Source organism: Pseudoalteromonas sp. MB41, assembly GCF_020966275.1.
Classification (GTDB): domain Bacteria; phylum Pseudomonadota; class Gammaproteobacteria; order Enterobacterales; family Alteromonadaceae; genus Pseudoalteromonas; species Pseudoalteromonas lipolytica.
The window spans coordinates 1-57671 of the sequence record NZ_JAJJZF010000024.1 but is presented as its reverse complement, the minus strand read 5'-3'; the positions used below and the strand labels follow the sequence as shown (position 1 = coordinate 57671).

Here is a 57671-nt window from a genome sequence, read left to right as displayed (position 1 = left end):
AGTCATGGATTTACCTGGCATTGGCCGCTCGACTGCAGGCGCTATTTTATCGTTATCGCTGGGTCAACATCACCCTATTTTAGATGGTAATGTTAAGCGAGTTCTTGCGCGGTTCTTTATGGTTGAGGGCTGGTACGGGGTTAAAAAAGTTGAAAACCAGCTTTGGTCGTTATCGTCTCAGTTAACCCCCAAAGAGTCGGTTACTGAATTTAACCAAGCCATGATGGACTTAGGAGCAAGTCTTTGCTCTCGCAGTAAGTTTGATTGTCAGCCATGCCCGTTAAAGAGTAAATGTCAGGCATTTAATCAAGGTAAAGTGAAAGAGTTTCCACACTCAAAACCTAAAAAAGCGGTGCCTAAAAAAGCGTGTCATCAACTTATTTTAGCCTGTGACAATAAAGTATTAATGGAAAAGCGGCCAAGTAGCGGTATTTGGGGAGGTTTATTTGGCTTTTTTGAATTTACCGAGTACAGCGAGTTAGAACACTTTTTAGCACAACATGGTTTAACTGATAACACGCAAGCACTTGAGGCATTTACCCATGTATTCTCGCATTTTGAATTAACCATTAACCCACATGTGCTAACCTTACCGGCAATTCCTGATTTTATTAACGAGCGCCAACTTGTTTGGTATCCGCTTGACGAATCGGTTGAAGTTGGGTTGGCTGCACCCACTAAAAAGCTGGTTAAACAATTAAGCACAATAGATTACAATAGCATCACGCAATAAGAGTAGAGAGCAATTATGGCACGTACAGTATTTTGTCAAAAGTTACAAAAAGAAGCTGAAGGCTTAGGCTTCCAACTATACCCAGGTGAGCTTGGTGAAAAGATTTTCAACAACATCAGCAAAGAAGCGTGGGGCCAATGGCAGCATAAGCAAACAATGCTGATCAATGAAAAACATTTAAATATGATGGACCCAGAGCACCGTGCTTTTTTAGAAGAGCAAATGGTAGGGTTTTTATTTGAAGGTAAAGACGTAGAAATTGAAGGCTACCGTCCACCTGAAAAATAATAGAAAAGGGCCAAAAGGCCCTTTTTTATTGCTCGGTTTCAGCTTTTTTAATTTGCTCTTTGAGAAACTGCGCTACCTTAGAGTACTCAATTTCAAAACCATCACGCAGCTCAATTAGCTCATCGCTGGTTGGCTCTTCTTTTTTGCAAAAGTGCTCAAATTCAGCGGCAAGCTCGGCGACTTTCATCGCACCAATCGTTTTCGAAATTGATTTTAGCTGGTGGCACGACGAAATAATGCTGTCGATGTCATGTTCAATGACACCCGCATTAATATTTTTAGTCAATTGATTACTTTGCTCTAAATACATTTTAAAGAAGCGCAGTTTTTTAGCCTCATCGTTATTAATATATTTAGCGAGCATGTTCATATCGATAGGCATAGCTGATTTTTTGGCTTCAACCGATGTGCTTTGTGGATTTCTTTTGTTAGACCACTTTAATAAGGTGGATTCAAGCACATTTAATTCAACAGGCTTAGTGATGTAATCATTCATACCAATGCTCAAGCAACGATCTTTTTCACCTTTAAGCGCATTTGCTGTGATTGCTACTATATACGGTTGTGCATTAATGTCTTCTAGCTGAGAAGCTTCTTCGCGAATACTTTTTACCATGTCGTAACCTGACATTTTTGGCATGTGTAAGTCGGTGAGAATAATCGCATAGTGATTTTTTCGCCACAGCTCTAAACCTTGTTGGCCATTTTCTGCCAACTCGACCCCGTAACCGAGTAAATGAAGTTGGTCAGTTAACACTTGCTGGTTTAAAACATTATCTTCCACTAACAGAATAAGCTTATTTTCCTCGCGCGCTTGTTCAACGCTTAAGTAGTTGTTAAATGTTTTTGCAGAAGTAATTTGCTTTGGCTGATGTAAGCCCGCAGCAACAAGTAGCGACATCATAAAGTTAGACTTACACAGTGGGGCAGCATTTAAATAGAAAATATTTTTATGATTAACGGCTGCTTCATCTAATTTACTGAGAACGATTACTTGTTGGTGGTTATCTTCTAGCGTGTAAAGCAGGCGGCGCAATATATAATTAATGTCCTCCATGCTTTCGATCCCATCGAGAACCCAAATAATATCTTTACTGTCTTGTTCTGCTTCTATTTTTTCGTTGCTGTCGGCAATGACGGCGGTGGCCCCCATAAACGAGAGATAGCGCGTTAATAGTTTTTTACGGCCATCATGATTCGTAACAACCACAACGCGCTGATCTTTAATGACGTGTTTATGTGCAAAATCGACTTTACCTTGCGTGTTAAAAGGAAGTTCTACAATAAATTCACTGCCGATACCCAAGTCACTGGTGACAGAAATAGTGCCCAGCATAAGCTCTGTTAAGCTTTTACAAATGGATAACCCTAGGCCTGTTCCACCGTATTCACGCGTAATTGAGCTTTCGGCTTGTATAAAGGGATTAAATATTTCGCCAAGTTGTGCGCGTGTCATCCCTTTGCCATTATCAGAAACACCAAAGCGTAAGGTGTAGTGATCGGTGGTATTTTGCACCACTTCTACTGATATTTTTACGCAGCCTTTACGGTTATCATCGGTGGTGGTGAACTTAATGGCGTTACTACATAGGTTGTACAGTACTTGGCGTACGCGAACAGTATCTCCAATCAGGTTGGTTGGAATGTCGGGGGCAATGGCAAGCTCAAGGTCAAGATCGCGCTTTCTCGCGACAGATGACAACACCCGCGCGACCTCTTCAATGGTGTCTGACACTGAAAATGGCGTATTATCTATATTAAGTTTACCCGCCTCGATTTTAGAAAAATCAAGAATATCATCCAAAATTCCCAATAATGAAAACGCTGAGTCTCTAATAATGGTGCTTAGTCTATGTTGCGCTCCATCAAGTTCTGTTTGACGCAGTAAATCAATTGTACCAATCACGCCATTCATGGGAGTGCGAATTTCATGACTCATGGTTGCTAAAAAGGTCGTTTTGGTTTCGTTTGCTTGTTCTGCTTTTAAGGTGGCTTGTTCAAGGGCCAGTGTTCTGCTTTGTACCTCTGCTTCAAGACCGCTTTGTAGTTTTTCTAAGTCTTGCTGAGCGGCTTTGTTTTCGGTAATAACCGACAACACTTTATTAAGTAATTGATTAATATTTTTAGCGACTTTATCTAAGCCAAAATCGAGCTCTTCTGACACCTGCGTTTGATAATCGGCATTTTGTGTTATTACCATTAATTCGTTGCTGAGTGATTCGCTGTTTTTCATAAAACGTTTATTAATTAATACACTCAAGGCAAATGATAAAATAACTAAAGCTAAAAGCGTTAAACCCGCGAGGGCATACGAGAGCGCGGCTGATTCTATGATTGGTTGCTGCTTTGGATGTTGTTTTACTATAAGCTCACCAACGGGTTGATCATTCAGCTCAAGCACCGTATGAATAATTGTGCCTTGAGCAAGTTGCTGGTCCACTTTACTTGAAGCGATAAGCGCTTCTTTGTTATTAGCGTAGACAAGCGATGCATCGCCATTAATTTCGTATCTATATAAGTAGTAATCAAAATCTTTATTAAGCAATAGGCTTAAATCGAGTACTTCTTTAACTTTATCTTGTCCAGGCATAGTGAGTGCGCTGATAAGTGGTGCAGATAATAACTCTGAAACTTCTATTGCAGTTAAGCGAGGGGGCTCTGTTTGCTTCGGCGCGTTACTGGTTGGGTAAAAGGAGTAAGCAACCACCGCTAATAGGGTGATAACTACGTTTGTTATTATAAAGAGAGGTAATAGGCCTTTTACAGTAGAGGTCGATTTACTCGGCATGGGTCTTATCCAATAATTTTACAGCAAAATTAAGCAGTTCCTTGATGGTAGAACAATCCTACCATCAACGAAGAAAAATTCACCACGTTTTTACCTAAGGAAACCAAATAACAATTAGAGTAAACTATCAGAAAGCGTCAGTTTGATGCTTAAATAACCGTAAAAGTATTAAAAATAGCAATCTTGATGGAAAACTGTTCAAACAGTTATAAAGCTCAAAAAAAAAGTTGACTTGCGAAGGCAAAACCCGTTTAATACGCCGCACGCCCAGATAGCTCAGTCGGTAGAGCAGAGGATTGAAAATCCTCGTGTCGGTGGTTCGATTCCGCCTCTGGGCACCATTATTAAAAATATTGGTGTTTTAAATCAAAAGATTATAACATCAATATAGTGCAGCAGCACACAGCTTTAGTGTGCCGACTTAGCTCAGTTGGTAGAGCAACTGACTTGTAATCAGTAGGTCATCCGTTCAACTCGGATAGTCGGCACCATTTATTAAACAATTAGTAAATTGTTAAGCCCAGATAGCTCAGTCGGTAGAGCAGAGGATTGAAAATCCTCGTGTCGGTGGTTCGATTCCGCCTCTGGGCACCATTATTTGATAATTACTTTTAAAGTGATTATAGTGCACAACGCACACAGTTTTAGTGTGCCGACTTAGCTCAGTTGGTAGAGCAACTGACTTGTAATCAGTAGGTCATCCGTTCAACTCGGATAGTCGGCACCATTTATTAAACAATTAGTAAATTGTTATGCCCAGATAGCTCAGTCGGTAGAGCAGAGGATTGAAAATCCTCGTGTCGGTGGTTCGATTCCGCCTCTGGGCACCATTATTTAAAAGCCTCGCTATTGCGGGGCTTTTTTGTTTCTGTTGCAAAAAATAGTAACAAGTAATGGTCATAGGCTTTGAGTGTTAAACCGGTCGCTCCTAATACAGTTTCACTCATGGTTGCTTTTTCTCCTCAAATTGCTCCCAGCTTACGTTTGAACGTTGTAACTCTAATCTCATCGCTAAATACCTGCCGTTTATCGTACTACAACGTCAACGAGTGTAATTTTATGTAAAGTCAGTTGAGCAAAACTTAATGCAATGCTTGAATTACACTCATAAATAGTTATTTTTCAGGTTTTTATGATGAATTGGCAATGTAGGCCAAGTTTAGTTGCCTTAAGTGTGGTTTTGCTAAGTGCATGCGCAAGCCAGCCAACGAATAGTGAACGAGTACCAGAACTTGAAGCTATACCAAACGCTTGGCAACAACTAGACAGTGCTTCAAAAGTATTAGCTGTGAAGGGTAATTGGTTACAGCAGTTACAAGATCCACAGGTGCTGAGCTTAGTTGAACAGGCTTTAGCGAATAATCAGGGGATTTTACAAGCGGGTTATGATGTTGCAATTAAAGAGCAACAACTCGTTGCTGCGGGTGCGGCTTTGTGGCCAAGCTTAGACTTATCAACACGAACTAGCCGCAGTAAAGATAACCGCCCGGTAAATTACAATAATGCAAGTTCAGCATCACTTGAGCTCGGATACGAAGTTGATCTATGGGGTAAGTTGTCGGCGTCAGAGCGCCAAGCTAACTTAGAATACTTAGCAGAGAAAGCGTCGTTTGAGCAAGCTAAGCAGCAGTTAGTTGCTGATGTTGTTTCGGGTTGGTTTAATGTGATCTGCAATCATAAATTGCTCGAACTTTTTAAGCAGCGCGAACAAAATGCAGAACAAAACTTATCAATCATTGAATCTGGTTACCGCCAAGGTCTAAACGAAGCACTGGATGTTTACCTTGCTCGCAATGAGCTAAATACAGAGCGTTCAAACATTGCAGAGCAGCAAGCTACGTTAACAAAATCAATTCGTGATTTAGAGCGTTTAACAGGGCAATACCCCAGAGGAGCGCTTACGGTTAGCGCAGACTTACCTTTACTTGATAATGCCATACCGCTTGGTTTGCCGTCTGAGCTTATTACCCGTAAACCTGATTTAATGGCCAGTTGGTATCAATTACTCAGCACCGATGCCGGTCTTGCGTATGCGCACAAACAGCGTTTTCCAAGCTTGAACTTATCAGCCTCAATCAGTGATAGCACTGATCGAATGAGTGATTTATTTTCGCCTTCAAGCCTTGCTTGGTCTTTACTTGGCAGCATTTCGATGCCGTTATTTGAAGGCGGACGTTTAAAAGCGAACGAAGAGCAAGCTAGGCTCAATGTTAAACGCCAAGAACAAGTTTACTTAGCGACTCTTTATGATGCATTTAACGATGTTGAAACAGCAATAAGCCAAGAGCAAGCGCTAAAAGTGCGTTACGAAAAAACACTTGAAGCACAAAAAAATGCCATCGCGGCAGAGCAACTTGCTTTTGAGCAATATCAAAGTGGTTTGGTAACGTACACCACGGTTCTGGATGCACAAGACCGCTCTTTTAACGCACAAAGTTCAGTTATTCAAATTAAAAACCAACTTATCATCAACAGAATCAACTTACATATTGCCCTCGGGGGTGATTTTAGTGAAGCAAACACCGAAGTAGCAGAGCAATAATCATGAAAAGCAAAACTCGTAAAATATTAATTCCACTCGTAGTGATAATCGTGACGGTACTTTTAGTGATGTTTATAAAAGGGAATCCGCCGCAAGCTAATCGCTTTTCATCACCTCCTAAAGCAAAAGTGAATGTTGCTGTTGAGAGCCTCACACCGCAAAGCTTTCAAATTATGATCGACAGTTTTGGTACAGTGAAACCGCGCACACAGAGTAAGTTGGTTGCGCAGGCCTCAGGACAAATCATTAAAATAAGTGAGCAATTCCGTGAAGGGGGCTTTTTTGAAAAAGGCGATGTACTTGTACAGCTTGATGATAGAGATCACCGCGCTGAAGTTAAATCAGCGCAAGCCGCACTATTAACCGCTGAACAAAGTTTACTTGAAGAGCAAGCGCGTGGCCGACAAGCAATGACAGATTGGCAGCGCTTAGGTAAAGGCGAAGAAGCGAGTAGCTTAGTACTTCGCAAACCTCAACTGGCAGCCGCAGAGGCGAGTGTATTATCGGCACAAGCCAACCTTGAAAAAGCAAAACTTGATTTAGAGCGAACTAAAATAACCGCGCCTTATGCAGGACGAGTGTTAAGCCGTAGTGTTGATTTAGGCCAAGTTGTTAGCAATAACATGGAAATAGCCATTATTTATGCTGTAGACAGTGTTGAAATTAGGCTACCTATTAAAAATAAAGACTTACCGTTTATTAATTTGCCGGAGCAATTCCGCGATGGTGCTAAAAATAGTGCGGGTTCACTTGTTGAGTTCAGCTCAAACCTAGTAGGCAAACAGCATTGGCAAGGCCAAGTGATTCGTACCGAAGGTGCGATTGATGAAAGTGCTCAGCAACTTTATGTTGTGGCTCAAATTCACGACCCGTATAAAGCCACAAGCGATAACCAGTACCCCATTAAAATTGGTCAATATATTAAAGCGCAGATTAAAGGTAAAACCGTTGAGAATGCTTTAGTTATTCCAAACAGTGCAATTTACCAAGGCAGCTATGTGTACACCGAGGAAAAAGGGGTTTTACGTCGAAAAGACATTACGCTGGCTTGGCAAAATGCAACTCAGGCAATCGTGGCTGATGGTTTATCGGCTGGAGATAATTTAGTGCTTACACCACTTGGGCAAGTAAGTTCAGGTACGCAAGTAACGGTAATGGGCAGCGAAGCTTATCAAGCTACGCGCGCCGATACACCGCGACTAAGCCGCGAAGAGCTTGAAAAAAAAGCAAAAGAGCAAGGCATTACGGTTGAAAAATTGATTGAGCAACGCCGCGCCGCTCGTGAGCAAGGAGCGCAATAATGATAGCTTGGTTCACAAAAAATCATGTTGCAGCTAACTTATTGCTGATCAGCATTTTATTAGCGGGGTTATTTAGCGTTTCAACGCAAATACCGCTTGAGGTGTTCCCATCATTTGAATCTGATCGCATCAGCGTCAGCGTCTCATTACGTGGCTCTACACCTGAAGACGTCGAAAAAGGGGTCACGATCCGAATCGAAGAAGCGGTGCAAGATTTAGAAGGTGTAAAACGCATAACGAGTCGCTCAGCTGAAGGCTCGGCTTCTGTCACAATTGAAGTCGAAACAGGTTATGACCCGCGAGAGTTATTAGCGGATATAAAAAGCCGAGTCGATGCGATTAATACCTTTCCGGTTGATGCTGAAAAGCCAATAGTGTCGCTCGCTGAATGGAAACGTGAAGTAATAGCGGTCACTGTTTCAAGTATTTATGGTGAAAAAGAAACCTTAGAATATGCAGAAACAGTGCGCGATGAATTGTTGCGCCTACCTAGCGTGACTCAGGTTGAGCTAAGTGGGGTGCGCAATTATGAAATTGCTATTGAGGTAAGCAAAGATACCTTGCGTCAATACGATTTAAGTTTGTCGGATATCTCTTCTGCTATTCGTAATTCAAGTACCGATGTCTCAGCAGGTAACTTAAAAACAGAAGGGGGCGATGTGCTTATTCGCTCTAAAGGGCAGGCATATCGTAAAGATGAGTTTTCAAAGATTGTAATTAAGCATCAAGCAGATGGCACGATCATTCGCTTGGGAGACATTGCTAGCATTAAAGACGATTTTGAAGAAACCCCGGTACGCACGCGTTTTAATGGTAAACAAGCCGCCTTTATTGATGTTTATCGTATTGGCCCACAAAGTGCGATTGAAGTCGCTGATGCCGTGAAAAACTTTATTGTCGCACAGCAAGATAACCTGCCTGAAGGCTTCGAATTAAGCTACTGGGATGATGACTCAGAAGTGGTAAAAAGTCGTATTGCAACCCTCACCAGTAATGCGATTCAAGGTGGCATTCTGGTGCTTGCTTTGCTGACACTGTTTTTACGTCCCGCTATCGCATTTTGGGTGTTTATTGGTATACCGGTATCGTTTATGGGGGCATTTTTAGTGATGCCACTATTTGGTATCACATTAAATGTTATTAGTTTATTTGGCTTTATTTTAGTGCTGGGTATTGTTGTGGATGATGCGATTGTCACCGGCGAGAATGTCTATACCCACTTAAAAACAGCCGAAACAGGCGAGCAGGCTGCAATTCGTGGTACACAAGAAGTAGCGACCCCAGTGACATTTGGGGTGTTGACTACGGTGGCAGCATTTTTACCGCTTGCCTTTATTGAAGGTGCGCGTGGTGCTATTTTCGCGCAAATCCCCGTGGTGGTTATTCCTGTATTACTGTTCTCGTTAATTGAGTCTAAGTTTGTATTACCGGCACATTTAAAGTATTTAAAGCTGCGCCACGAAAAGGGTGAGCCTACTAAGCTGGAGCGCTTACAACAGCGTTTTGCCGATGGCTTTGAGCATGCCATTATGAAATATTACCAACCGCTGCTTAATCACGCTCTTAAGAATAAACTGGCAACAGTCAGCTTGTTTGTGGGTATTTTCGTTATTATTTTAACGTTAATTACCAGTGGCTGGACAAAGTTTGTGTTCTTCCCGCGCATTCCAAGTGAAACAGTGAGGGCATCAGTAACATTTCCTGCGGGTACACCGTTTGAAGTCACTAATAAATACGTGATTAAAATGTCTGATAAAGCAAAAGAGCTGCAAGATAAGTACCGTGACGAAGACGGTCAAAGTGTTATTTTAAACATTTTGGCTACTACAGGTGGCCGTGGTGGCGCGTCTAATTCGGGGAGTGTTCGGTTTGAAATTATGCCAGCAGAAAAACGCGAATCAGACATTGGCTCTCGAGAACTTGCGAGTGAATGGCGCGATTTAATTGGTATTATCCCCGGTGCGGAAAGCGTAACCTTTCGTGCTGAATTTGGTCGAACATCGAGCCCTATCGACGTACAGCTAACAGGCAATTCAATATCGACACTTGAGCAAGTTGCAGAAAAAGTAAAGCAACGTTTGGCAACATACCCAACAGTGTACGAAATTGCCGACAGCATGTCCGATGGTAAAGAAGAGCTGCAAATTGAGCTAACAGAGCAAGGTTTAGCGCTTGGTTTGAATCGCGTTGATGTGTCGCAGCAAATACGTAACTCGTTTTTTGGTGCGCAAGTACAGCGCATTCAGCGTGGTCGTGACGATGTACGTGTTATGGTGCGCTTACCCATTGATGAGCGTCGTTCAGTAGCCGATTTAAAAGATATTCTTATAAATACACCTAGCGGTGGTACGGTGCCATTGTCGCATGTTGCCACTTTAGTGCCGGGACAAAGCCCGTCATCAATTTACCGTATTGACCGATACCGTACGCTTAATGTGACTGCCGATGTTGAAAAGTCAAACACCAACATGACAGTGCTGCAGGCAGACCTAAAATCGTACCTTGATGAACTAATGCAGCAATTCCCAGGTGCAGACTATTCGCTTGAAGGTGAAGCTAAAGAGCAGCGCGAGTCATTTGGGTCGCTTGCTTGGGGGCTGGTGTTTGTGTTTTTCATTATTTATGCGCTGTTGGCAATACCGTTTAAATCGTATATGCAGCCATTGATTGTCATGAGTGTTATCCCCTTTGGCATGATAGGTGCGGTAATGGGGCATTGGATCATGGGGATGGAGCTTACCATTATGAGCTTGCTCGGTATGCTGGCCTTGATTGGCGTGGTTGTGAATGACTCACTGGTGCTGGTTGATTTTATCAATAAAAAGCGCGAGGAGGGCGGTGACCTTCTCGAAACAGTTAAAATGGCGGGAGCATCGCGTTTTCGCCCAGTAATGCTTACCAGTTTAACCACTTTTATTGGTTTAATGCCGTTGTTATTTGAAAAAGCCACACAAGCACAATTCTTAATTCCGATGGCGGTAAGCCTTGGGTTTGGGATTATTTTTGCAACCCTTATCACCTTATTACTTGTTCCGGTTAATTACTTATTGATGGAACGTTTTCAGGGGTGGTTTAAATAGGCTTGAGACTAGGTACTCGTTATTAGATTCTAAATACAAGTACTCAGTGCTATAACGCGGGGTAAACCTGCTGCTACAGGTAAAAAGGTGGCGGCGGGTTTATTCCGCGTTTTTATTCGTAGGTAGATTCGAGCGTAGCCAAATCAAGTAAGTTAGCAAATTCTAAAGATTAAAGATAAACCGAAGAAGACCTTTAAACGCCAAAAAATTAAATGCCAAATGGTCTAGGTGAGAATTTATTCTGCGTGCAAAAAATACAGTTTAGAAAAATATAAAATGAAAGTATTGATAGCTCGTAGCATGAAGTAATGAAGGTGTTCCCCAAGTATGCGGTGCCCGGTGTCAGTCCTGAAACCTTGAGGTTTCAGGGCGGGAATCTGCGGTCTACCGTAGGCTTCTCGGTACATGCCGAGCTTGCACAATAGTAAACGAACAGAAACCCTAACATAAAATTTATCGGCTCAGGGACTTAACCAAGCTCCAACACCCTAGGGAACATATTCAGTATATAAGACAAGTTTCAATCATTAAACCATAGAAACCAAAAAAGCGGATCGTTCGGGTAGTTTTTCCCCACCTTTAACGAGGCATTTACTTTTCAGATTGCTTTTTGACCTCAATCATACAATTAATTGGAGTTGCGATTTATCGAGTGGTAGCATGACGTTACTGAGACGAACAAAGAAAAAGTTATGAGCACGTTACCTGATTACCAGCAAGCGCAATTGCTATTAGAAAAAAATGAAATTTTTGTCGCACCCGCCGAAGCCCATGGCGTAATAAGTGGCTTACTTGCTTGTGGCATTAATATTGAAGCCGACGAGTATTTAGGCTTATTAAGCGATGTTTTCAATGATGGTTTAGCATTCAATACCGATCTAAAAGCGTTTTTTGCCACTATATATACACAGGTTGTGGCGAGTTTTGGTGACGATGAATTTCAGTTCGATTTATTCTTGCCAAGTGATGACGAGACCCTAGTTGACGTAGCAAACGGCCTAGTGTCTTGGGTATCGGGTTTTATGCTTGGTTTCGGTTTAAAGCAAAAAGACTATGGCAAATTGTCTGCGGACGTAAAAGAAGTTATTAGCGATTTTAGCGAAATTACTCGCTTGGATACTTTATTCGAAGAAACCGAAGAAGACAGCCAAGCACTACACGAAGTGATCGAGTACGTGCGCGTTTCTGCCTTATTATGTTTTGCTGAACTCGGTAAAGAGCAAACAGATAAAAGCACTAAAAAGACCCTTCACTAATTAAATTACAGAGGTTTAGCATGTTGTCTATTGCTATCGATAAAGCTGAATTTAAAGCCCGTCGCGAGCGTTTACTAGCGATGATGGACAAAAATAGCATCGCGATTATTCCTGCGGCTGCTGAAGTTACACGCAGTCGTGATACCGAATACGCATTTCGCCAAGACAGTGACTTTTTCTACTTAACGGGTTTTAACGAACCCGATGCAGTGTTAGTGCTTTGCCCATCAAGTGACACGCCAAGTACGCTTATTTGTCGCAATAAAGATAAATTAGCTGAAATTTGGCATGGTCGTCGAATTGGCTTCGAAAAAGCGAAATCTGAGTACTTATTCGACGCAACCTGTCCACTTAGTGAACTAGATGAACAATTATTAGATTTGGTGAACGGCCAGCAGATTTTATTTTATGCACAAGGCACTTACCCACATTTCGATACGAAAATTTGGGACTTATTAAGCACGCTTCGTGGCGCACCAAAAAAAGGTTACAAAGCGCCTCACACCATTAAAGATATTCGTGGCCTAGTACACGAAATGCGTTTATTTAAATCTGACGCTGAACTAAACATTATGCGCACTGCTTGTGAAATTAGTGCGCAAGGCCATATCCGTGCGATGCAATTTGCAAAACCAGGCGCAACTGAATATCAGCTAGAAGCAGAACTGCACCATCACTACGCAATGAATGGTGCTCGCCACCCAGCATATGGCACCATTGTTGGCAGTGGTGATAACGCCAATATACTGCATTACACACAAAACGACGCCGAACTAAAAGAGGGCGACCTAGTACTGATTGATTCAGGGTGTGAGCTTGAGGGTTATGCAGCAGACATTACTCGAACATTCCCTGTGAATGGCAAGTTTAGTGAGCCACAAGCCGCGCTTTATAATATTGTACTTGCGGCGCAAGAGGCTGCATTTAGCCAAGTGAAACCCGGTGGTAGTTTATCTAAAGCCAATGAACTGGCTTCAACGGTATTAACGCAAGGCTTAATTGACTTGGGTATTTTAACGGGTGAGCTTGATGAGCTAATGGCAAACCAAGCCTGTAAAGCGTTTTATATGCATGGCCTTGGCCATTGGTTAGGCCTTGATGTGCATGATGTAGGCGAATACAAGCTTGACGAAAAAGAGCGCGTATTTGAGCCAGGAATGGTCTTAACTATCGAACCCGGTTTATACATCAGCGAAGATGCCAAAGCACCTGCGCAATACAAAGGTATTGGTATTCGTATAGAAGATAACTTACTTGTCACAAAAGAGGGTCATGAAAACCTGACACTCTCAGTACCTAAAACTATCAGTGACATCGAAGCAGTGATGCAAGGCAAATAAAGGCTAGGAGCAAACGTGGCAGAGCAGTTTGATGTTGTCATTATCGGCGGTGGTTTGGCTGGCGCAAGCTGTGCATTAGGCCTAATACACAGCAATAAACAGTTATCAATCGCTGTGATTGAAGCAAATGAAGTAAGTGCAAACTATCACCCAAGCTTTGATGATAGAAGTATTGCACTGGCTCAGCAATCGGTTCAATACTTACAATCCATTAATGCATTTGATTGCCAAGCGCAATTTGCTGCTGCAATTGAAAAAGTAACGGTTTCTGACCGTGGTCACTTTGGTAAAACCCACATTGATTGCCATGAATATGCGCAAGATGCACTTGGGTATGTCGTTGAGGTGAATCCATTTGGTCGCAGCTTGCACCAGCAGTTAACTCGCACAGATGTGAGCCTGTTTTGTCCTGACACGGTTGCTAAACTTGAGTACCAAGCCGATGCTGCGAACGTTACTTTAAGTTCGGGCGAACAGCTGAGTGCAAAACTGGTGGTTATAGCCGACGGTGCTAATTCGAGTAGTCGAAAGCTGGCTAATATTGAGTTTAATACGCGCCCTTATCAGCAAGGCGCGATCATTGCCAATATTGAAGTGGCGGGTGGTCATCATCATCACGCATTTGAACGCTTTACCGAGCATGGCCCGATGGCGCTTTTGCCCATGAGCAATAACCGTTACTCGTTAGTATGGTGCATGGAGCCTGAGCATATAGATGCGCACATGGCGCTTTCAGATGATGCATTTTTAGCTGCCTTGCAAAAGTCGTTTGGCTATCGTGCCGGCACGTTCAGTAAAGTTGGTATGCGTGCCAGCTACCCGCTGGTGTATGGAAAAGTAGATGCGCTAAGCAGCCATCGCACTGTACTTATAGGTAATGCTGGTCATGCTATTCATCCCATTGCGGGGCAGGGCTTTAATTTAGGCTTACGTGATGTGCAACTACTTTGTGATATGGCGCACCGCAGCGATTTAGGTGATTACGCTTTTACCCGCTACTATAGCCAAGTGCGTAGTCAAGATATTGCCACGGTTATGACTTTAACTGACAGCTTGGTGCGGTTATTTTCAAATTCATCGCGAATGCTTGCGCTTGGTCGTAGCATTGGTCTTTTCTCAATGGATTTATTCTCCTCGTTAAAAACCCCGTTAGCCAAACAGTTAATGGGTCAAGTTAAGCAAGGTAAACGGATATGAAACAAGCACAGGTTTGTATTGTTGGCGGTGGCTGTGTAGGCCTTACGCTTGCACTTGGTTTAGCTAAAGCCAATATTAGTGTGGTGGTGATTGATGCCAGTGAAAAGCAGGCGCTTCCGGGGGATGAGTACGGCCTTCGCGTTAGTGCGCTGAGTTTGGCGAGCCAAAGTTTGTTTGAGTCACTGAATGTGTGGCCTGAAATTATTAAGCAACGCGCCACGCCTTATACCTCGATGGATGTACGCGATAAAGACAGCTTTGGCAAAATTCATTTTGATCACAATGATCTCGACTTACCACAGCTTGGTCATATCGTTGAAAACGACATTATTCGCTACGCTTTAATTAGCGAACTTGAAAAGCAAAGTAATGCCAGCTTATTATTCGAAACCCGTTATCAACAAATACATCAAACAGAATCCGATGTCTTTATTACACTTGAAAGCGGTGAGCCTGTGATTGCTAAATTGCTGGTAGCAGCCGACGGAGCAAACTCGGCGATTCGAAAGCAGTTCAATATGCCAATTACGTTTAAAGATTATGATCATCATGCCATTGTTGCGACTGTAAAAACCGATGATGAGCATAATCACACAGCACGCCAAGTGTTTTTACCAACCGGCCCTTTAGCGTTTTTGCCGCTGCCTGATAAACATACGCATTCGATTGTGTGGTCAACCAGCCCTGTGCACTGCGAGCAGTTACTAGCACTTGACGATACCGAGTTTAATAAAGCACTACTGGCTGCACTGGATGGCCAATGCGGTTTATGCGAAGTTCAAAGTGAGCGCATGGCGTTTCCACTTAAAATGCGTTATGCACAGCAGTGGGTGTCGGGCAAAGTCGTGTTAATGGGCGATGCAGCGCATACTATTCACCCACTTGCCGGGCTTGGCATGAACTTAGGCTTAAAAGATGCCGCTTACCTAATTGAGTTATTAACCAATGAGCAGGGTGAGTTTGCAAGTACACGCACGCTGCGTGATTATGAACGTACCCGTAAGCTTGATGCGCAAAAACACATTGCCATGATGCAAGGACTAAAAGAGTTATTTGCCGGTGCTAATCCGCTTAAAAAGCTCGTGCGCGGTGTGGGGCTTAGCCTTGTTGATAACTTGGGGCCAATTAAACACTTGTTCGCAAAAGAAGCGATTGGTAAGTAATAACTAAGCCGTTGTAAATATTTAAATAAAGCCGTAACTAGCCAGCTAGTTACGGCTTTTTTACGTTTAGCTGAATGCAAAATGATAGCGCTGTCATTTTTGTTAGTGTATGATTAAATTTTTGTGATTGGTATGGAAATTAAACAGCACAATGATGTTTTAAAGCCAGCCAAATAAAAATAATTAATTAAAATAACTAGTTGAGAAAAATTATGGAAGCAACGGTTGAGTGTGACAACAACACAAAACAAAACATTTGGCTGCCAATGGTATTGGCAGGATCAATGTTTTTTATTCTGGGGTGTATAACGTGGCTTAATGGTGCAATTACACCATTTTTGCAGCAAATGCTTGAGCTGTCGCCGTTACAAGCTTCGTTTATTATTTCTTCGTTTTATATTGCGGTTACTGTTGCAGGTATTCCCTCAGCGATGCTCATAAGACGCGTTGGTTATAAAAATGGAATGGCGATCGGCTGTGCTGTCATGGCGCTGTCGGCGTTAATGTATATTCCTGCCGCGAAACTGCAAATGATCGAAATATTTTTATTTGCACAGCTTATGATAGGTGTAGGTCAAACAATTCTTCAAACGGCTGTTAACCCCTATGTAGTAAAAATGGGCTCTGAAAAATCAGCCGCGGTGCGTGTATGTATTATGGGCTTATTGAATAAGTTTGCTGGAGTTATCGTACCGGTGATCTTTGCTGCGGTCGTTGTAAGCGGTGTAGTCGATGGTGCGGGTAAACTGTCGCAAGAGCAAAAAGACATTATGGCCAATAGCTTAATTATGCCGTATGTATTAATTGCGGGTCTTATTATGTTATTTGCTGCGTTCGCAAAATTTGCGCCTCTTCCAGATTTAGTGTTTGACGAAGGCGAGTCATCAAATGGTAAAGGTGAGTTAAAAGAAACACTTGCTCATCCGCACCTTGTTCTAGGTGTTGTGGGCATTGCTTTGTATGTCGCAGTTGAAGTGATTGCTGCCGATACGATTGGCTCTTACGCTTTGCAAATTGGCGTTGCTGATTACTCCGTTATGACTTCGTACACAATGGCGTGTATGTTGATTGGCTACGCGATAGGTATTGCAACTATCCCACGTTTTATGAGCCAGCAAACAGCACTATTAATGTCGGGTATCGCTGGCATAATCACCGTGCTACTGGTGGTATTTGGTAGCAATGACTCGTTTATTATTTCTAATCTTTTACTTGTGCCATTTGGAGGCCCTGAACTCCCTGATCCTTTATTGTGTATCGCGCTACTTGGTTTTGCTAATGCGATGGTGTGGCCTGCAATTTGGCCATTAGCATTGGCGGGTTTAGGCCGCTTAACTGGCACTGCATCGGGGTTGTTGATCATGGGTATTGCAGGTGGTGCTTTAGGTCCGCTGCTGATTGGTTTAGGTAACGTAGCAGGGCTGGGCGCGCAAGGTGCGTATATTGTTATGATCCCAAGTTATCTATTCATTTTATTTTATGCTCTTAAAGGCCATAAGATGAAAAGTTGGAAATAACAATACGTTAAGAATTCAAGTTAGAACAAAGCCGCGACGACCATCATCGCGGCTTTTTTACGAGTTAGCACGACAAACCGGATATAAATACAAAAAGTTGCGACCCTTACAGCTGAAATTGGCGTTTTAAAATTTCGCCGGTAAAGCTTGTTTTTAAATAAAAGCCGCGAGGCAGGGTTTGGATCACATGCCCATTTGGCCCAATAGCATCAGTAAGCGCTTTACTGTTAGCCGCTTTTGGTCTTATTTGCATGACATCACCCAAGTGTCCCGAAATTTCATCGATACGACCCAGCGCGATAAGTTCCATTTGCTCTTCCCAGTCACGTTGCAGCTGTGCATCTTGCTCAGCACTGGGTTGCCATAAAAAACCACTGCCAATGGTACGATTAAATGGCAGAATTTCGCGTTCTCCCAAAATCGGTAACCACAACACATGATTGAGCTTTTTACGCACCGTACTTTGCTGCCATGTAAGACCTGTTACGTTCAATAACGGCGTAACAGAGACAAAAGTTGTCTCTAAGGGTTTACCCTTAAACGAAATAGGCAAGGTTTTTAACTCAATACCAAGCTCTTCAAAATCAGGAGTGGGTTTCGAGCCCGCGGTTGCCCCTAATACATATTCAATAAGCTGACCGGTCCAGCCTTTTTCACGCAGCAAGTCATCGGGTGTTTTAAATTGGTACTGCTCTGCAAGCTGGCCGAGTGTAAGCCCCGCTATTGCATTCACGCGTTGCATTAATTCGTTGATTGAGCTTGGTTTTAGTGGTCGCATACGGCGTTTATTTGATTGTGTTATTAACCTTAACATGATAGCAAATGCGCATTGCCGTGGATATCTTTGTATTTGGGTGTTTTTTGCGCATGTTGAAAGTGAGTTAAAAATAGTCAATTTGTTTTGTGGGAATAACATCTTAATCTATTGAAATTTAATGACTTTTGTCGGTGTTTGATTTTTGGCTGTTGTATTAATTAGACAGTTGTTTGTATAAATACAGATATATGAACATGTTTATCCACAGTTTCTGTGGAGAAAGTGCTTTTTTGAACTGACTATTGTGGATTTGTTTGCAAAATAAGCATGATTTACAAAAGTTATGCACAAGCTGTGGGTAAGGTGAGAAAAATACGGTTGTAAACTACTATTTTATTAAAAGCGCGTATTTTCGTAATAATTGCTTTCTAACATATTGATTAAAAGCGCTTGTTAAAATGCTAATTTCAAATCTGGTTTCGGCGAAGGTGTAAAGTGTTTGCTGTATCGCAGGTTATGTGGAACAATCAATAAAAATCGACTTACAAATGAGGCACTAAGGTGATTGATGCCGAAGGTTTTCGTGCCAATGTCGGAATTGTAATTTGCAATAATCAGGGACAAGTATTTTGGGCTCGACGTTATGGTCAGCACTCTTGGCAATTTCCCCAAGGTGGTGTCGACGATGGTGAAACAGCAGAGCAAACCATGTACCGAGAATTACACGAAGAAGTGGGCTTGCTTCCTGAAGACGTCGAGATCGTCGCAAGTTCAAAACATTGGTTACGCTACAAATTACCCAAGCGTTTAATTCGCAGAGACTCAAGTCCTGTGTGCATTGGGCAAAAACAAAAATGGTTTTTACTGAAATTACGTTGTAAAGACGAAGATGTAAACTTACTTAAAACTCATCATCCAGAGTTTGATGACTGGCGATGGGTGAGCTATTGGTATCCGGTGAGGCAAGTTGTGTCATTCAAGCGCGATGTTTACCGTCGTGTAATGAAAGAGTTTGCCCCGTTTGCAATGCCGTTTAATAAACGAGAACAACATAAAGATAATTGGCGACAAAAGCGATAAGGGCAACTTTATCAACTAAATGAAAGGAGCAGCATCATGTTAGCCACGCTCAGATCAATTGCTGAGGCTGTGTCGCAACAAGCGGACTTAAACAGTGCCTTAGCGTGTTTTGTGCAAATGGTAAAAGATGCCATGCAAACACAGTGCTGCTCAATTTACTTTGCTGATTATAGCCAAGACAACTTTGTATTAATGGCCACGCAAGGACTTAACCCAGATGCTGTGGGTAAGTTTAGAATTGGTTTTACCGAAGGCTTAGTTGGCTTAGTGGCGCAACGCGAAGAGCCAATTAATATAGCGTTCGCTAAATCACACCCTCGCTTTAAACTCTCTCCAGAAGTTAATGAAGAAGGCTATAACGCGTTTTTATCTGTGCCTGTGGTGCATCAAAAAAAAGTGCTGGGCGTTATTGTAGTTCAGCAAAAGTTAGCGCGTGTTTTTAGTCCCGATGAAGAATCTTTTTTAATTACTCTTTCGGCACAACTTGCATCGCAGCTTGCGCATGCCGAGATCAAAGAGATTTTAAGGCTTGATGAATTCTCGCATCAGACTTCGGTACTCAAAGGGGTGTCGAGCGCGCCGGGTATTGCCATTGGTGAAGCTTTTGTGGTGTTGCCTAAACTCGATTTTAAATCGATTGAGTTGCAAAAAGACGATGACATAAGTACGCAACGTAAATTATTTACGCAGGCTGTTGCGGCAACACGCAACGAGTTTAATACGTTATCAATGACATTAAGCGATTCGATTCCGCAAGAAGCGCTTGCGGTATTCGATGTGTATCAGCAGCTACTTGATGCAAAAAGCCTAGGCAAAAATGTTGAAGAGCAACTTCAACAAGGCTGGAGTGCAAAAAGCGCATTAAAAATAGTTATCGAAAAGCTGGTGGCGCAGTTTAACGCCATGCAAGACCCATACATAAAAGAGCGCGCAGTAGATGTTAAAGACATTGGTTTGCGTGTTTTACACCACTTAGTTAATACCGAGCATGCGGCAAAACCTTACCCTAAAGACACCATTTTAATTGCCAGTACGCTAACACCTGCCATGCTTGCCGAAGTGCCCAAAGGGCATTTAGCGGGGGTGGTTAGTGTAAATGGGGCAGCAAACAGCCATGCGTCAATATTAACGCGAGCAATGGGGATACCCGCTATTTGGGGTATTGAAGACGTTCCCTTACTGCAATTTGAAGGTAAGCCGATGATTTTAGATGCCTACGCAGGGCGTTTATATATCTCACCTTCGCAAATGCTCCACGATGAATACAGCCAATTAAAATACCAAGAAACATTACTGAATGATCGTTTCGTCGCAGAGCAGAACCTAGATGCGGTCACCTTAGATGGCGAGCACATTAGCTTATTGTTAAATGCAGGCCTTGAATTAAACACAGAGCAAGACAACAAACTGTTTTGTGATGGAGTGGGTTTGTATCGTACCGAAGCCTGGTTTATGCAAAAAGGGCAATTTCCTTCGCAGTCGGAGCAAGAAAAGTGGTACCGAGAAGTGCTTACCAGCTATCACCCGAATCCTGTGGTGATGCGCACCTTAGATATTGGCGGTGATAAAGTATTAGACTACTTTAATATCACAGAAGAGAACCCTTTCTTAGGGTGGCGGGGTATTCGCGTCACCTTGGATCATCCTGAACTATTTTTAGATCAACTCAGAGCGATGTTAAAGGCCAATATCGGTTTAGGTAACCTTAGAATAATGTTACCCATGATCAGTGGCTCTGAAGAAGTCGACGAGTCAATTAAGTTAGTTGAACAAGCGCTGTTCGAACTGGAAGAACAATACCCAGAGCAAGCCATTGACCGCCCAGAAATTGGCATTATGTTAGAGGTCCCTTCAAGTATATTCATGCTAGAAGAGTGGTCACAAAAAGTCGACTTTTGCTCTGTGGGTAGCAATGATTTAACTCAATATATGCTGGCCGTTGATCGCTCTAATGCGCGTGTTGCAGAGCTCTTTAACCCCTATCATCCTAGTGTGCTGCGAGTGCTACTTAAAGTTGCTCAAGAGTGCCAAAACCATGAATTACCCTTTAGTTTATGTGGTGAGCTTGGTGGTGACCCAGAAGGGGCATTATTACTAATCGCCATGGGGTATCGTCGCTTAAGTATGAACCTTTCATCAATCAGTAAAATTAAATTTGTACTGCGTCGCTTAAAAGTGAGCGATATGGAGGAGCTGCTTAGCGAATGTTTATTGCAGCCTACCGCTAAGCAAGTATTGAGGCTCACGCGTAACTTTATGATAGAGCACCAATTGGGTGAGTTATTTTATACCCCTAGCCAAGGGCAAGCATGAGAGTAAATTGTACTGTGAAGCGTTTATATATTCGTTTAGTATATACATATAACAAACTGAATATATGAGTGTGCTATGCATGACGTAATACTTTTAATGGTGTACTGCGCTATTTTAGGCAGTGTAGTAGGGTTTTTAGCCGGTCTGCTTGGCATTGGTGGTGGCTTAATTATTGTGCCTGTACTGAGCGCCATGTTGGTATCATTTAATGTTGCTGACTCAAGCCATGTATTAGTTATTGCCATAGCCACCTCACTTGCTTCCATTATTTTTACGTCTACCTCTTCAGCGTTGGCTCATCATCGTAATGCTAATGTGCCGTGGGAAATTGCTCCTTGGGTCATGACCGGTGTAGGTATTGGTGCGCTCGTGAGTGGCTTTGCGGCGAGCTTTATTCCTGAGCAGTTATTACGTTTAGTTTTTGCCACGAGTGTGGTGTTTATCGCGTTACGCATGGTGTTATCTACACGTACCAAGGCTGCAAGTGAAAAACCATTGCCCTCAGGTCCCGTAATTGGCTTTTTATGTGCAATAATGGGGGCGTTATCAGGACTGATTGGTATTGGTGGCGGTGCACTTATTGTGCCTTTGCTGCATTATTTCTCTGTCGATATTAAAAAGGCCATTGGTTGTGCCGCAGCATGTGGTATTGTCATTGCGCTGTTTGGCTCGGTTGGTTATGTGTCTGCAGGTTGGCAAGTAACCACCTTTAGTGATGGTTTTGCCGGATTTGTTTATTTACCCGCATTAGTCGGCATCGTTGTCACGTCGTCATTAATTGCTCCTTATGGTGCAAAAGCGACGCATTATTTACCTGTGGCAACAATAAAAAAAGTATTCGCGCTATTACTTGTCATAATTGCGCTTAAAATGGTGTTTAGTTAAAGGTTTTTATTTTTATGGCTCTTCAATTTCCAGAGATAGATCCGGTTATTTTTTCGGTAGGACCGCTCAGCGTACGTTGGTACGGTTTAATGTATTTAATTGGCTTTGCTTTAGCTATGTGGCTGGCAAACCGTCAAGCTGCAAAACCTAATTCTGGGTGGACGAAAGAGCAAGTAAGCGACTTATTATTTTACGGTATGCTCGGGGTAATACTCGGTGGGCGTATTGGCTATGTGTTGTTTTATCAGTTTAGTTATTTTATTGAAAACCCGTTTTATTTATTCAGAATAGACCAAGGTGGCATGTCATTTCATGGCGGCACACTGGGGGTTATTACCGCAATTATGGTCTTTGCTTGGACACGTAAAAAATCATTGTTAGAGGTCGGCGATTTTGTGGTGCCATTAGTGCCATTGGGCCTACTAGCCGGCCGCATAGGTAACTTTATTAATGGTGAGTTATGGGGACGCGTAACCGATGTACCTTGGGCGTTTATTTTCCCTACCGGTGGGCCAGAACCACGCCATCCGTCACAACTATACGAAGCATTTTTAGAAGGCTTGGTGCTATTTTTAATTTTGCAATGGTTCATTAAAAAGCCACGCCCAGCAGGGAGTGTCGCCGGTTTATTTTTATTAGGCTATGGCGTATTTAGATTTGTTGTTGAGTATTTCCGTGAGCCAGACGCGCATTTAGGTTTATTTGCAGGTGTGATCTCAATGGGCCAAATACTCTCGCTGCCGATGGTATTTGGGGGCCTTGGTTTGTTAATATGGGCCTACATGAAGCCGCAACGACGCGTTGCAAGCAAAGCATAATAAGAGCAAGTCAATGAAACAGTATTTAGATTTATGTCAACGCATTGTTGATGAAGGCGTGTGGGTCGAAAATAAGCGTACAGGCACCAAATGTTTAACCGTTATTAATGCTGACCTTGAGTACGATGTAGCAAACAATAAGTTTCCGCTTATAACAACACGTAAAAGCTTTTATAAAGCAGCCATTGCAGAGTTGTTAGGCTACCTTCGTGGTTACGACAGTGCGGCACAGTTTCGTGATATCGGTTGCATGACATGGAATGCCAACGCGAACGAAAATAAAGCTTGGCTCGAAAACCCGCATCGACGTGGTGAAGATGATATGGGCCGTGTGTACGGCGTACAAGGCCGTAGCTGGCAGCGCCCAGATGGTACACACCTTGATCAACTTAAAAAGGTAATTACTAACTTATCTAACGGCATTGATGACCGAGGTGAAATTGTCACGTTTTATAATCCGGGCGAGTTTGAACTAGGTTGTTTACGTCCGTGTATGCATACGCACACTTTTTCATTACTGGGTGATACTCTATACTTAACCTCGTATCAACGTAGTTGTGATGTGCCACTGGGTTTGAATTTTAATCAAATTCAATGTTTTGTGTTATTAGCGTTGGTTGCACAAATCACCGGACACAAGCCCGGAAAGGCGTATCATAAAATAGCAAATGCACATATTTACGAAAATCAGTTAGAGTTAATGCGTGATGTACAGCTTAAGCGTGAGCCATTTGCATCACCTACACTTAAAATAAATCCAAATATTAAATCACTTGAAGACATTGAAACTTGGGTCACAAAAGACGATTTTGAAGTAGAAGGTTATCAGTGTCACGATGCAATTAAGTATCCGTTTTCAGTGTAAAAAGAAAAAAGTTTAAGGAGAAATCAATGAAAGCAGTGATCCCAGTTGCTGGTCTTGGCACGCGTATGTTGCCTGCAACAAAAGCGATTCCAAAGGAAATGTTACCTATCGTTGACCGCCCTTTGATTCAATATGTGGTTAATGAGGCGATTTCAGCGGGAATTAAAGAAATCGTATTAGTGACGCATTCAAGTAAGAATTCTATTGAAAACCACTTTGATACGAGCTTTGAGTTAGAAGCAACATTAGAAAAGCGTGTTAAACGTCAACTACTTGCAGAAGTACAGTCTATTTGTCCTAAAGATGTCACGATTATTCAAGTACGCCAAGGTGAAGCGAAGGGGTTAGGCCACGCAATTAACTGTGCTGCGCCAATCATTGGTAATGAACCGTTTGTGGTTATTTTACCCGATGTGATTATTGACGATGTGGCGAGCGATCTAAAAAAAGACAACCTTGCAGAGATGATTGGACGCTTTGAAAGTACTGGTCAAAGCCAAATTATGGTTGAGCCTGTGCCACTTAACGAAGTTGATAAGTTTGGTGTGGTTGACCTAGGTGATGCGAAAATTAAACAAGGTGAAAGTGCCGCTATTTTAAATATGGTTGAAAAGCCGCCAATTGATCAAGCGCCTTCAAACCTCGCCGTGGTTGGTCGTTATGTATTAAGTAAAAACATTTGGCCACTTCTTGCAAAAACCCCAGCAGGGGCAGGCGATGAAATTCAGTTAACAGACGCGATTGCAATGTTAATGGAAAAAGAAACCGTTGATGCCTACTCAATGAAAGGGAAAAGCCATGACTGTGGTAGCAAAATAGGCTATTTAAAAGCGATTGTTGAGTTTTCATTACGACGCGATGAATTTAAAGATGAGCTCACCGACTTCATAAAAACGCTGGTTAAATAATCAATTCTATTTGATTAGTTAAAAATGATGTAAAAAAAGTGCCTATATGGCACTTTTTTGTTATTTACATGTCATCCACAATTGTCGATTATTACCTAATTAAGGACTTTTCTGATATACCTTTGTATTAGCAGATTGCTAAGATAGTTATTACAGAAAAGTGCTTAGTTACCCACTGTAGAATAGCTAATTAAGCTATACTCATAAAAATACCTATAATGAAACGGATTTTTACTGCTTTAGGTTGTCGTATATGAAAACTTAAGCTGAGGGTGCTACTAAGTTTTTATTGCAGTTAGTAGAAGCACTGTACTGAAAATATAATAATAAAAAAGCAATTTGTTAGTGTTTTCTTGTTTAATATCTAAACGATATTTCAGGCTTTTTACAGGCAGGTAAGTACTAACAAACGGTCTTCTCAGATTAAGAAGCAAATATATAATGGTACGTTTAAGAATCCTGCTTATGAAATATTGCTTAAAACCGTTGCGTTACAGCGCGTGCCTAATGGTGCTGTTTGTTGTATCGGGTTGTAGTCACCATTCATTACCTACCACATTATTTAATTTTTTGTCGTTTAGTCATCTATTTCAGTCAATGAATGTTCAGGCCAATGAGCAAAGCCTATTAGCAAACGTGCAATCGCTGCCTGAGCTAGGCACAGAGAGCGCAGATGGCAAAGATAGCGCGTTACCTGCAGCTGGGCTGCCTACTATAGAAGAGCCAGATTCTATGGCTAAATCAGACGAGCGTAAGAGCAGCGAACAGGTTAAACCTGAATACAGTTTTGCATTACAGCTTGTTGCAGTAAATTCAGAAAAAAACTTAGCTATTACATTTAAAAAAATGAAGGCCTTAGCCCCCGAGGTTTTTCAGGGCAAACCGCTATTAAATGTTGAAGTGGCTGATGTTAATCAAAACACCTATTACCGTTTAAAATTTGGTGGCTATAAATACCTTAAAAACGCAACCGCTGATTGTGAAGCCATTAAGCGTCAAGGGCTTGATTGTTGGGTAAGTAATTATACCGATAATCGCATTTACCTATAGCGTGCTGATATAAAGGCTAAAAGCTGGCATTTTATTTGCTGTGCTTAAGTTCTGTTTTTTTAGCTGATGATAAATATGTCAATTTCAACGTTGTTCAAACACTTATTAATTACTGCCAGTGTAAGTCTGTTGCCTGCATGTATGTTGCTGCAACAGCAACCAGAGCCGCTATATACAGAGAAACAAATACAGCAATTTGCGGCTCAATATCAATCACAGCAGCAAAGTATTGCCCGTTTAACCGAAATGGAAAATGATTTACGCATTATGACGGCCGAACTCAATAGTAAGCCAGACGTGCAAATGCTCTCTAAAGCATCTGAGAGTGATCAAACTCATTCCGATAACGCGTCAATAACTTACAATGATGCCGTAGCGCGAAATGCTCAGGCGCCTGCTGGGGCTCAGCTTGGAGTGTATTTAGACCCGAGCCAAATTAAGCGCCAAGTGTTAATAATGAAAAAACAGTATCCCGGTGCATTTGATAAACTAGAGTTTGTATTTTTAGAACGCCCCACAAAATCACAAACACGGTATGCACTGCGTGTTGGCCCGTTTGCCAACTACAACGAAGCAACCGTGTTTTGTTACCTTGCTAAACAGCTTCAACAGCACTGTTTAACCGCGCCTTTCTTAGGCGAACCACTCGACTTATCACGTCGCTAAAACGATTTATACTAAGTAGGCACAGTTATTGCTTTTAATTAACCATGTTCGATATGGGATGGCAATTATGCGTCTACTAGTGTCATTAATATTTTTAAGCTTAGCGGGTTGTAAGCTCTCTGAAGAGCCAAAACCAGTGGTAAGTACAGCAGCACCAAAAGCCGTTATGGCGCCTTATACGGTACACCAGTATGTGGCTGATTTAAGTTCGCAATTAAGCCGAATTCAAGGGGCTTTTAAAAGTAATGCACGCATTGCTGTAACCAGCTTTTACTTGGCTGATGCACTTGATTCGGGCCTTGCAGAAGGTCAGGGGGCAGGGCTTAGTCAACAAATTCAAGAAAGCTTAATGACGCAATTTGCTCAGCTTGGTTACCATACCATTGAGTACCGATTAGAAAATAATTTAAATTTACAATCATCTGCCGATAGTATGTTAAGCAGAAATACAAAAAATTTGCGCCAACGTCAGAATATTGACTTTGTGATCACCGGCACCTTAACGCGGCAACAACATGCCTATATTGTTAATGCCCGTTTAGTGGATGCAGCCGATCAGCGGATCGTGTCTGCAGCCAGTACCGAGATCCCCATTAATGTAATGTGGGGAAGTGAAAAAGTTCAGCAGCGCGGTGGCATGATCTACCGCAGTGAATACTAATTAGGAGTCCACTCATGAGACGTTTACTACTCAGCTTATGTTTACCATTAGGGTTCGGCTGCGCACAAATGATGTCACCCTCACAAACGATAGACACCAAAGAGTCACAGCTTACCCGCAGTGAGCGCGCGGTTGCCGCACCACAAACAAATGTGTCGGTTTATCAAAGTAGTCAGGCCGTTAAAAATAACACCACCTTTACTGCAGCCCCTACGCGCAAAAATATAAATCATTATGTACGTGGATTAATGCAAGACATGGCACAAAATCTTCAATACGTTAGTGATAAAACACCCCTTGCCGTATCGAGTTTCATCTTTTTAGATGATCAATACAACACATCGAGCTTACTAGGTAATCAAATTGCCGAAAGCTTCATGCACGAACTGCATACGTTTGGTGTGCCTGTTGTTGATTTTAAAACCACAGACTACATTCGTGTAACCCCAAGCGGTGATTTTGTGTTTAGCCGTGATTATTTAGAGTTGAGTCAAGATCAAAACTTTAATTACGTACTTGCAGGCACGTTAGTAAACCACCAAGGTGGTGTGTTGGTAAATGCACGTATTATTGGGCTTGCCAGCAAAGCCGTGGTTGGCTCGGCACAAGGCTTTATTCCGCAGTCAGTGGTTGATGCTCTTGATAGTAGCAACCGTACCGACGGTATTATGCTTAAACAAGCGAGTGAGTGAGGTAAGCTATGAGCAAGTTTAAACTTGTTGCATTAACCGCCGCTATGACACTCAGTTTATCTGGGTGTGAGTTACTTAGCCAAGCGCCTGAGCCAAGCAACCAGACTGCGAGCAACGCACCAACTAACTATGATATAAACACCATGATGCTACTTGCTCAGCAGCAAAATGAATCAGAGTTACAAACCAATAGTCGCCAATTTAAGCCTTATCAGCATTATAAAACGTTAGGTAATTACGTTGAACAAATGGCGCTTGATATAGCCGACACCATGCAACAAGAGTCCGAGCTTGGCATAGCCGTGACCTCGTTTGTCGATTTAAATGAAAGTCTACAACAAAGTAACCAACTTGGTAATCAAGTGGCAGAAACCTTGTATCATCAACTGCAAAAATTTGGCTACGGTGTTATTGATTTTAAGACGCGCGATAGTGTGGTTATTGATGAAACAGGTGATTTTGTTTTTTCACGCGATATCAACGAATTAACCAAGCGCCGAATTGCAAGTCATGTGCTAGCGGGCACCTTAATTTATCGCCCCAGTGGCGTTGAAGTGAATGCCCGCGTGATCAACTTAACCACCAAGCAAGTTGTCGCCACCTCAAACAAAGTAATCCCGTACTTTGTGCTGCAAAATGAGTCGATACAGTCGGCAACAGCCCAGCTAAACTAACAAAAATTAATACCAACCGGCTAAAACCGTAGTCGGTTGGTATAATCTCTTGATTACCAAAGCCTTAGCCCGTTATAATTTTACGAGTTGCATACTGCTAGTGACCGTCACTAGAAAACCCAGCGCAAACGTGGCCTCTTAGTTAAATGGATATAACGGCCCCCTCCTAAGGGGCAGTTACAGGTTCGATTCCTGTAGGGGCTACCAATAATTCCTGTAAGTTTTAGTACCTATTTATTAACCTAAATATCAGAAAATCTTCTTATTCATCATCATAGTGTTCTTATTTAAGGGAATTCTGCTACTCGTAACAGTAGAAGATAAAGTGTTTTGTCACTTAAATATGATCGTTATAGTTACTTACATGACAATATGGTAGGTAAATGACTTAGTATTAACTTAAGGAAACAGCTGCAAGTCGAATTGAAAATTGATGGACAATATTATAAATACATTTTTAATACTCAGTTTTCTTTAGTATTTTGGTCAAAAATTTGAAATTATTTTTGGGATTGACCTGTTAACGTAGCTTGCTTCGGCTGTACTATAATTGCGCTCACGTCTTGAGTAAATAGCTTTTAGCTTCTCATTGAGTCGCTTTTATTATTGTACAAGGATAGTCCAGCAAGAGGCAGTTCTCAGTCTATGTGCTTACACAGTAGTGAGATTCAACCTAAACCAAAGAGGGGGCTCTATCATTACTTGACAGATGCCGTTTCCTTATAGTCTTCAAGTTCCGTTTGATAAATTGAAACGTTGCTGATGTTTCACATAAAGTTTGTATAATTCTAGTTAAGAATTAGCTCTGGTTAAGTTAACTTGAACATGAATACGAACGGGTTGTTTATACTCATAGTGAATGGCAGAGTAAAAGAATAAATACAGACAAAGATTGTCGCATTTATTTTTATCTCAATTTCAACTGCCAAACCTATTTATTAGTAGGCCAAAAAGTCTTAGAGAGCAGACATGTTCACCGATTTTGAACACCACTCAAACAACTCTTTTTCAAGAAAGTTTAGTACGATATGTTCATTTTTAGTGTAAATATTTATTTATAATCAAGGTGAACTTTCGAAAGCGGATTAGTGAATTGAAAGAATAAACACGAGTAAGCGTTTTATATTGAATTATTTCATATCTAAGGAGTGTATATGTGGTATTTGAAAGTTTCGCAGAGGGAATATGTAATTTCTGCAATTAGAGAATATGACAAGTTAGGTAGAACCAAATTTTTAGAAAAATATGACTTTTCCAAAGCTAAGGAATATTTCTTAGTTTATAAAGGACAACTTTATGATTGCAAACCTCTTGTTTATGGTGCGTATGTATTGCAGTTTGGTGAAAAATTGAAAACTCGACGTTCACAAGGTGTTCAAAAAACAATAATGCCGCATTTGGAAAGTCTGGGTTTCACTGTAATTAAAGCTGGCTCCTCATTCACAGATATTGTTGATGATCTCAAAGAAAGGGTTGAAGATTCAGAGAATAGAGAGCGTGCCGAACGATTAGAGCGCCTAAAGTCTGCATCTCGCAAACCTAGTGTTCTGACAGTAAAACAAAAGATTTATATAAGGAATGCAGATGTCATTGCAGAGCAGTTATTTATGGCTAAAGGAAAATGCCAATCTTGTAAAAAAACAGCTCCTTTCGTTAGAGCCTCAAATGGGACTCCTTATCTTGAAGTACATCATGTTATCCCGTTATCCCAAGGAGGTGATGATACGCTTGAGAATACCATTGCATTATGTCCAAACTGTCATCGACAGCAGCATTTCGGATAAGAAGTGACAGGTTGCTTGAATGGCAAGAGTTTCAGGGGAAGATCATAATAGGACTTTAGCTATTTAAAGTGATTGAGTTAGGTTTTTCTAACTGCCATGGGTAAAAGCGGGTAACAAAGGTTTTTACTTATCGGTTTTTTAGAATATCTGTTTGCTGGTTTTAGGGGCTACCAAGTTGCATATCAACCCGAATAACCCCCGTTTTAGTCATTGTAATGACTAATCTGTTACTTTTTCTAATGCACCTGTGCGCCATGGTTCGATGATAATTTTAATGTGGTCGTTTGGTTTAAATAAGGTGTCGAATGCGCCTTGTACACCGTCGATGCCGACTTTGCCGGTGCGCATTTTTTGCCACGCTATTTTGCCTGAGGCAATATTCTCAAGTGATTGCGCGAACTCTTCAGGTTGATAGTAATAAGAGAAAATAAGGTCGAGCTCTTTTACGGTTGCATACGCAAAGTTCACTTCGAGTGGTGCGGTATGAATGCCTGTTACAATAATTTTTGCTTTGGCTGGCGCACGCAAAATATAGTCGTTTAGTAGGCGGCTTACACCTGCACATTCAAAAATTACTACCTTGTGATCGCCTGCGAGTGTGGCCGCTGTTGTGACTTCGTCATCGGTCATGGGGTTTACGTAGTGTGTTGCACCAAACTCAAGGGCGATTTGTTTTTTACTCTCTTGCGGGTCAGAGGCAACAATATGTTTTACGCCTTGCAGTTTTAGAGCGGCAATAGCGGCAAGACCAATAGGTCCGCAACCTACGACAACGGCGACATCATCTTTATTCATGTTTGCGCGATTAACGGCATGCAAGCCCACAGCAAGAGGCTCGGTAATGGCGGCGGCTTCTGACGGCACGCCATCAGGAATAGGTAATAATAGCGCTTCATCAACAATAAAGTACTCTGAATAAGCACCATATATACCGGGTGTTACTCCAACTCCAGCACCGCCTGCCGACATTAAAATAGGCACCGATGTTACGCGTGTGCCCGCAGCAAGCTCGCCTTTTGTATCTGGACCATAGCTAACAATCTCAGCGGCATATTCGTGGCCGAGTAATACTTCTTGATCGTTCCCTGCGCTTTTATCCATGATGCCAAGGTTCTTATAAATATCAAATACATCGCTCGTATGGCGAGTAATATGAATGTCTGATCCGCAAATTCCACACGCAAGACTTTTTACAAGTACTTGTCCAGGCCCAGGTGTTGGAATGGCTATTTGTTTTACATGTAGTTGGCCATTTTGCATAGCGACCGAATTCATTTGGCTCATATGTGTATCCTCAATTGAACGGGAAAGGTTTTCACCTTGTGTGCTATCTACACTAAGTAAACTGGCAGGGTATATCTTGACTTTTTACGACAAAAACATGATAAATTGCGACATAACAAAGCAATAAGAGCATTAACATGGACTATTGTGTACGTGCAGGTTCGTTAGCTGGGTATCAAGAGTTGGTGAATGAGCTGGGTGAAAACCCTATTAGCTTATTAAAACAAGCGGGTTTTTTACCTAGCCACTTGCGTGACGCTGATAACATGATTGTATACGAAAAAGTATCGCACTTATTAGAGCTAACGGCGCTGCAGCTGGCCGACCCTTTATTTGGTTTTAAGTTGGGATTACGCCAAGGGATCCGCGCGTTAGGATTAATTGGCGCACATATGGCGCAGCAAGAAAATATTGCGACAGCCCTGAGTATTGCACGTAAATATTCATTTATGCATGTGCAAGGCGCGCAGTTAGCGCTAACACATTTGACGGCAAAACAATGCGAGCTGCAAATAAGTTTAGTGATAAACGAGTTAAGCCGCAGCACACAAGTCGTGCAATTAAGCATTGCGCTTATTTACCGTATTTTACGTGATATGGCGGGGGCTGATTTTGAGCTTCAGTGTATTTGTTTACAGCAAGCCATTAGCCACGAACAGCAAAAAATACTCCGTAAGATGTTTCAATGTGAAGTTGTGCCACAGGCTCAAAATAATGCCTTATTGTTTTCGTCGCATATTTTGATGAAAAAACCAATTCGTCCAGATAATTTAATTACCGACATTATTAATCAGCAATTTCAACTAAATAGTGCATCTGTAGTGCTACCTATTAGCGATTTAGTTAAGCACAGCATTACAATGTTATTACCGACAGGTGAATGCAATAAAGACAGCGTGGCTTTAAACCTTGGTATGCACCCTAAAAAGTTAGAGCGATCGCTCAAAGAAGCCGGAACAAGCTTTCGGGAAGTGTTAAATGAAACACGAAAATCAATTACGTTACGTACCCTCGAAATGAGTAATATGTCGATGACCACCTTGGCATTGAACCTTGGTTATGCAGAATTCTCGGTTTTTAGTCGCAGTTTTAAAAATTGGTTCGGGCTGTCGCCTCGTGCTTTTAAAAGGCAAATAAAGAAGTAAGCCCTCGGCGCTTTACCGAGGGCGTATTACTGAGTTAGTTAAAATAACCTGTATTAAGGTATAAATGTGTGACCACCCCTGCAAAATAGCCGAGCAAAATAACCGGTGTCCATTTTAAATGGCTATTAAAGGTGTATATACCACGCGCTTGCCCCATAAGAGCCACACCCGCAGCCGAACCAATTGACAATAGACTGCCGCCAATGCCAGCGGTGAGGGTAATTAATAGCCATTGACCATGAGACATATCTGGCATCATTTGCAGTACTGCAAACATCACAGGAATGTTATCTACCACAGCCGACATTAAACCTAAGATTATATTTGCACCTGTTGCTGACCAGTTGTTATAAAGCAAATCAGACAATAAGCTTAAGTATCCGATAAACCCTAAACCACCCACACAAATTACAATGCCATAGAAGAACAGTAGGGTATCCCATTCTGCGCGAGATACGCGGCTAAATACATCAAATGGCACCACATTTCCTAAGCGCTCTAAACGTTGTTTATCACCTTCACGCTCTGCCATAGCACGTTTTCTTGCCAGTGAACCCGGTAGGGTTACACGTAAGAAATAACCAAAGAATTGTAAGTAACCAAGCCCCATCATCATACCTACAACAGGGGGTAAACCAAACGCTGTTTTAAGTACCACAGCCGTAAGAATGGTAAGTAAAAATAGGCATAAAATACGGATAGCACCGCGTTTTAGTTCCACATCTTCATCGGCTGTTTGTGGGTGTTTATTGTTAATAAAGAAAGACATCACTAAAGCAGGAATAATATAGCTGACTAACGCGGGTAAAAATAAAACGAAGAACTCAGAAAAGGCAACAACATCAGCCTGCCAGACCATAAGTGTGGTTATGTCACCAAATGGGCTAAATGCACCGCCCGCATTGGCAGCAATAACAATATTAACGCACGACATAGCAATAAAGCGGTTATCATCGGTTGCTACTTTCATTACCACGGCACATAGCAGCAACGCGGTGGTTAAGTTATCTGCCACAGGCGAAATACAAAAAGCGAGTACGCCACTGATCCAAAATAATTGTTTATAACTAAAACCGCGTGCGACTAACCAGCTACGTAGGCCGTCAAATAGGCGGCGCTCTTCAAGCGCGTTAATGTACGTCATCGCGACCAGTAAAAAGAGCATTAACTCAGAGAACTCAAGCAACGCATGACGAAATGCATTGGTGCTTAAGTCCGACATGTTTTGGGCGCTGTATTGCCACGCAATTAAGGTCCAAATAATACCGGCAGCGACAAGAACCGGTTTTGATTTTCGTAAATGGATTTTTTCTTCAAGAATAACGAGTACATAGGCAAAAATAAAAATAGCGACACAGATAATGCCGACGGGGTGGTTAAGTAGGTCAATAGCGGCTGTTGTTTCAGCGTAAGCTTGGCTACTGAATCCTACCAAGGAGAGCAGGAGTCCTAGTATCAGTTTGTTCATTGTGTGTTCCATTTAGTCATATTTAGAGTCGACGGTATTTACTGTGTGAAGCGGTGGCTATTTTAGATTTTTTTTGTACTTTTTGTAACAAAGAAGTAATAAAAATGTAGGTATATCCAATATAAATATGAGTAATGTTTAGGTATGAAGGCGCTAAAAATAGCAGGGGAAAAGTTCGTAAGGTAAATAGGCCGCGATTTCTAATGGGCAGAATCGTTAAAGGTTTTATTTAAGGTTTATTCAGCGCGGTTTATAACGATTAAATAGCGTAAATACAAAAGGGCTACAAAGTAGCCCTTAAAGGAAGTTTTGCGTTGCTTATGCAAAATGTTTTTCTAAGTCGTCTGAGCCGCCAATGTGCTGACCACCAATAAATACTTGTGGTACAGTTTCACGACCAGACAAGGCTTTTAAGCTAGTAAGTGACGCATGTTGCCCCAATACAATTTCTTCGTACACAAGGCCTTTGCTGTCTAGCAATGCTTTTGCTTTTATACAAAATGGGCAATTAGGTTTAGTAATAATGCTCACAGGCTCTGGTTTAACTTGCGCTGGGTTGATGTAATCAAGCATGGTATCAGCATCAGAGACTTCAAATGGGTCACCTGGCTTTTGTGGCTCAATAAACATTTTTTCAATCACGCCATCTTTAACAAGCATTGAATAGCGCCAGCTACGTTTACCAAAACCTAAGTCGTTTTTATCTACTAACATACCCATGCCGTCAGTAAATTCGCCATTACCATCTGGAAGCAGGGTAATATTTTGTGCTTCTTGGTTTTGTGCCCATGCGTTCATTACAAATGTATCGTTTACCGAAATACATACGATGTCATCTACCCCATTTTTCTTAAATACGGCTGCAAGCTCGTTATAGCGAGGCAAGTGAGTTGATGAGCAAGTGGGTGTAAACGCACCTGGTAAGGCAAATAACACCACGGTTTTACCTTTAAAAATGTCGTCAGTGGTGATTGACTGCCATTGCTCACCTACACGTGTTGCAAATGTAACGTTTGGTACTTTTTGATCTTCGATATTGTTTAACATTGTTTTTAATTCCTCTTGATTTGTTGAGTACTATTGTGACGGTTTGCTCTTAATAGTTCCAATCGTTTGTTTGTATTGATACGATAGGTAATACCAATCAGTAATAATGCTTAATCATTTTGAGACGGATATGAATTTAAAAGACTTTGAATATGTTAAAGCCGTTGCCCAATTTCAGCACTTTCGTAAAGCGGCCGATGCATGTTATGTCAGCCAGCCTACGTTAAGTGGGCAAATAAAAAAGCTTGAAGAAGCGCTTGGCGTGACTATTTTTGACCGCTCAACCAAGCACGTTACTATAACAGCGCAAGGGCAGCGGCTAGTTGACCAAATTATTGTAATACTTGAGCAAACTCAAGTGTTAAAAGAACTGGCCGCGAGTTCACATGACCCCCTTCAAGGTAAAGTTAATGTGGGTATTATTCCTACCATAGCGCCTTATTTATTACCTACTTTGCTGACCTCAATGAAGCATGCATTCGCTAAAACGCAGTTTTCGTTTATAGAAATGCAAACAGCACAAATATTAAGCGCCCTCGACAAGGGCGAAATAGACATTGCGATTGTCGCTGATGTGCCAGACTTAGAGAGTTATCACAAATCGGCTTTGTACAAAGAAGACTTTTTACTTGCGGTATCTGAACAGCACGCGCTGGCAAGCCATAATGAGGTTGCATTAAAACAGTTAAATGGCGGCGAGTTACTGATGCTTAATGAAGGGCACTGTTTTAAAGAGCAAGCTGAGCAGTTTTGCTTTTCGGCAGGGGTTGAAGTGTCTAATCAATATAAAGGAAACAGTTTAGAAACCTTGCTTGCGCTGGTGGCAATGGATGATGGCGTGACCTTTGTGCCAAAATTGGCGTGTTCACCTAGAGCGGGTATTAACTATGTGTCTATTGCGCCTAATCAGCAGCGTCAAATTGTGATTGCAACTCGAAAACATTACCCACATATCGCTGGGGTAGAGCAATTAGCCGCATGGCTAAATGCTCATAAGGGCTTACACGAACGCTTACTCAGCGCCCGCTAGTTCTATAATGTCGTTAATTTGAATCGCGGGCAAAGGTTGTTTATCGATACTGGTAGCAACCGCTGACTGCTGATACAGCTGTGTTACTTTCACTTGGTTTAAAGTGGTAATTTTGTGTGGCAGCTTATTTCCTTGTGCATCTGTAATGTAGTTGTGATGCGCAATATTTAAAATTTGGCCTTGTTGCAGGCCATGAGCTTTGCCCAAGTTAATAATGAGCGTGTCGTTTTCAATATGTAAGATCTTGCCTTGAGTGGGCAAACACGCCATGGCTGCTTGCAAGTCGTAGGTCAGAGTTTGGTTTACATCACTGATTGCACGGCCATAATCGGTTGCCCAAAATCTATCGCTGTAAACATCGATGATATCGGTTTTTTTGTACGGCCAGACCCCTTCTGCTTGATAGCTTTTCTCCCACAGTTTTTCATAGGTTGTGCCATCAAATAAAACATAATCGACTTTGTAAGCACGTTTAAAGCTGTCGTCCTGCCAAAATGCATAGTCGTTGTTGAGCTTTTGATTAACCGACAGGTCGCGAATACGGCTAAGCAACACGTATTGCGAATTACTGCGACTGGTTATTTCTTCAAGTAGGGCATTACTGTAATCGTATTGTTGGGTAAAAAAGTGATCAACCCTAAGAGGCACGTTGTAATAGGCTGTTGGCTTGGCTGCCATTTGCGTATTACTTAAACTGGCATACAGTTGCTCACTGATCGCTTTATTAACGTCAAAAATTTGGCCCATTCTTGCCTGTTCACGATTTACTAATTGGCTTTGTGTAACCGCGATAAACTTAGTGTATTGATTTGCAGGGCATTCTTCGGCTTGAGGGAATATATCTAAGCGAAGTGTAATGGCATAGGTGTCGTTATGACGGTCTTCGCTGATTAACTCTATTTTTTGGATCTCGCCATGACTGCTGATCTTCAACTGATCTTGTGTCAAAACCCCGTCAACAAGGGTTTGAACAGACGTTACACGGGCTCCTGAAAACACCAATGCTTGGGTGATCGCATCTTTAATGGCGGCTGATTTTGCCTGACTCGTGTCGCCATTTTTCACTACGGCATGCCCTGTAGACTCAAACCATTGAGCTAAGCTATTGTTTGAAAACACAATTGTGAAGGCTAATCCGATACCTTGTAAACTGGCTATAATTTTACGTTTCATGCTGACACCTAGCACCGATAACTATTGATTAGCCTAAACGAGCAAGGAATGTACCAGAAGTGGCATTAAACGTGCATATTTGTGACAAATGAGTTTTAAGCGGAAGCAAATTATGCGAGCACTTCTATTTATTGGGCTTGTTACCTGCGCAGCATTAACGGGCTGTAGCAGTATTTTTGATAAGCATGTTGAGTATACTTACATTGAACCAGATGACTACCCAATACTAAAAGCGGTGGGTTACGCGCCTATTAGTGCGCAGCCAGGCGGCAGTGAATCGCAACGAGCGCTGCTTGCAATTAAAGCCTCTAAGCTTGAAGCCTACCGAGAGCTGGCTGAGCAAGTTTATGGGCAAAAAATTTCCGCCGGCACCACGGTGCAAAATAGTGTTGCACACAACGATCAATTGCAAAGCCAAGTGCAAGGGGTGATCAAAGGCGCTCAGGTGATCAAAAGCTACGCTGTAGGCGATACGTATGCAACCGAATTACAGCTAGATATGAAACGCGTTCACGACCTATATATTGGTGAAATTAAGCCGCGTGAAGTAAAAAAAGTGACTTATTATTAACCGTTAAATTCTCATAGTTGCAGCTTGGGTGCTATGCTTTTAAGACTGTCGGTTTTAATAAAAGCATACTGGTGATAACACGTTACTTAAACCAAGCTGTTCTGTTCTTTGGCATGGCCTATGCTCAGTAAAGGCATTGTGAGTGCATGCCGCTTTGCTTGGCGCTATCGCTTTTTTTCGATCCTCTTTTTTTTGGTTTTATGCTTAACAAGCGTCGCGCTTGCTGAGCGTTTGGTGATTGAGTTTTCAACCTTTATCCAACAAATGCAACAGCGTTATGGTGCTAACCGAGTGACTGTCGCCAGACAGTGGCAGGGCATGCTGCAACATGCTGCAGGCTTACCCGAGCAGCAGCAAATTTTAGTTGTGAATGACTTTTTTGCCCGCACACTTCGTTATCAAACTGATATAGAACTTTGGAAGCAAAACGACTATTGGGCGACCCCTCTCGAGACCATGGGCAAAGGGTTGGGGGATTGTGAAGATTATGCGATTGCCAAGTATGTGAGTTTACGTGCGCTGGGTATCAGTGACGACAAACTTAGGCTTATTTATGTTAAAGCCCAACTCCCCGGTACTCGGCAAACCCAAGCGCATATGGTGCTCGGTTATTTTACTCAGCCTAATGCCCAACCCCTTATTTTAGACAGTTTGATTGTTAAGGTGCTGCCTGCAGCCAAACGCACCGATCTTAGTCCCGTTTTTAGTTTTAATAGTAAAGGCCTTTGGGCAAATAATTCGACGCAAAGTGTGGCAGATCCAACCGCGAGACTATCGCGTTGGCGTCATATTTTAGAGCAAACGCGTAAAGAAGGAGTTAAATGGTGAGCGTATTTAAAGTGTTAAAACGCAAAAGAAATAAAACCATTACCTTAAAACAGGAATTGTGGATTGCCATTTTAACGGTGATCATTATTGGTTTTGTAAGTAGTTTGCTGATTAGTACCAGCTCGGCGAAAGAATACTTTACCACTGAGCTTAGAATGAAAAATGTCGATAATGCTAACTCGTTGGCATTAATGCTGAGTCAAATGAATAAAGATCCGGTGGAAATAGAGTTACTTATTTCGGCTACTTTTGATACCGGGTACTACCATCGTATTGAGCTCAAAGATCCCCAAGGCGACACCATAATAAAACGCATTTACCGTGGTGAGTTAACTCTAAATGCACCCCGTTGGTTTCGTCATTTATATTCGCTAAATGTGGCGCCGGGCATTGCGCAAGTCAGCGATGGCTGGCAGCAATTTGGTACGTTATATGTCGAAAGCCACAGCGAATATACGCAAGATGCACTGTGGCAGAGCGCCGTACATTTATTTTATAGCTTTTTAGCGGTTGCGGTGTCTGCATGTATTGCTGGTGCTTATTTCTTATCAAAAATATTAAGCCCATTGAGCGATGTAATGAAACAAGCGGTGGCGCTGGGTGAAAAGCGCTTTATTAAATCAAAAGTGCCAAGAACCTACGAGTTTGCCAAGCTTGTTACGTCAATGAACCAATTATCATCTCGCTTTAGTCGCACAGTCAAAGAAGACCGCCGACGCCTAGAAGAAATGCGCTTTAAAAGTCAGCACGACGATTTAACGGGGCTTGCTAATCGTGAGTATTTTAATGCAACGCTCGATACCTTTTTACAAAACTCACAATCACACGGTGCTTTATTTCTGTTTAGAGTGATTAATCTTGATGCATTATCTGACCAAGTGGGACGGGTTGAAATGGTGTCATTTTTACGCCGTTTTTCAGAGTCGTTAGTGGTGTTTTTAGAATCAAATGAAGACAGTTTTCGTGAGAGCCAAATTGCACGTATGTCGCATGTCGATTTTTTAGTGTTATTTAGTGATGTCAGCGAGCTAAAAACACTCAGCGATAATGTGCTAAATATACACAAACAGTTAGTGGCAGAGTTTGCTCAAGTGGAGCTTGGGGTGTCTCATAGTTGTAGCCTTATTAAAGCCGATGATACTCGAGGAGAGTTACTAACACGCGTTGATCAGCTATTAAAAATTGCTATTGCCCAGCCAGGATGTAATGCATGCATTAACGACAATGTGCCGGTCCATCAAGAACATATTGATGCCGACCAATGGCGCACAACAATCGAAACTGCACTTAAAGAGAATCAACTTGAAATTGCCTTATACCCGGTCAGTAGTTTTAGTGGCTCGTTACTCCAGCAGCAAATTTCATTGAGTTTACTGTTAAACGGTGAAAAATATCGCTTTGGATTTTACTACCAATGGGCACATCGCTTGCACTTATTAGCAAGGCTTGATTGGAGTTTAATGAAACTGATGATCCTTGAATATGGTGATAGTGAGGATGAATCAATACTTGCCATAGAGCTGAGCGCCGATACTTTGCGAGATGACATGGCTGTGGCCTCTATTTTAACAGGGCTTTCTGCTTACCCGAATTTAGCTAAACGCTTATGTTTTGAGGTAAGAGCGGGTTTTGCAGTGAAAGAGTTTAGTTTGTTTAGAAGCTTTTGTTCGCAAGTACACTGTATTGGCGCCAAAGTTGCGCTTAAAAGAGTGGGGGCTGAGTTTACTAAGCTCACTAAAATACAAGAACTTGGCCTTGAGATGATTAAAATTGACACGGTTTATTGCCACAATATTAGTTTTAGTGAAGACAACCAAACGTTCTTACGTGGCGTATGCTCTTTAGCTCATTCTTTAGGTATTAAAGTGGTTGCAGAGGGAGTTAAAAACCCGAGTGACCAAGCCATACTGCACAGTTTAGGATTTGATGGCTTAGTCGCAATTGAGGAACGTGTTGGTTAATGGCCTTTTACGGCCAACATTAATTGCATACGATCGCGTACTTTTAATTTATTAAAAATAGAGCTCATATGCTCTTTTACAGTCCGCTCTGTAATATGTAAGGTTTGCGCAACCTGTTTATTGGTTGCGCCAGTGACAACGTGATCAACAACTTGTTTTTCACGTTTAGTTAAACAGCTCAAATCGCATTGATGTTGGTAGCTAATAGGTTGGTTTGACAAAACACCGACCAGATTCGACAGTAACTGCCCCGGTAACCAAATACCGCCTGAACACACGGTTTCTGCTACTTGCTCGATAATCACCTTACTCGCAAATGCCTCTATGTAACCACGTGCACCAAGTTGAAGTGCTTGACACAGTTGGGCTATATCAAGTTGTGTGGTCATTACGATAACGGGTATGCGTTGGGCGCTGTACTTCTCAACGAGAGACGGCCACTCAGGTCCATCGGCTAACAACCAAATTAATGTGTCTGCAATTAATTGCTTGGGCGACGAGGTATGAACGGCACAATCTGGAAACGCACTTTGCCAATGAGGCGATTGCAATTTATCTTGTGTAATAAAAATACTGCGGCGCATGAATACTCCGTAAAAATGCTGTAATTATCTCGTCTTACCTTTCGGTCATCGCTAAAGACGTTGCACGTAAAATGGGTTTGAAAAGGTATTCTAGTACGGTTTTTTTGCCGGTTATTATATCTACCTGAGTGGTCATGCCCGGAATAATGGTCAGGTTTTCTGAAAAATGATTACGGTTCGTTTTTAACTGCACAATGTAAAACGTATTATCTCTTTCATCGGTGACGGTATCAGCACTGATATGTGTTACTTCGGCTTCTAAGCCGCCATAAATAGCAAAGTCATAGGCACTGAATTTGATCATCGCAGTTTGGCCTGGACGTAAAAAAGCGATGTCTTTCGGTAAAATTTTTGCTTCGACAACGAGCTGATCATCAAGTGGAATAATTTCAAGAGCATCACTGCCCGGTTGTAAAATGCCCCCGACGGTATTAACCAGTAAACGTTGAACCGTGCCATTCACGGGGGAGCGAATTTCGGTTTGTGTTACTTTGTCGGCAAGCCCTGATTCGGTTTCTTTTACAGCATCAAGACGAAGCAAAGCTTCTGATAACTCGTTGCTCCAGCGGTTGATCATGGCAAGCTCAACTTCGGTCACTTTGTTTTTAGCTTCGTTAATGGCTGACATGGTGCGGTTTATGGCGGCTTTGGTTCTGTTTATTTCGCCTGTGTGCTCTACTATTTGGCGCTCTAGGCGAATAATATCAATATCAGAAACAGCACCAGAGCGTAATAATGGGCGTGTGACAGACAACTCACGATTGGCCAAACTTAACGAGTTAGTGTGTTGCTGAAGTGCTGCTTTTGCTTCGGCATAATCTTGACGGCGTTGCTCTAATTGCCGCTTGTGTATAGTAACTTGCTGTTCGAGTTCTTGATTACTGCTCTCAAACATGGCTTGTTCATGGGCGATTGCCTCAGGGGCTTTTTCTATAATTTCTGGATCAAACGCGAGAGGTCTTTTTTGGGTTAACGCTTTAAGGCGCTCTACCTTTGCTGTTAACGACAGTATTTTTGCTTGGTTTTCTCTAAATGAAGAAATAAAGCGTGTTGGATCTATCTTTATTAATACATCGCCTTCGTTAACTATTTGGCCTTCTCTGACATAGATTTGCTCAATCATGCCGCCATCATAAGACTGCACGACCTGTAGTTTATGCGACGGGATAACGCGTCCTTCGCCCCGTGCTACTTCGTCGAGGTGCGCAAATGCGGCCCACATAATTAAGGCTAACAGGCTGAAACAAATAATATAAAGCAGTACTTTGGCGCTAGCAGGTTGCTGCTGCATTTTTTCCCATTGAGCATCTACTACCCAGTCTTGACTGGTTGGGGGTGATAACCAACCTGAAAATAACTTTGAAAAGAGCGAAGGGCGTTTTGTTTTTTGTTTTTCAAGTGCTTTGTTTAAGCGCTCAAACGAGCGCTGTTCAATAGGTAGGTTATTATCGCTCATGATACTTTTCCTACTGTTTGATGATTTAACGCTGATAACACTTGAGATTTCGGACCATCGGCAACCACTTTACCGTTATCGATCACAATGACACGGTCGACCAGTTCGAGTAACGAGGTTCTGTGAGTTACAACGATTAAGGTTTTTTCTTGGCAACTGCGTTTGATGTTATTAATGATCTTAGTTTCGCTGTTGTGATCAAGCGCCGAAGTTGGTTCATCCATCAACAGTATTGGCGGGTTATTTAACAGTGCTCGGGCAATACCAACTGCCTGACGTTGACCCCCAGAGAGTAATCGGCCTTGCTCACCAACTTGCATGTCGAACCCATCGGGGTGAGAGTTTATAAGTTCAAATAACTGACTTTGCTGGCATGCCGAAAGTATTTGCTCATCTTTAGCGTGCCACGCACTGAGGGTGATGTTGTCTTTTAACGAACCAAAAAATAATGAAATGGTTTGGGGCACATACCCAATGTTGTGCCTAAGCTCCGCGGGGTCGATTTGGTGGATGTCGTTATTATCAATTGAAATAGTGCCCGCTGTTGGTTCATACAAGCCTAAAATTAGTTTTTCTATGGTGCTTTTCCCTGAGCCATTGCGCCCTAAAATAGCCACTTTTTCACCAGCTTTTATTTTAAAGCTAACCCCACTGAGCGCTTCGTTGCTTTCATCGGTATATTTAAAGCGTACGTCGTTAAATTCTATGTCGCCAAGCAACACTGGATGACTTAACCAATGTTTGCCTGTGGGGCGCTCAACGTCTTTTTCCATAATTTCATTTAACGAGTGCATTGCAATAGCGGCATGATGAAATTGCGCGAGCACAGCCGCAGATTGACTAATAGGAGCCATAGTACGTGACGACAATAAGTAGGCGGCAATTAGCCCCCCTTGGGTTAAATCACCTTCGATAATTAGGTGTACACCTACTAACATAATCACCACACCAACACACTGCTGAACCCACGAGCCAGCATTGGCTATAGAAGATGATATTAAGCGACTTTGGGCATTGACTCGGGCTATAAAAATCGTTGATTTTTCCCAGTTTGACTGGGTTTTACATTCACTGTGAAAGCTTTTGACATCTTCAATGTTTGTTAAGCTTTCAACCAAAACAGCATTGCGCATAGAGCTTGCTTTCATGGTTTGTTCTGACAGGCTCTCGAGTTTTCGATGGGCGGCCAGCGCGTAACTCATTAATAGCAGTGCCCCAACGATAATAGGTAAACTTAATTCAACGCCAATAATCGCGATGACTGTGAGGTAAAGCAGTACGAAAGGTAAATCGACAAGGGCAATTAAAGTAATGGAGCTAAAAAAGCTGCGCACTGCCTCAAATGATTGAATATTACTGGCAAACGAGCCTGCTGACGCAGGACGGTTTTTTAACTTCATACCCAACACGCGTTCCATGATCACTGCCGACACTTTGACATCAATACGACTGGCTGCCAGCTCTACAAAATAACTGCGCACGAGTCTGAGAATAAAGTCTGCGGTAAGGGCAATTAGTACGCCTGTGGCAAGCACCCATAACGTTTCAGTGGCATGGTTAGGCACAACGCGGTCATAAACATTCATGACAAACAATGGTATTGCAATGGAAAGAATGCCCAAAGCAATGGCAGAAATAATGACATCTTTGTATAAGCTTCGACACTCTTTAATGACACCCCAAAACCAGCCGTCTTTCGACAGTTTTTGCAGTACGGGGGAGCGCGCATCAAAGGCAAACTCGGGTTGTGCATAAATGATCATCGATGTACTGGTTTTATAAAGCTCTTCAAGGCTTAATGTCACAGCAGAGTCTGGCATCTCGGGGTAGATCACTTCGACTTTATCATTTTGAGTGTCGAGTTTTGTAATGACGCAAGCCTCATTCCCTTGCAAAATTAATACGGCGGGTAACAAAGCAACGTTTAAGTCGCAAAGTGCTTTGCGCACAACCTTGGTTTTAAAACCAATACGTTTTGCTGCTCGCGAGAAACCCGATGGCGTTAATAAGCCATCCTCAAGGGGAAGCCCACTAAGCAGTGTTTCACGAGAAAACTCTCGATCATGATAGCGGCATAAAATTTCTAGGCAGTCTACAAGACTGCCGCCGTGGTCGAGTACATCGTTCTCTTGCATAAAATGTCCATTATTAATAAACCTAAAGTTTAAGACCAGCCGTCTTTCATGGCGGGTGGGCGATTACCTTTTTCGGTTATTACCGCTTCAATGCGACGATTTGCTGCGTTTGCGCGAACAGAAATCTCATTTATTCTTGGCTGATCAATTCCATAGCCTAATGACTTCACTCTTGTTGGTGAGATACCGTATTGTTGAATGAGTATTTCAGCGACCGAAAAAGCACGTTTTTCTGACAGTTTTTTATTGTAAAGAGCAGGGCCTTCTAATGAAGCATGGCCTTGGATTTCGACATTTTTACTGGGGTGTTCTTTTAAGAAGTCTGCCAGTCTTGCAATTTCTTGCATATATTCAGGGCGTACAACACTAGAGTCGGCAAGAAAGGGAATACCTATTTCGACATTGCTAGTGTTGCTACGGTACTTTGTACAGCCTCTTTCATCGACCTCCGTAAAAGCAGGAGTTGATGGGCAATCATCATTTTCGTTAGCAACGCCGTCGTTGTCATCGTCAACGAAGGTGCTTGCGGGTGTTGTTGGAATGGTGAGATAACTCGGCATGGCTGTCACACTCATATACGCGTTATCTTGTTGCTTCTTTTTTTGTAAAAAGGCTTGTCGACTCAGGGTCGCTGCAACATCAAATTTAGGACAAATACTGTCAGCACTGAGTGCGATAGGGTCGTCGGTTAGCTCACTGATTGCAGGAAATTTATCTGATTTTACATTGAGGGTTTCAAGTAATTTCCCCATTTCGGCCAGCATCGTTAGTATGGCTGCTTGTCTATCGTAAAGGGCTGCAGTGTAAGAGCGATTAGATTGAAATGATTCATTCTCTGCATCAAGTACATCGAGCAATGTGCGCTGACCGATATCGAATTGGTCTTTGTAGGCGTATTTAACTTTTTGCGACGATTCTTTATGGTTAGCGAGCGAAGGTATTTTGCTTTGTAGGACTTGTACACTGTTGTAGGCGATTTGTAAGTTCTGCCTTATTTCTATACATGTTTGATCGCGTTGATATTTAGCAACGTTCACTTCTTGATAGGCTTGGTCTAGATTTGCGCTATCGAGTCCGCCGTTATAGAGGTTGTATCTCACATCAATACCAACACGTGCCTCAGAGCGGGTTTCGTTTAACCCTAACTCGTCTCGGTCTTGCATGCCGTAGCGTGCTGATAAATCAACATTCGGATGAAAGGCCGATTTTTGCGAGTCTGCATTGGCTTTTTGTGCTTCGATATTGTAAAGCGATGCATAAAAATTTGGGCTGTTTTTATAGGCGATATCAAGGGCTTGATTTATTGTGATGGGGATTGCGTCATCACTCAACTTTGCCTTTACCGTACCTTGAGTCGGAAGCTCGCCAATAATACGCAAATAGCGTGCACTGACATCATGCAAGTTTTCATATTCTGTCATCACGTTTGACTGCGCTAATGACAGACGACCACTAATTTGTTCAAGATCAGCAGCACGCGCAACGCCAGCTCCCACACTTTGTTCAATCTGCTGATAAACCGATTCATGTTCTTTAAGGTTAATTTCAGCAAGTTCAACAAGCTCAGTAAACTTTTGTACGTCTAAATAAGCGATACTTGCAGCGAGTGCTGTTTTTTCGGCTTGATCTAATAATTCGAAATAACGTATTAATTGGATTCGTTCAAAACGTTTTACGTTATTTGAGGTTCTGAAACCATCGTAAAGCATTTGCCCGAGCGTTAATTCGGCAGTGTTACGGTTATATTCTTCTTCAATACCGTAATTGCGCTTTTCGTACCCAGCACTGGCCGACACATCCACTGTGGGTAAATAGCCAGAACGTGCCGCATCAATACCATGCATAGATGCTTTAAATGCATGCCAAGCTTGTTGCACTTCAGGGTTGGTTGAAATTGCTTTATCTGCCACATAATTTAGAGGCATCACTGAAACTTGTTCTGCATTAGCATTAAAAAAGCTGCCGTTTGCAGCAAATAATAAAGTGAAAAATACAGAGAGTTTCTTGGTAGTGAACTTTTCGCTAATAGTCATATCATCCTCTTTTATCGACTAAATTTAATTCACGCTAAGTTAGTTTTAGTCAACAAATTTAGATACTGCAAATACTTCTTTTGTATTATTTTGCGGGTGTTTGATCCTATTTTACGTGTACCCGTACTTTAGTCCTATAGTATTAGCTTTGTGTAAAACCTGTACCATAGTCCAGTAACTAAGTGCTGTTTCTCTACTAGATTTACGTTATACGCGTGCAATTTAAATATGTTGAGGAATAGCAAATGGATGCGAACCAATTATTAGTTATTGATGTACAAGGCTCTGCCGGTATTATTCAAGCCGATGGGTCAATTAAAGCACTGAGTGTGGGTGATGTTATCACTGTGGGTGATACCGTTATCACCGCGGATAAGTCAACATTGTTAATTGACGTGCAAGGTGAGTCTTTATCTATTCCTGCTAATAAAAAGGTCACCATTACGCCGGACCTACTCGCAAAAGAGGTCAAAGATAGCTCTGAAAATACGGTGTTTGATGACAGTATTGACGACGCCATTGCAAGCTTGAATCAACCAAATCAAGCAACCCCAGACCCGCAGCAAGGTGGTGACATAAGCGACTTTTTAGATGCGCTTGAAGGCGGTGGCGATATTCTCGATAGTTTAGAAGCCACTGCCGCTGGTGGTACAGGGGGAGCGACCTCGGGTGGCGGTACTTCATTTGTAGAATTAGCACGTATTGCAGAGGGCATTGACCCTTCAAGTCTCGCATTTGATGATAGTTTTAATAGCGATAGCAGTGGTATTTTTTCGCCGCGTGATACAACCGATGGTGTTGTCCCAACAGACACCTTAACGGCAACGGTTAGTATTGATGACCCAGGTGTTATAAATAACTCTCAACCTGTGATCACAGGAACCACTGAAAATCTTGTTGGTGAAACAGTCACGGTGACTGTCACCGATGTGAATGGTAATAACCAAGTGGTTACGGTGGTTGTTCAACCCGATGGTACCTTTACGACTCCACCTTTGGATCCACTGCCTGACGGCCCTATTGTGATTGAAGTGGTTGCTATTGACCCAAATGGCGACCCTGTTAGTGACACGATTGGTGCGAATATCGATACCATCGCGCCTGTTGTTATCATTAATGAATTGTCCGACTCTGCGTCACAAACGGTGGTGATTAATGGCTCTGTATCAGGCATTAGCGCAGGTGATGATGTCACAATTACGGTGACAGACAGCGCAGGCCAAGTACAAACATTTGTCACCCAAGTTGATGAGCAAGGTAATTGGAGTATTACCACAGAAGCGCTTGCTGAAGGTTTATATACCGTATTGGCTTCGGCTGTAGATGCGGCAGGTAACGAAGGCACCGATACAGAAAATGGACTCGTTGATTTAACGGCACCGGTGATAAACATAGACCCAATTGGTGAAACTAATGACACAACCCCCACGATTTCAGGCAATGTGAGTGGGGTGACTGTTGGCAGTGAGATCACGGTGGTGATTACTGCAGCCGATGGCGCTATTCAAACCGTGATAGCGATTGTTGCTGACGACGGTAGCTGGACAGTTGATGTGCCAGTTGCGTTGGTTGAAGGCGAATTTACCGTGACAGCCACTGTTTTAGACGCAGCGGGTAACGAAGCACAAGCAAGCACCACTGGTATTATTGATGTAACCGCCCCGATAATAAATATTACCCCAATTGAAGATACGCAAGACACCACGCCAACCATAACCGGTAATGTAGTCGGTGTGGTTGAAGGTAGCGTTGTGACGGTTGTGGTAACCGATATAAATGGCCAAGTTCAGACTTTAACCGCCATCACCGATGCTAATGGTAATTGGACTCTCGATGTTCCAAGTGAACTGGCTGAAGGGCCGTTTGAGGTGACTGCAACTGTCAGCGACTTGGCAGGAAACCAAGCACAGGATAGCGCAACAGGGGTGATTGACTTAACGGCACCAGACATCACCTTAACTGCCATTGCCAATACGAATGACACCACGCCTGTGTTTGTTGGTCGTGTTGAGGGTGTGCCAGAAGGCACACAAGTGACTATTCAAGTTGTGGGTAGTGATGGCCAATCACAATCGCTTACAGCGTTTGTGTTAGCTGATGGCAGCTATAGTGTGGAGGCGAGCACAGCATTACCTGAAGGCGGTTTTACTGCGATTGCAACAGTATCAGATCCGGCAGGAAATTCTGCGACGGCTAATACTTCTGGGACAGTGGCGTTTTCGCCTATTTCAATCACGATCGATTCTATTGCAGATAGCAACGACACCACGCCATTACTAAGTGGTCAAACTGAGGGAGTTGCGCCGGGCACAACTATCATGCTGTCTGTTACAGCAAGTGATGGTAGCGTATTTAATTTATTAGCGATTACACAAGCTGACGGAAGTTGGTCTATTCAAATGACTCAACCTCTTCCTGAGGGGGATTTTACGGTTGTAGCAACCGTGCTAGACCCACAAGGTAACGAAGCGCAAGCTACTGCAATCGGTAATGTTGACTTAACAGTCAGTATTAACTTTATTATTGATACCAATGACACAACCCCCAGTGTATCGGGTTCGACCCAAGATGTTGCCCCGGGCGCAGTGGTCACCGTGACCTTTATAGGCAGTGATGGCGCGACAGAAACAATACAGGTTATTACCGATGCAAATGGTGATTGGTCTGTAGAGGCCACCATTCCTTTGGTTGAAGGCCAATTTACCGTCACGGCAACCGTTACGGATGAGGTGGGTAACACGGCCACAGCCAGTGAAATTGGTGAAATTGACTTAACCGATCCAACTATTTTCATTGATCCCCTTAATGATACCAATGACACAACGCCAACAATTTCAGGGTCAGTACTTGATGTACCCGCGGGTACTACCATTTCATTGCTTGTGACAGACAGCAATGGAGTAACGCAAACACTAACAGCTACAACCGATGCGCAAGGTAACTGGCAGGTCGATGTTGCCAGCGAATTAGCCGAAGGCGATTACACTGTCACAGCAAGTGTCAGTGATGAAGCTGGGAATACCAGCACCGCCACTGCAACAGGTACTATCGATTTGACCGCGCCTATTATCAACATTGATACAATGGCTGATAGTAACGACACAACGCCGACAATATCAGGCACGACGCAAGGACTTGATGCAGCAACGACAGTCACGGTAAGTGTGACAGACAGTGCAGGCAGTACACAAACATTCACAACAATTACTAATGCCGATGGTAGCTGGTCAGTCACAGTCACTGATGAATTAGCAGAAGGTGAATTTACGGTTGTTGCACAAACACAGGACAAAGCGGGTAATAGTGCTGAAGATACTGAAACAGGTGTTATTGATTTAACCGCTCCGAGCATTGCGATAAACGAATTTACGGATTCAAATGATGTTACACCCGTTATATCGGGTGTTGTTTCGGGCGTTGAGCCAGGCACTTTAGTCACTATTACGCTTGTTGATAGCAATGGCAATCAACAGGTCTTAACTGCGGTTGTAAATGCTGACAACACGTGGCAAGTCGGTGCAAATCAGGTCTTAGCAGAAGGTGAGTTTACAATCACCGCCACGGTGAGTGACCCTGCGGGTAATCAAGCACTTGATACAGCAACAGGCGTTATTGATTTAACAGCTCCTATTATTGCTCTTGACTTCCTTGGAAGCAGTGCAGACAACACCCCGACTATCACGGGGACGGTGCAAGGCGTTAATGCGGGTACAACCGTCACGCTTGTGGTCACTGACTCTAATGGCAATAGCCAAACGTTCACGGCCTTAATCAACAGCGCAGGTGGCTTTAGTGCGGATGTACCAAACGGCCTAGCAGAGGGTGAATACACGGTAATTGCTTCAGTGGCAGACGAAGCTGGCAATCAAGCGCTTGATACCGCAACGGGTAATATCGATTTAACCGCGCCAATTATTGATCTTGACCCCTTAGGGAGCAGTGCCGACAACACCCCGACCATTACAGGTACGGTACAAGGTGTTAATGCTGGAACAACAGTCACGCTCGTGGTCACTGACTCCAACGGCAATAGCCAAACATTTACAACGGTAACCAACAATAATGGTGGCTTTAGTGCAGATGTGCCTACAAGCCTTGCTGAAGGTGAGTATACCGTAACTGCCTCGGTGGCAGATGATGCAGGCAATCAAGCCTCTGACACTGAAACAGGTCAAATCGATAGTTCATCACTGACTATTTTAATAGACGCTGTTGGTGAGACAAATGATATAACCCCCACCATTTCAGGGTCTACATTAAACGCGACAGCGGGAGATCAAATCACCGTGGTGATTACGCCTGAATCTGGCGTGGCTCAAACCTTTACCACACAGGTTGATGCAAATGGTAATTGGACCATTACAGTATCGCAAGCGTTAGCTGAGGGTGAGTTTACCGTTGATGCAACGCTGACTGATCAATTTGGTAATACAGCAAGCGACTCAATTACAGGGGTGATTGATATTACGGCCCCTAGCGTGACAATTGATACGATAGGCTCAATAAACGACAGCACACCAGTGATTTCGGGTACATCACAAGGTGCCGTGAATGGCAGTACAGTGACTGTGACAGTGGTTGATTCGCAAAATAATAGCCAAGTGTATACCACCACAGTAGATGCCAATGGAAATTGGTCTGTGCCTGTAACCAGTGCAGTCGCGCAAGGGCAATTTACAGTGACGGCCAGTATCACTGATAATGCGGGTAATACAGGCACAGATACCGAAATTGGTAACTTTGATGGTGTGGGTCCGCTATTAACGCTTGATTTCGATCCGCTTACAAATGATACAACCCCACTTATTTCGGGTACTACAGATGCAGTTGCTGGCACGGTTGTGTCGGTTGTTGTTACAGATAGCAATGGAGCGACGCAAACTCTTTCGGCTGTTGTAGCTGCTGATGGTACGTGGTCTATCAGCCCTGATACGCCTTTGGCTGAGGGCGCATTTACAGTCACAGCCAGTGTCGCGGATGAGTCAGGTAATCAAACTCAAGTAACGGATACTGGGGTGATTGATATCACTGCGCCGACCATTTCGATTGATAATCTGGGCACAGTGAATGACACCACGCCAACGATCAGTGGTCAAACAAATGAACCTGCGGGCAGCATCGTAACAGTGGTGGTCACTGATGGTGTCGCAAGTTATGAATTTACAGCAATTGTGAATGCCGATGGCAGCTGGTCAGGCGATGTACCTGCTCAGTTAGAAGATGGCAATATTAGTGTTACTGCTACTGTGACCGATGCGGCGGGTAATTCAGCGCAAGCTAACAGCGCCTTTATTCTTAATAGCTCTGCACCGAGTATTGCGATTGATGCTATTAATGATACCAATGATACAACACCGACAATTAGCGGTACGTCTGATGCCCCTGATGGCACGCTAATAACAGTCATCATTGAAGACAGTGATAATAATAGCCAGTCTGTTACTGCGACAGTGCAAAATGGCGTATGGAGTGTAGAACCAACACAAGCACTTAGTGAGGGGAGTTTCACTGTGTCGGCGTCGGTCACTGTGGATGGCTTAACCAGCGATGCCAGTGCACAGGGTTTAATTGATATAACCCCTCCGACAGTCACTATTGATGCACTTGCAGATACCAGTGATGTTACGCCATTAATTTCAGGCCAAACATCGGGTTTAGTGTCGGGTAGTATTGTAACCGTGACTATTACAGACAGTAATGGGGATTCGCAGGTTGTTTCAGCGACGGTGGCACAAGATGGTTCGTGGTCTGTGGCGGCAAGTACAGACTTAGCCGAAGGTCAATATACAGTAACCGCGGTGGTTGCCGACAGTGCAGGTAATCAAGCAACAGACACCGAAACAGGCATTATTGATTTAACAGCCCCTACAATCAGCATTGATAATATTGCCGACACAAATGATGTAACGCCCGTGTTGTCTGGTCAAACAACGGGTGTACCTGCAGGCTCACAAATTACCCTCTTGGTGACAGATAGTAACGGTAATACGCAAACCCTGATTACGACTACCTTAGCAGATGGTTCATGGTCAGTTGAGGCTGATGTGATTATTGCCGAAGGCGCATTCACCGTTGAAGCAACAGTAAGTGACGCGGCAGGTAATACAGCCTCTGATACTGCGATTGGTGTTGTGGATACTACCGCACCTACCATCACGGTGGATGCACTTGCACCAAGCTCAGATGTAACACCAGTGATCAGTGGTATGGCAGAAGGAGTTCCTGCGGGCACTGTTGTCAGTATAGTGATCACAGACAGCCAAGGCGTGCAGCAATCACTCTTTGCAACCGTTAACAACGATGGTAGTTGGTCTGTAGAGGCGTTAGATGCGGTCGCTGAAGGCGAATACACCGTTGTTGCAACAGTGCAAGACGCAGCCGGAAATCAAGGTACAGACACCGAAACAGGTCTTATTGATACCACAGCACCGACAGTGGTCATCGACCCACAAGCTGTGACAAACGACACAACCCCCGTCATTAGCGGACAAACCTCAGGTGTGCCAACCGGCACCGAAGTTAGGCTGACAATTACAGACAGTGCGGGCAATGTGCAAACGCTGGTGGCAACAACGGGAGCCGACGGTAGTTGGTCAGTTGCTGTATCTCAAGCATTAGCGCAAGGCAGTTATACCATTGACGCTGAGGTGTCAGATGCTGCTGGTAACACAGGAAACGACACGGCCTCAGGCGAAGTAGATATCACCGCGCCTGTTGTCAGTATTGATGCGATTGCCGACAGCAACGATGTAACCCCTGTTATTAGTGGTCAAAGTACAGGCGTGCCTGCGGGGACGCTTGTTACATTAACCATCACCGACAGTGCGGGTAATGTTCAAACAGTAACAACAACTGTACAAGCCGATGGTAGTTGGTCAGCTGAAGCAGCAACGGCACTCGCCGAAGGTGATTACACCGTTGTTGCAACCATTGTGGATGCCGCAGGTAATACAGGCACCGACACCGAAACCGGCACAATTGATGTGACCGCGCCAACCATCACCATTGATGCGCCAGCGCTGACCAATGACAACACGCCAACGGTGACAGGTTCATCAGACTTAGCCAATACTAATTTAGATGTGACCTTTACCGATGCCAATGGCACCAGCCACACAGTGACAGTGACCACCGATGCGTCAGGTAATTGGAGTGTCGATGCAGCGCAAGCACTGGCCGATGGTAACTACAGTGTGACAGCGAGTATTAGCGATTCAGCCGGTAATAACAGCAGCGCCACAGACAGTGGTGTAGTTGATACAATTCCTCCAGAGCTTGCCTTTGTGCCGACCTTCTTACTGGGTCAATTGGTTACTTTAAGCGGTACCTCTGATTTACCGGCTGGTAGTACGGTCACTATTACCCAAAACTTGGTTGGCGGTGGTGTAGTGACATACACTGCGACAACCGATGCCAATGGTGATTGGTCATTGACCGGCTTAACTGTACCACTGGCCAGTTTAGCGTCTATCACCGCAAGTGCGTCTGATGAAGCCGGCAATGTACGCACGATTACCTCAACCGATTTTGATGGTACACCGCCGACTTTAACCGTGAGCGTGGATGCACTGACAAATGACAACACCCCACTTATTAGCGGGACCACCGATGCCGGTGAAGGGGCACAAGTCAGCGTGGTTGTCACCGATGCCAATGGTGCAACAGAAACACTGACCGCCATTGTTGATGCTAATGGTAATTGGAGTGTGAGCCCAACCACCGCCTTAGCCGATGGTCAGTTTAGCGTTGAAGCCAGTGTCCGCGATGGGGTTGGTAACTTAAGCGAAGAAACCGTGACCGGTGTTATCGACACCCTTGCGCCAACACTGACCTTAACTGGCGTGGGTGAGGGCAGTGATGTCACTCCGGTGTTAAGTGGTACCAGTAATGAAATTGGTGCGACGGTTACTATTTCTGTCACGGATAGCAACGGCACAGTACAAACTTTTACTGCCATTGTTGGCAGCAACGGAACCTGGAGTAGAGAAGTTCCTAATGGTCTTGCTGAGGGGGATTATACCGTCACGGTGACAGTAAGTGATGATGCAGGTAACACCAGCAGTGTGACTGCAACAGGCAATATTGATACCACCAACCCGGTTGTTACTGTGAATGATAATGGCCTAGGTAACGACGATACACCAACCTTAAGTGGTACCTCAACCGAGCCTGCGGGAACACTGGTCAGTATTATTGTTATTGACAGTAATGGGGATACACATAACTTTACCGCGACTGTAGCTGCCAATGGGTCGTGGCAAACAGATGCCTCTGTATTACCTGACGGCGATTATACTATTACTGCAACGATCACCGATGCAGCAGGCAATGTTGGCACAGACTCAGGCACGGGTCGTATTGATACAACGCCACCATTATTAACCATTAATAATCTAGGGACGGTCAATACAGATACGCCAACAATCAGTGGGACTTCGTCAGAACCGGCTGGCACAGTTATTTCTTTAGTTGTAACTGATTCAAGCGGAAATACGCTGAACTTATCAGCGGTGGTTGATGGAAATGGCGACTGGTCTGTTACTTCACCGTCACTAACAAACGATGATTACACGGTTGTGGCAACGGTTGAAGATGCTGCGGGTAATACCGCAACAGCCTCTGAAAGCTTTACACTCGATACATCTGCGCCAAGCATTGCGATAGATGTTATTGGTGAAATTAACGATCCAACTCCTACGATTACGGGCACAACTGATGCCGCTGATGGCAGCACGGTGACAGTTGTGATTGATGATGGTGTCAATCCGGTAGAAACATTAACCACAATGGTCACCGGCGGGGTTTGGTCTGTGACAGCAAACAATGCGTTACCAGAAGGAAGTTTTACAGTTACCGCAACGGTGACAGTTAATACTATTGATGGCACGGCAACACGCACAGGAACAGTCGATCTTACTGCGCCTAGTATCACCATAAATGATATTAACGACACCAATGATACCACTCCAACAATTAGCGGTACGACAGACGCAAGTGCAGGCAGTTTAGTCACCTTGACTATTACTGACTCTCTTGGAAATACACAAACAGTTGTCGCGACAGTATTAGCCAATGGTAGTTGGTCTGTTGCCGCTTCGACTATATTAGCCGAAGGTACATTTACAGTCACAGCTTCTGTTACAGACGCTGCTGGTAACACAGGCACAGACAATGCGACAGGTAATGTAGATATCACCGCACCTGTTGTCAGTATTGATGCGATTGCCGACAGCAACGATGTAACCCCTGTTATTAGTGGTCAAAGTACAGGCGTGCCTGCGGGGACGCTTGTTACATTAACCATCACCGACAGTGCGGGTAATGTTCAAACAGTAACAACAACTGTACAAGCCGATGGTAGTTGGTCAGCTGAAGCAACAACGGCACTCGCCGAAGGTGATTACACCGTTGTTGCAACCATTGTGGATGCCGCAGGTAATACAGGCAGTGACACCGAAACCGGCACAATTGATGTGACCGCGCCAACCATCACCATTGATGCGCCAGCGCTAACCAATGACAACACACCCACAGTCACTGGCTCATCAGATTTAGCCAATACGAATTTAGATGTGACCTTTACCGATGCCAATGGCACCAGCCACACAGTGACAGTGACCACCGATGCGTCAGGTAATTGGAGTGTCGATGCGACGCAAGCATTGGCCGATGGTAACTACAGTGTGACAGCGAGTATCAGTGATTCAGCGGGTAATAACAGCAGCGCCACAGACAGTGGTGTAGTTGATACAATTGCACCAGAGCTTGCCTTTGTGCCGACCTTCTTACTGGGTCAATTGGTTACTTTAAGCGGTACCTCTGATTTACCGGCTGGTAGTACGGTCACTATTACCCAAAACTTGGTTGGCGGTGGTGTAGTGACATACACTGCGACAACCGATGCCAATGGTGATTGGTCATTGACCGGCTTAACTGTACCACTGCTCAGTTTAGCGTCTATCACCGCAAGTGCGTCTGATGAAGCCGGCAATGTACGCACGATTACCTCAACCGATTTTGATGGTACACCGCCGACTTTAACCGTGAGCGTGGATGCACTGACAAACGACAACACCCCACTTATTAGCGGGACCACCGATGCCGGTGAAGGGGCACAAGTCAGCGTAGTTGTCACCGATGCCAACGGTGCAACAGAAACACTGACCGCCATTGTTGATGCTAATGGTAATTGGAGTGTGAGCCCAACCACCGCCTTAGCCGATGGTCAGTTTAGCGTTGAAGCCAGTGTCCGTGATGGGGTTGGTAACTTAAGCGAAGAAACCGTGACCGGTGTTATCGACACCCTTGCGCCAACACTAACCTTAACTGGTGTGGGTGAGGGCAGTGATGTCACGCCGGTACTCAGTGGTCGTAGTAATGAAGTGGGCGGCACTGTCACCGTGACAGTCACCGACAGCAATGGGGCAGAGCAAACACTCACCGCCACCGTAAATAGCAGTGGTGATTGGAGCGTTGAAGTACCGACAGCCCTAGCCGAAGGCAGCTACACGGTTGCCGTGACCATCAGTGATGATGCAGGCAACACCAGCAACGTTACCGCCACAGGCAATATCGATACCACCAACCCCGTTGTTACT

The 57671-nt window shown here is 43.3% G+C and carries 38 protein-coding genes, 6 tRNA genes and 1 other RNA gene (1 of these 45 running past the window's edge); 34 read left to right on the top strand and 11 right to left on the bottom strand.

The features are described 5' to 3' along the window. Both mutY and LPA49_RS18070 read left to right on the top strand, forming a co-directional pair. A protein-coding gene (mutY, locus tag LPA49_RS18075; RefSeq protein WP_196857775.1) for an A/G-specific adenine glycosylase crosses the window boundary here: on the top strand, positions 1–733 show its 3' portion. It extends 347 nt beyond the left edge of the window; the window shows 733 of its 1080 coding nt (coding positions 348–1080); the start codon falls outside the window, past its left edge; the stop codon is at positions 731–733. A gap of 15 nt (positions 734–748) precedes the next feature. Beyond that, complete coding sequence (locus tag LPA49_RS18070) at positions 749–1021, top strand: oxidative damage protection protein (protein ID WP_036970432.1); 273 nt, start codon at positions 749–751, stop codon at positions 1019–1021. Between the two features lie 25 nt (positions 1022–1046). Here LPA49_RS18070 and LPA49_RS18065 read toward each other — a convergent pair whose 3' ends face one another. Then, positions 1047–3809, bottom strand: coding sequence for an ATP-binding protein (locus LPA49_RS18065; protein WP_230237402.1), 2763 nt, complete (start codon positions 3807–3809; stop codon positions 1047–1049). Between the two features lie 265 nt (positions 3810–4074). Here LPA49_RS18065 and LPA49_RS18060 point away from each other — a divergent pair. From LPA49_RS18060 to LPA49_RS18025, 8 genes are all read left to right on the top strand, one after another. Further along, positions 4075–4150: transfer RNA gene (locus tag LPA49_RS18060), tRNA-Phe, on the top strand. Positions 4151–4224: 74 nt separating this feature from the next. Next, a tRNA-Thr gene (locus LPA49_RS18055) sits at positions 4225–4300 on the top strand. A gap of 27 nt (positions 4301–4327) precedes the next feature. Then, positions 4328–4403, top strand: a tRNA-Phe gene (locus tag LPA49_RS18050). Between the two features lie 57 nt (positions 4404–4460). After that, positions 4461–4536 (top strand) — tRNA-Thr (locus LPA49_RS18045). A 27-nt stretch (positions 4537–4563) separates the two neighbouring features. Continuing rightward, positions 4564–4639, top strand: a tRNA-Phe gene (locus tag LPA49_RS18040). 305 nt (positions 4640–4944) lie between these two features. Beyond that, a complete protein-coding gene (locus LPA49_RS18035) occupies positions 4945–6351 on the top strand; it encodes an efflux transporter outer membrane subunit (protein ID WP_230237404.1) in 1407 nt (468 codons plus the stop codon). 2 nt (positions 6352–6353) lie between these two features. Then, complete coding sequence (locus LPA49_RS18030; RefSeq protein ID WP_036970425.1) at positions 6354–7652, top strand: efflux RND transporter periplasmic adaptor subunit; 1299 nt, start codon at positions 6354–6356, stop codon at positions 7650–7652. Beyond that, positions 7652–10732 (top strand): efflux RND transporter permease subunit, encoded by a 3081-nt coding sequence (locus tag LPA49_RS18025; RefSeq protein WP_065978401.1) that lies wholly within the window; start codon positions 7652–7654, stop codon positions 10730–10732. The genes LPA49_RS18030 and LPA49_RS18025 overlap by 1 nt, the downstream gene beginning before the upstream one ends. A gap of 314 nt (positions 10733–11046) precedes the next feature. Here LPA49_RS18025 and ssrS read toward each other — a convergent pair. Continuing rightward, positions 11047–11230, bottom strand: a non-coding RNA gene (gene ssrS / locus LPA49_RS18020) — 6S RNA. A 194-nt stretch (positions 11231–11424) separates the two neighbouring features. Between ssrS and LPA49_RS18015 the strand changes: the two genes are divergently transcribed. From LPA49_RS18015 to nagP, 5 genes are all read left to right on the top strand, one after another. Continuing rightward, complete coding sequence (locus tag LPA49_RS18015) at positions 11425–11988, top strand: UPF0149 family protein (protein WP_036970422.1); 564 nt, start codon at positions 11425–11427, stop codon at positions 11986–11988. 20 nt (positions 11989–12008) lie between these two features. Then, entirely contained in the window at positions 12009–13328 is a 1320-nt protein-coding gene (gene pepP, locus LPA49_RS18010) for a Xaa-Pro aminopeptidase (protein WP_065978400.1), read from the top strand. Positions 13329–13343: 15 nt separating this feature from the next. Beyond that, entirely contained in the window at positions 13344–14525 is a 1182-nt protein-coding gene (ubiH, locus tag LPA49_RS18005; RefSeq protein WP_074989474.1) for a 2-octaprenyl-6-methoxyphenyl hydroxylase, read from the top strand. Further along, positions 14522–15688: an FAD-dependent monooxygenase gene (locus LPA49_RS18000; protein WP_036970414.1), complete on the top strand. Its 1167-nt coding sequence runs from the start codon at positions 14522–14524 to the stop codon at positions 15686–15688. The genes ubiH and LPA49_RS18000 overlap by 4 nt, the downstream gene beginning before the upstream one ends. A gap of 212 nt (positions 15689–15900) precedes the next feature. Next, positions 15901–17205 (top strand): N-acetylglucosamine MFS transporter NagP, encoded by a 1305-nt coding sequence (gene nagP, locus LPA49_RS17995; protein WP_074989475.1) that lies wholly within the window; start codon positions 15901–15903, stop codon positions 17203–17205. A gap of 106 nt (positions 17206–17311) precedes the next feature. Here the strand turns inward: nagP and mutH are convergent, their stop codons facing one another. Next, positions 17312–17983, bottom strand: a complete 672-nt coding sequence (mutH, locus tag LPA49_RS17990; RefSeq protein ID WP_036971710.1) for a DNA mismatch repair endonuclease MutH — start codon at positions 17981–17983, stop codon at positions 17312–17314. A 540-nt stretch (positions 17984–18523) separates the two neighbouring features. On the opposite strand from mutH, the gene rppH reads away from it, so the two are divergent. The 13 genes from rppH (at position 18524) to LPA49_RS17925 (ending at position 30358) form a co-directional block, all read left to right on the top strand. After that, on the top strand, positions 18524–19042 hold the full coding sequence (gene rppH, locus LPA49_RS17985; protein ID WP_036970409.1) for an RNA pyrophosphohydrolase: 519 nt from the start codon (positions 18524–18526) through the stop codon (positions 19040–19042). A gap of 36 nt (positions 19043–19078) precedes the next feature. Beyond that, the gene (ptsP, locus tag LPA49_RS17980) at positions 19079–21355 is read left to right on the top strand and encodes a phosphoenolpyruvate--protein phosphotransferase (protein WP_036970406.1); all 2277 of its coding nucleotides are present in this window, start codon (positions 19079–19081) and stop codon (positions 21353–21355) included. A 75-nt stretch (positions 21356–21430) separates the two neighbouring features. After that, on the top strand, positions 21431–22240 hold the full coding sequence (locus LPA49_RS17975; protein WP_230237400.1) for a sulfite exporter TauE/SafE family protein: 810 nt from the start codon (positions 21431–21433) through the stop codon (positions 22238–22240). 14 nt (positions 22241–22254) lie between these two features. Beyond that, the gene (lgt, locus tag LPA49_RS17970; RefSeq protein WP_036970400.1) at positions 22255–23058 is read left to right on the top strand and encodes a prolipoprotein diacylglyceryl transferase; all 804 of its coding nucleotides are present in this window, start codon (positions 22255–22257) and stop codon (positions 23056–23058) included. Between the two features lie 13 nt (positions 23059–23071). Continuing rightward, the gene (locus tag LPA49_RS17965) at positions 23072–23923 is read left to right on the top strand and encodes a thymidylate synthase (protein WP_036970397.1); all 852 of its coding nucleotides are present in this window, start codon (positions 23072–23074) and stop codon (positions 23921–23923) included. A 26-nt stretch (positions 23924–23949) separates the two neighbouring features. Next, positions 23950–24831, top strand: a complete 882-nt coding sequence (gene galU / locus LPA49_RS17960; RefSeq protein ID WP_065978397.1) for a UTP--glucose-1-phosphate uridylyltransferase GalU — start codon at positions 23950–23952, stop codon at positions 24829–24831. Positions 24832–25296: 465 nt separating this feature from the next. Then, a complete protein-coding gene (locus LPA49_RS17955) occupies positions 25297–25881 on the top strand; it encodes an SPOR domain-containing protein (protein WP_230237398.1) in 585 nt (194 codons plus the stop codon). Positions 25882–25956: 75 nt separating this feature from the next. Beyond that, positions 25957–26547: a hypothetical protein gene (locus LPA49_RS17950; RefSeq protein ID WP_199524536.1), complete on the top strand. Its 591-nt coding sequence runs from the start codon at positions 25957–25959 to the stop codon at positions 26545–26547. A gap of 67 nt (positions 26548–26614) precedes the next feature. Further along, complete coding sequence (locus tag LPA49_RS17945; protein ID WP_036970392.1) at positions 26615–27208, top strand: FlgO family outer membrane protein; 594 nt, start codon at positions 26615–26617, stop codon at positions 27206–27208. Positions 27209–27222: 14 nt separating this feature from the next. Beyond that, the gene (locus LPA49_RS17940; RefSeq protein ID WP_230237396.1) at positions 27223–27900 is read left to right on the top strand and encodes a FlgO family outer membrane protein; all 678 of its coding nucleotides are present in this window, start codon (positions 27223–27225) and stop codon (positions 27898–27900) included. 8 nt (positions 27901–27908) lie between these two features. Further along, positions 27909–28574: a FlgO family outer membrane protein gene (locus LPA49_RS17935; RefSeq protein ID WP_230237394.1), complete on the top strand. Its 666-nt coding sequence runs from the start codon at positions 27909–27911 to the stop codon at positions 28572–28574. A gap of 132 nt (positions 28575–28706) precedes the next feature. Next, positions 28707–28781 (top strand) — tRNA-Arg (locus LPA49_RS17930). Positions 28782–29728: 947 nt separating this feature from the next. After that, positions 29729–30358 (top strand): HNH endonuclease, encoded by a 630-nt coding sequence (locus LPA49_RS17925; protein WP_051501811.1) that lies wholly within the window; start codon positions 29729–29731, stop codon positions 30356–30358. Between the two features lie 219 nt (positions 30359–30577). Here LPA49_RS17925 and LPA49_RS17920 read toward each other — a convergent pair whose 3' ends face one another. Continuing rightward, positions 30578–31642 carry a zinc-binding dehydrogenase gene (locus LPA49_RS17920; protein ID WP_065978391.1) on the bottom strand — a complete coding sequence of 355 codons (1065 nt, stop codon included), beginning with the start codon at positions 31640–31642 and terminating at the stop codon, positions 30578–30580. Between the two features lie 137 nt (positions 31643–31779). On the opposite strand from LPA49_RS17920, the gene LPA49_RS17915 reads away from it, so the two are divergent. Next, positions 31780–32787: an AraC family transcriptional regulator gene (locus LPA49_RS17915; RefSeq protein ID WP_065978390.1), complete on the top strand. Its 1008-nt coding sequence runs from the start codon at positions 31780–31782 to the stop codon at positions 32785–32787. A 34-nt stretch (positions 32788–32821) separates the two neighbouring features. Here the strand turns inward: LPA49_RS17915 and nhaD are convergent, their stop codons facing one another. Both nhaD and LPA49_RS17905 read right to left on the bottom strand, forming a co-directional pair. After that, positions 32822–34255: a sodium:proton antiporter NhaD gene (gene nhaD, locus LPA49_RS17910; protein WP_036970244.1), complete on the bottom strand. Its 1434-nt coding sequence runs from the start codon at positions 34253–34255 to the stop codon at positions 32822–32824. A 318-nt stretch (positions 34256–34573) separates the two neighbouring features. Next, complete coding sequence (locus LPA49_RS17905; RefSeq protein ID WP_230237392.1) at positions 34574–35302, bottom strand: glutathione peroxidase; 729 nt, start codon at positions 35300–35302, stop codon at positions 34574–34576. A 130-nt stretch (positions 35303–35432) separates the two neighbouring features. Between LPA49_RS17905 and LPA49_RS17900 the strand changes: the two genes are divergently transcribed. Beyond that, positions 35433–36332 carry a LysR substrate-binding domain-containing protein gene (locus LPA49_RS17900; protein ID WP_036971689.1) on the top strand — a complete coding sequence of 300 codons (900 nt, stop codon included), beginning with the start codon at positions 35433–35435 and terminating at the stop codon, positions 36330–36332. Here LPA49_RS17900 and LPA49_RS17895 read toward each other — a convergent pair. Then, entirely contained in the window at positions 36315–37505 is a 1191-nt protein-coding gene (locus LPA49_RS17895) for a flagella assembly protein FlgT (RefSeq protein WP_036970238.1), read from the bottom strand. The genes LPA49_RS17900 and LPA49_RS17895 overlap by 18 nt on opposite strands. Before the next feature lie 112 nt (positions 37506–37617). Here LPA49_RS17895 and LPA49_RS17890 point away from each other — a divergent pair, with 112 nt between their 5' ends. From LPA49_RS17890 to LPA49_RS17880, 3 genes are all read left to right on the top strand, one after another. Beyond that, positions 37618–38076: an LPP20 family lipoprotein gene (locus LPA49_RS17890; RefSeq protein ID WP_036970235.1), complete on the top strand. Its 459-nt coding sequence runs from the start codon at positions 37618–37620 to the stop codon at positions 38074–38076. Positions 38077–38196: 120 nt separating this feature from the next. After that, entirely contained in the window at positions 38197–38904 is a 708-nt protein-coding gene (locus LPA49_RS17885; RefSeq protein WP_083422949.1) for a transglutaminase-like cysteine peptidase, read from the top strand. Continuing rightward, entirely contained in the window at positions 38898–40865 is a 1968-nt protein-coding gene (locus LPA49_RS17880; RefSeq protein WP_118844079.1) for a LapD/MoxY N-terminal periplasmic domain-containing protein, read from the top strand. Before LPA49_RS17885 ends, LPA49_RS17880 begins: the two co-directional genes overlap by 7 nt. On the opposite strand, the gene LPA49_RS17875 is transcribed toward LPA49_RS17880, so the two are convergent. From LPA49_RS17875 to LPA49_RS17860, 4 genes are read right to left on the bottom strand one after another with little or no spacing between them, the layout of a single operon-like run. Beyond that, a complete protein-coding gene (locus LPA49_RS17875) occupies positions 40862–41449 on the bottom strand; it encodes a response regulator transcription factor (protein ID WP_036970232.1) in 588 nt (195 codons plus the stop codon). The genes LPA49_RS17880 and LPA49_RS17875 overlap by 4 nt on opposite strands. 34 nt (positions 41450–41483) lie before the next feature. Further along, a complete protein-coding gene (locus tag LPA49_RS17870) occupies positions 41484–42905 on the bottom strand; it encodes an HlyD family type I secretion periplasmic adaptor subunit (protein WP_199524938.1) in 1422 nt (473 codons plus the stop codon). Then, positions 42902–45040, bottom strand: a complete 2139-nt coding sequence (locus LPA49_RS17865; RefSeq protein WP_230237390.1) for a type I secretion system permease/ATPase — start codon at positions 45038–45040, stop codon at positions 42902–42904. Before LPA49_RS17865 ends, LPA49_RS17870 begins: the two co-directional genes overlap by 4 nt. A 29-nt stretch (positions 45041–45069) precedes the next feature. Next, a complete protein-coding gene (locus LPA49_RS17860) occupies positions 45070–47073 on the bottom strand; it encodes a TolC family outer membrane protein (RefSeq protein ID WP_227006835.1) in 2004 nt (667 codons plus the stop codon). 245 nt (positions 47074–47318) lie between these two features. Here LPA49_RS17860 and LPA49_RS17855 point away from each other — a divergent pair. Further along, a partial coding sequence (locus tag LPA49_RS17855; RefSeq protein ID WP_230237389.1) for an Ig-like domain-containing protein occupies positions 47319–57671 on the top strand: 10353 nt, incomplete at its 3' end.

Bases quoted from the DNA above. Each gene is read 5' to 3' on its own strand.
- LPA49_RS17935 (WP_230237394.1), top strand. From the start codon at position 27,909: ATGAGCAAGTTTAAACTTGTTGCATTAACCGCCGCTATGACACTCAGT.
- LPA49_RS18065 (WP_230237402.1), bottom strand. From the start codon at position 3,809: ATGCCGAGTAAATCGACCTCTACTGTAAAAGGCCTATTACCTCTCTTT.
- LPA49_RS17950 (WP_199524536.1), top strand. From the start codon at position 25,957: ATGTCAATTTCAACGTTGTTCAAACACTTATTAATTACTGCCAGTGTA.
- galU (WP_065978397.1), top strand. From the start codon at position 23,950: ATGAAAGCAGTGATCCCAGTTGCTGGTCTTGGCACGCGTATGTTGCCT.
- nhaD (WP_036970244.1), bottom strand. From the start codon at position 34,255: ATGAACAAACTGATACTAGGACTCCTGCTCTCCTTGGTAGGATTCAGT.
- LPA49_RS18070 (WP_036970432.1), top strand. From the start codon at position 749: ATGGCACGTACAGTATTTTGTCAAAAGTTACAAAAAGAAGCTGAAGGC.
- pepP (WP_065978400.1), top strand. From the start codon at position 12,009: ATGTTGTCTATTGCTATCGATAAAGCTGAATTTAAAGCCCGTCGCGAG.
- LPA49_RS17945 (WP_036970392.1), top strand. From the start codon at position 26,615: ATGCGTCTACTAGTGTCATTAATATTTTTAAGCTTAGCGGGTTGTAAG.
- LPA49_RS17860 (WP_227006835.1), bottom strand. From the start codon at position 47,073: ATGACTATTAGCGAAAAGTTCACTACCAAGAAACTCTCTGTATTTTTC.
- LPA49_RS17885 (WP_083422949.1), top strand. From the start codon at position 38,197: ATGCTCAGTAAAGGCATTGTGAGTGCATGCCGCTTTGCTTGGCGCTAT.
- LPA49_RS17865 (WP_230237390.1), bottom strand. From the start codon at position 45,040: ATGCAAGAGAACGATGTACTCGACCACGGCGGCAGTCTTGTAGACTGC.
- LPA49_RS17920 (WP_065978391.1), bottom strand. From the start codon at position 31,642: ATGAGCCAAATGAATTCGGTCGCTATGCAAAATGGCCAACTACATGTA.
- LPA49_RS17955 (WP_230237398.1), top strand. From the start codon at position 25,297: ATGAAATATTGCTTAAAACCGTTGCGTTACAGCGCGTGCCTAATGGTG.
- lgt (WP_036970400.1), top strand. From the start codon at position 22,255: ATGGCTCTTCAATTTCCAGAGATAGATCCGGTTATTTTTTCGGTAGGA.
- mutH (WP_036971710.1), bottom strand. From the start codon at position 17,983: ATGCGACCACTAAAACCAAGCTCAATCAACGAATTAATGCAACGCGTG.
- LPA49_RS17890 (WP_036970235.1), top strand. From the start codon at position 37,618: ATGCGAGCACTTCTATTTATTGGGCTTGTTACCTGCGCAGCATTAACG.
- LPA49_RS18025 (WP_065978401.1), top strand. From the start codon at position 7,652: ATGATAGCTTGGTTCACAAAAAATCATGTTGCAGCTAACTTATTGCTG.
- LPA49_RS17905 (WP_230237392.1), bottom strand. From the start codon at position 35,302: ATGTTAAACAATATCGAAGATCAAAAAGTACCAAACGTTACATTTGCA.
- LPA49_RS17895 (WP_036970238.1), bottom strand. From the start codon at position 37,505: ATGAAACGTAAAATTATAGCCAGTTTACAAGGTATCGGATTAGCCTTC.
- ptsP (WP_036970406.1), top strand. From the start codon at position 19,079: ATGTTAGCCACGCTCAGATCAATTGCTGAGGCTGTGTCGCAACAAGCG.
- LPA49_RS17870 (WP_199524938.1), bottom strand. From the start codon at position 42,905: ATGAGCGATAATAACCTACCTATTGAACAGCGCTCGTTTGAGCGCTTA.
- nagP (WP_074989475.1), top strand. From the start codon at position 15,901: ATGGAAGCAACGGTTGAGTGTGACAACAACACAAAACAAAACATTTGG.
- LPA49_RS18015 (WP_036970422.1), top strand. From the start codon at position 11,425: ATGAGCACGTTACCTGATTACCAGCAAGCGCAATTGCTATTAGAAAAA.
- LPA49_RS18000 (WP_036970414.1), top strand. From the start codon at position 14,522: ATGAAACAAGCACAGGTTTGTATTGTTGGCGGTGGCTGTGTAGGCCTT.
- LPA49_RS17915 (WP_065978390.1), top strand. From the start codon at position 31,780: ATGGACTATTGTGTACGTGCAGGTTCGTTAGCTGGGTATCAAGAGTTG.
- LPA49_RS18035 (WP_230237404.1), top strand. From the start codon at position 4,945: ATGAATTGGCAATGTAGGCCAAGTTTAGTTGCCTTAAGTGTGGTTTTG.
- LPA49_RS17975 (WP_230237400.1), top strand. From the start codon at position 21,431: ATGCATGACGTAATACTTTTAATGGTGTACTGCGCTATTTTAGGCAGT.
- LPA49_RS18030 (WP_036970425.1), top strand. From the start codon at position 6,354: ATGAAAAGCAAAACTCGTAAAATATTAATTCCACTCGTAGTGATAATC.
- LPA49_RS17875 (WP_036970232.1), bottom strand. From the start codon at position 41,449: ATGCGCCGCAGTATTTTTATTACACAAGATAAATTGCAATCGCCTCAT.
- LPA49_RS17900 (WP_036971689.1), top strand. From the start codon at position 35,433: ATGAATTTAAAAGACTTTGAATATGTTAAAGCCGTTGCCCAATTTCAG.
- LPA49_RS17880 (WP_118844079.1), top strand. From the start codon at position 38,898: ATGGTGAGCGTATTTAAAGTGTTAAAACGCAAAAGAAATAAAACCATT.
- LPA49_RS17940 (WP_230237396.1), top strand. From the start codon at position 27,223: ATGAGACGTTTACTACTCAGCTTATGTTTACCATTAGGGTTCGGCTGC.
- LPA49_RS17925 (WP_051501811.1), top strand. From the start codon at position 29,729: ATGTGGTATTTGAAAGTTTCGCAGAGGGAATATGTAATTTCTGCAATT.
- LPA49_RS17965 (WP_036970397.1), top strand. From the start codon at position 23,072: ATGAAACAGTATTTAGATTTATGTCAACGCATTGTTGATGAAGGCGTG.